Annotated in this window: 51 protein-coding genes (1 of these 51 running past the window's edge); 12 read left to right on the top strand and 39 right to left on the bottom strand. The window is 33.5% G+C overall.

Annotated elements, in window-relative coordinates:
• The 15 genes from IF125_RS06610 to mfd all read right to left on the bottom strand — a co-directional run.
• Window positions 1-468, bottom strand: the beginning of a protein-coding gene (locus IF125_RS06610; protein ID WP_225541929.1) for an NADH-quinone oxidoreductase subunit N. 921 nt of this gene lie to the left of the window's left edge; 468 of the gene's 1389 nt are visible here — the first part of the coding sequence; the start codon lies at window positions 466-468; its stop codon lies off the left edge, out of view.
• 20 nt (window positions 469-488) lie between these two features.
• On the bottom strand, window positions 489-1907 hold the full coding sequence (locus IF125_RS06605; protein WP_225541928.1) for a complex I subunit 4 family protein: 1419 nt from the start codon (window positions 1905-1907) through the stop codon (window positions 489-491).
• 7 nt (window positions 1908-1914) lie between these two features.
• Window positions 1915-3807: an NADH-quinone oxidoreductase subunit L gene (gene nuoL / locus IF125_RS06600; protein ID WP_225541927.1), complete on the bottom strand. Its 1893-nt coding sequence runs from the start codon at window positions 3805-3807 to the stop codon at window positions 1915-1917.
• A 2-nt stretch (window positions 3808-3809) separates the two neighbouring features.
• Entirely contained in the window at window positions 3810-4136 is a 327-nt protein-coding gene (nuoK, locus tag IF125_RS06595; protein WP_171623761.1) for an NADH-quinone oxidoreductase subunit NuoK, read from the bottom strand.
• A gap of 16 nt (window positions 4137-4152) precedes the next feature.
• Window positions 4153-4671 (bottom strand): NADH-quinone oxidoreductase subunit J family protein, encoded by a 519-nt coding sequence (locus tag IF125_RS06590; protein WP_171623762.1) that lies wholly within the window; start codon window positions 4669-4671, stop codon window positions 4153-4155.
• Complete coding sequence (nuoI, locus tag IF125_RS06585) at window positions 4671-5171, bottom strand: NADH-quinone oxidoreductase subunit NuoI (RefSeq protein ID WP_188319504.1); 501 nt, start codon at window positions 5169-5171, stop codon at window positions 4671-4673. Before nuoI ends, IF125_RS06590 begins: the two co-directional genes overlap by 1 nt.
• Before the next feature lie 22 nt (window positions 5172-5193).
• Window positions 5194-6243 carry an NADH-quinone oxidoreductase subunit NuoH gene (gene nuoH, locus IF125_RS06580; RefSeq protein WP_171623764.1) on the bottom strand — a complete coding sequence of 350 codons (1050 nt, stop codon included), beginning with the start codon at window positions 6241-6243 and terminating at the stop codon, window positions 5194-5196.
• 24 nt (window positions 6244-6267) lie between these two features.
• Entirely contained in the window at window positions 6268-7350 is a 1083-nt protein-coding gene (locus IF125_RS06575) for a 2Fe-2S iron-sulfur cluster-binding protein (protein ID WP_188319503.1), read from the bottom strand.
• Window positions 7351-7357: 7 nt separating this feature from the next.
• Window positions 7358-8716 carry an NADH-quinone oxidoreductase subunit NuoF gene (gene nuoF, locus IF125_RS06570; RefSeq protein ID WP_225541926.1) on the bottom strand — a complete coding sequence of 453 codons (1359 nt, stop codon included), beginning with the start codon at window positions 8714-8716 and terminating at the stop codon, window positions 7358-7360.
• Window positions 8716-9207, bottom strand: coding sequence for an NADH-quinone oxidoreductase subunit NuoE family protein (locus IF125_RS06565; RefSeq protein WP_225539105.1), 492 nt, complete (start codon window positions 9205-9207; stop codon window positions 8716-8718). Before IF125_RS06565 ends, nuoF begins: the two co-directional genes overlap by 1 nt.
• A gap of 15 nt (window positions 9208-9222) precedes the next feature.
• On the bottom strand, window positions 9223-10464 hold the full coding sequence (locus IF125_RS06560) for an NADH-quinone oxidoreductase subunit D (RefSeq protein WP_225541925.1): 1242 nt from the start codon (window positions 10462-10464) through the stop codon (window positions 9223-9225).
• A gap of 2 nt (window positions 10465-10466) precedes the next feature.
• A complete protein-coding gene (locus IF125_RS06555; protein WP_188319499.1) occupies window positions 10467-11006 on the bottom strand; it encodes an NADH-quinone oxidoreductase subunit C in 540 nt (179 codons plus the stop codon).
• 9 nt (window positions 11007-11015) lie between these two features.
• Window positions 11016-11588, bottom strand: coding sequence for an NADH-quinone oxidoreductase subunit B (locus IF125_RS06550; RefSeq protein WP_171623770.1), 573 nt, complete (start codon window positions 11586-11588; stop codon window positions 11016-11018).
• 29 nt (window positions 11589-11617) lie between these two features.
• Window positions 11618-11983: an NADH-quinone oxidoreductase subunit A gene (locus tag IF125_RS06545; protein WP_171623771.1), complete on the bottom strand. Its 366-nt coding sequence runs from the start codon at window positions 11981-11983 to the stop codon at window positions 11618-11620.
• 228 nt (window positions 11984-12211) lie between these two features.
• A complete protein-coding gene (mfd, locus tag IF125_RS06540) occupies window positions 12212-15580 on the bottom strand; it encodes a transcription-repair coupling factor (RefSeq protein WP_225541924.1) in 3369 nt (1122 codons plus the stop codon).
• Window positions 15581-16072: 492 nt separating this feature from the next.
• Between mfd and ilvD the strand changes: the two genes are divergently transcribed.
• From ilvD to ilvA, 5 genes are all read left to right on the top strand, one after another.
• Window positions 16073-17761, top strand: coding sequence for a dihydroxy-acid dehydratase (ilvD, locus tag IF125_RS06535; protein ID WP_225541923.1), 1689 nt, complete (start codon window positions 16073-16075; stop codon window positions 17759-17761).
• Complete coding sequence (ilvB, locus tag IF125_RS06530; RefSeq protein ID WP_225541922.1) at window positions 17694-19454, top strand: biosynthetic-type acetolactate synthase large subunit; 1761 nt, start codon at window positions 17694-17696, stop codon at window positions 19452-19454. Before ilvD ends, ilvB begins: the two co-directional genes overlap by 68 nt.
• Before the next feature lie 6 nt (window positions 19455-19460).
• Window positions 19461-20054, top strand: a complete 594-nt coding sequence (gene ilvN / locus IF125_RS06525) for an acetolactate synthase small subunit (RefSeq protein ID WP_225541921.1) — start codon at window positions 19461-19463, stop codon at window positions 20052-20054.
• A gap of 40 nt (window positions 20055-20094) precedes the next feature.
• Window positions 20095-21576, top strand: coding sequence for a ketol-acid reductoisomerase (gene ilvC, locus IF125_RS06520; protein WP_225541920.1), 1482 nt, complete (start codon window positions 20095-20097; stop codon window positions 21574-21576).
• Window positions 21577-21739: 163 nt separating this feature from the next.
• Window positions 21740-23023 carry a threonine ammonia-lyase IlvA gene (gene ilvA / locus IF125_RS06515; RefSeq protein WP_225541919.1) on the top strand — a complete coding sequence of 428 codons (1284 nt, stop codon included), beginning with the start codon at window positions 21740-21742 and terminating at the stop codon, window positions 23021-23023.
• Between the two features lie 51 nt (window positions 23024-23074).
• Here ilvA and IF125_RS06510 read toward each other — a convergent pair whose 3' ends face one another.
• The 10 genes from IF125_RS06510 to IF125_RS06470 form a co-directional block, all read right to left on the bottom strand.
• On the bottom strand, window positions 23075-24298 hold the full coding sequence (locus tag IF125_RS06510) for a T9SS type A sorting domain-containing protein (RefSeq protein WP_225541918.1): 1224 nt from the start codon (window positions 24296-24298) through the stop codon (window positions 23075-23077).
• Window positions 24299-24305: 7 nt separating this feature from the next.
• Window positions 24306-24431 carry a hypothetical protein gene (locus IF125_RS14240; protein ID WP_262903659.1) on the bottom strand — a complete coding sequence of 42 codons (126 nt, stop codon included), beginning with the start codon at window positions 24429-24431 and terminating at the stop codon, window positions 24306-24308.
• 152 nt (window positions 24432-24583) lie between these two features.
• Window positions 24584-24982, bottom strand: coding sequence for a helix-turn-helix transcriptional regulator (locus IF125_RS06505; protein ID WP_225541917.1), 399 nt, complete (start codon window positions 24980-24982; stop codon window positions 24584-24586).
• Between the two features lie 22 nt (window positions 24983-25004).
• On the bottom strand, window positions 25005-25187 hold the full coding sequence (locus tag IF125_RS06500) for a hypothetical protein (protein WP_225541916.1): 183 nt from the start codon (window positions 25185-25187) through the stop codon (window positions 25005-25007).
• Window positions 25188-25190: 3 nt separating this feature from the next.
• Window positions 25191-25526 carry a tetratricopeptide repeat protein gene (locus IF125_RS06495; protein WP_225541915.1) on the bottom strand — a complete coding sequence of 112 codons (336 nt, stop codon included), beginning with the start codon at window positions 25524-25526 and terminating at the stop codon, window positions 25191-25193.
• Window positions 25527-25817: 291 nt separating this feature from the next.
• Window positions 25818-27128, bottom strand: a complete 1311-nt coding sequence (gene thrC / locus IF125_RS06490) for a threonine synthase (RefSeq protein ID WP_225541914.1) — start codon at window positions 27126-27128, stop codon at window positions 25818-25820.
• A gap of 3 nt (window positions 27129-27131) precedes the next feature.
• On the bottom strand, window positions 27132-28115 hold the full coding sequence (locus IF125_RS06485) for a homoserine kinase (RefSeq protein WP_225541913.1): 984 nt from the start codon (window positions 28113-28115) through the stop codon (window positions 27132-27134).
• A gap of 12 nt (window positions 28116-28127) precedes the next feature.
• Window positions 28128-30581, bottom strand: a complete 2454-nt coding sequence (gene thrA, locus IF125_RS06480) for a bifunctional aspartate kinase/homoserine dehydrogenase I (protein ID WP_225541912.1) — start codon at window positions 30579-30581, stop codon at window positions 28128-28130.
• 214 nt (window positions 30582-30795) lie between these two features.
• Window positions 30796-31224, bottom strand: coding sequence for a hypothetical protein (locus IF125_RS06475; RefSeq protein ID WP_225541911.1), 429 nt, complete (start codon window positions 31222-31224; stop codon window positions 30796-30798).
• Between the two features lie 153 nt (window positions 31225-31377).
• Window positions 31378-32169 carry a DUF2797 domain-containing protein gene (locus tag IF125_RS06470; RefSeq protein ID WP_225541910.1) on the bottom strand — a complete coding sequence of 264 codons (792 nt, stop codon included), beginning with the start codon at window positions 32167-32169 and terminating at the stop codon, window positions 31378-31380.
• Window positions 32170-32221: 52 nt separating this feature from the next.
• Between IF125_RS06470 and IF125_RS06465 the strand changes: the two genes are divergently transcribed.
• The 3 genes from IF125_RS06465 to IF125_RS06455 all read left to right on the top strand — a co-directional run bounded on the left by IF125_RS06465 (window position 32222) and on the right by IF125_RS06455 (window position 35660).
• Entirely contained in the window at window positions 32222-33730 is a 1509-nt protein-coding gene (locus IF125_RS06465) for a GH3 auxin-responsive promoter family protein (protein ID WP_171623775.1), read from the top strand.
• A gap of 268 nt (window positions 33731-33998) precedes the next feature.
• Window positions 33999-34547 (top strand): crossover junction endodeoxyribonuclease RuvC, encoded by a 549-nt coding sequence (gene ruvC, locus IF125_RS06460; RefSeq protein WP_225541909.1) that lies wholly within the window; start codon window positions 33999-34001, stop codon window positions 34545-34547.
• A 54-nt stretch (window positions 34548-34601) separates the two neighbouring features.
• Window positions 34602-35660, top strand: coding sequence for a glutaminyl-peptide cyclotransferase (locus IF125_RS06455; RefSeq protein ID WP_225541908.1), 1059 nt, complete (start codon window positions 34602-34604; stop codon window positions 35658-35660).
• A 153-nt stretch (window positions 35661-35813) separates the two neighbouring features.
• Here IF125_RS06455 and IF125_RS06450 read toward each other — a convergent pair whose 3' ends face one another.
• The 4 genes from IF125_RS06450 to IF125_RS06435 form a co-directional block, all read right to left on the bottom strand.
• On the bottom strand, window positions 35814-36311 hold the full coding sequence (locus tag IF125_RS06450; RefSeq protein ID WP_225541907.1) for a hemerythrin domain-containing protein: 498 nt from the start codon (window positions 36309-36311) through the stop codon (window positions 35814-35816).
• A 60-nt stretch (window positions 36312-36371) separates the two neighbouring features.
• Window positions 36372-36806 (bottom strand): RrF2 family transcriptional regulator, encoded by a 435-nt coding sequence (locus IF125_RS06445; RefSeq protein WP_225541906.1) that lies wholly within the window; start codon window positions 36804-36806, stop codon window positions 36372-36374.
• Between the two features lie 115 nt (window positions 36807-36921).
• The gene (locus IF125_RS06440) at window positions 36922-37695 is read right to left on the bottom strand and encodes a TrmH family RNA methyltransferase (RefSeq protein WP_225541905.1); all 774 of its coding nucleotides are present in this window, start codon (window positions 37693-37695) and stop codon (window positions 36922-36924) included.
• Between the two features lie 40 nt (window positions 37696-37735).
• Window positions 37736-38077 (bottom strand): DUF4377 domain-containing protein, encoded by a 342-nt coding sequence (locus IF125_RS06435; protein ID WP_225541904.1) that lies wholly within the window; start codon window positions 38075-38077, stop codon window positions 37736-37738.
• A gap of 83 nt (window positions 38078-38160) precedes the next feature.
• Here IF125_RS06435 and IF125_RS06430 point away from each other — a divergent pair, with 83 nt between their 5' ends.
• Together IF125_RS06430 and IF125_RS06425 are read left to right on the top strand one after the other, a co-directional pair.
• Window positions 38161-39453, top strand: coding sequence for a peptidase U32 family protein (locus IF125_RS06430; protein ID WP_225541903.1), 1293 nt, complete (start codon window positions 38161-38163; stop codon window positions 39451-39453).
• A gap of 14 nt (window positions 39454-39467) precedes the next feature.
• Entirely contained in the window at window positions 39468-39698 is a 231-nt protein-coding gene (locus IF125_RS06425) for a ferredoxin (RefSeq protein WP_038336269.1), read from the top strand.
• Between the two features lie 70 nt (window positions 39699-39768).
• On the opposite strand, the gene IF125_RS06420 is transcribed toward IF125_RS06425, so the two are convergent.
• The 5 genes from IF125_RS06420 to IF125_RS06400 all read right to left on the bottom strand — a co-directional run bounded on the left by IF125_RS06420 (window position 39769) and on the right by IF125_RS06400 (window position 47071).
• Window positions 39769-40470 (bottom strand): hypothetical protein, encoded by a 702-nt coding sequence (locus tag IF125_RS06420; protein WP_171623664.1) that lies wholly within the window; start codon window positions 40468-40470, stop codon window positions 39769-39771.
• A 146-nt stretch (window positions 40471-40616) separates the two neighbouring features.
• A complete protein-coding gene (locus IF125_RS06415; RefSeq protein ID WP_225541902.1) occupies window positions 40617-43001 on the bottom strand; it encodes a GumC family protein in 2385 nt (794 codons plus the stop codon).
• Window position 43002: 1 nt separating this feature from the next.
• A complete protein-coding gene (locus IF125_RS06410; protein WP_225541901.1) occupies window positions 43003-43767 on the bottom strand; it encodes a polysaccharide biosynthesis/export family protein in 765 nt (254 codons plus the stop codon).
• Complete coding sequence (locus tag IF125_RS06405; protein WP_225541900.1) at window positions 43757-45649, bottom strand: polysaccharide biosynthesis protein; 1893 nt, start codon at window positions 45647-45649, stop codon at window positions 43757-43759. The genes IF125_RS06410 and IF125_RS06405 overlap by 11 nt, the downstream gene beginning before the upstream one ends.
• 150 nt (window positions 45650-45799) lie before the next feature.
• Window positions 45800-47071, bottom strand: coding sequence for an OmpA family protein (locus tag IF125_RS06400; protein WP_225541899.1), 1272 nt, complete (start codon window positions 47069-47071; stop codon window positions 45800-45802).
• Window positions 47072-47267: 196 nt separating this feature from the next.
• Here IF125_RS06400 and IF125_RS06395 point away from each other — a divergent pair, with 196 nt between their 5' ends.
• Together IF125_RS06395 and IF125_RS06390 are read left to right on the top strand one after the other, a co-directional pair.
• Window positions 47268-48203, top strand: coding sequence for a ribose-phosphate pyrophosphokinase (locus IF125_RS06395; protein ID WP_225541898.1), 936 nt, complete (start codon window positions 47268-47270; stop codon window positions 48201-48203).
• Between the two features lie 45 nt (window positions 48204-48248).
• On the top strand, window positions 48249-48833 hold the full coding sequence (locus IF125_RS06390) for a 50S ribosomal protein L25/general stress protein Ctc (protein ID WP_225541897.1): 585 nt from the start codon (window positions 48249-48251) through the stop codon (window positions 48831-48833).
• 70 nt (window positions 48834-48903) lie between these two features.
• Here IF125_RS06390 and pheS read toward each other — a convergent pair whose 3' ends face one another.
• The 5 genes from pheS to IF125_RS06365 all read right to left on the bottom strand — a co-directional run bounded on the left by pheS (window position 48904) and on the right by IF125_RS06365 (window position 57250).
• The gene (gene pheS / locus IF125_RS06385; protein WP_225539092.1) at window positions 48904-49923 is read right to left on the bottom strand and encodes a phenylalanine--tRNA ligase subunit alpha; all 1020 of its coding nucleotides are present in this window, start codon (window positions 49921-49923) and stop codon (window positions 48904-48906) included.
• 1433 nt (window positions 49924-51356) lie between these two features.
• On the bottom strand, window positions 51357-51500 hold the full coding sequence (locus tag IF125_RS06380) for a hypothetical protein (protein ID WP_225541896.1): 144 nt from the start codon (window positions 51498-51500) through the stop codon (window positions 51357-51359).
• A 433-nt stretch (window positions 51501-51933) separates the two neighbouring features.
• Window positions 51934-53070, bottom strand: coding sequence for a DegT/DnrJ/EryC1/StrS family aminotransferase (locus IF125_RS06375; RefSeq protein WP_225541895.1), 1137 nt, complete (start codon window positions 53068-53070; stop codon window positions 51934-51936).
• Window positions 53071-53227: 157 nt separating this feature from the next.
• On the bottom strand, window positions 53228-54085 hold the full coding sequence (locus IF125_RS06370) for a glycerophosphodiester phosphodiesterase family protein (RefSeq protein WP_225541894.1): 858 nt from the start codon (window positions 54083-54085) through the stop codon (window positions 53228-53230).
• Between the two features lie 9 nt (window positions 54086-54094).
• The gene (locus IF125_RS06365) at window positions 54095-57250 is read right to left on the bottom strand and encodes a TonB-dependent receptor (RefSeq protein ID WP_225541893.1); all 3156 of its coding nucleotides are present in this window, start codon (window positions 57248-57250) and stop codon (window positions 54095-54097) included.
• Window positions 57251-57671 lie beyond the last annotated feature (421 nt).

The raw sequence follows: 57671 nt of genomic DNA, 5'->3' as shown, positions 1-57671 counted from the left end.
TCCCATCAAGAAGTATTTTACAGATGCTTCTGTACTTTTTATACTTTCCTTATTGACACCTGCAAGAATGTACATCGGAATTGACATTAATTCGATTCCTAAGAACATAATGACCAAGTTGTGGAATTGTGCTAAAACGGCGATTCCTGTAAAAGAGAAGAAAATCAAGGCATAATATTCTGCTACATGTTTTCCTACTTTCTCAAACGAATCTTTGTTCAACAATAAGTAAAAAATTGCCAGTCCAGACAATGCGATAAAAAAGGAAACGCCATAAAGCGATTGTCCAATCATATTATCGAATTTTCCTGCGAACATTGAGCAACCTTTCAAATCGAAAATTCCTCCTACAATCATTCCGAAAAACAGAACAACCGAAAGAATATTTAAGGCACGATTATTCTTGATGTAGAATCCACTAAACATCAAAATAATACCTGAAAGTGCTGATAAAATAATCGTATTCATATCTATTTATTCAAAAATGATTAATGTGCTAATAAATTAAAAATTGGTGTTGGATAAACTCCTAAAATAATCACGATGATTGCGATTACTGATAAAACTGCAATTGGTCCAAAACCTCCTTTTTGAGCATCTTTTTGTTTGATGTTTTTCACTTCTCCAAACAATAATGCGCTTGATAATCTCAACGTATAAACAGCAGATAAAATAACACCTAAACAAGCTACTACACATAAAACTGGATTGTGTGTAAATAATGCTGAAAGCATCATAAACTCTCCAATGAATGAACTTGTCAATGGTAATGCTACGTTTGCTAAACCGAATATCATGAATAAGATAGATAATGTTGGATCAACATTCGCTAAACCACCAATCGATTTAATATCTGTCAAATCATATTTTCTTTCCATAATATCTACACATAACCATAATCCTAAAACAACTAAACCATGTGAAAACATTTGAAAATAAGCTCCTGTTACACCATTTGCTAATTCTGAAAATATAGAAACAAAAATTAAAGCCAAGTGAGCAATCGAGCTATATGCAATAATTTTCTTTACATTTTTTGCACTCAATGCGATTAACGAAGCGTAAACTAATCCGAAAATTGCGATGTACGTAATGTATTTGAACAATTCTGAAATCGTTGGGAACATCCCCAAATACCAAGTAACCACTGCAAATAATCCCATTTTCGCCATCAAAGCTGAAAGTACAACTGTTAATGGAGTTGGAGATGTTTTGTAGATGGTTGGTTGCCATGTGTGAAATGGAAAGATTGGAATTTTAATCACAAAAGCGATTAAGAATAACAATGCCAACGCTGTGTTTGTTGAATAATGCGGTCCTGTAACTTGTACAACATCTGTTAATAAAAACGATGCTGGTTGTAAGAAAAATCCGATGTAAATAATTCCTCCTAACATAAACATCGATCCTAAAATCGTGTATAAGAAGAATGTCATATTTGCGCGAATTTTGTCTTTTCCAATTCCGAATAATCCAATTAAGAAATAGACTGGAATCAAAACAACTTCCCAGAAAAAATAGAATAAAATTAAATCTTCTGCTAAGAAAACTCCGTTTAATCCTGCTAAAGTGATTAGCAATAATCCGTAGAATGTATTGCTATATTTTTGTTTTGTTGTTGATAAATAAACAAAAAGAGCTAAGTAAGTAAGGTTAGTTAATAAAATCATTAATCCTCCCAAACCTTGAGCATTTAACGCGAAATAAGTTTTAACGCTGTTGAAATTGAACCATTGTGTTTGAAACGTTAACTCGTTGTTTCCACCTTTGCAAGTGATAAACAAGTACAACGCCAACAATGCTCCACCAACGAATGCTCCTAACCATCTTTGTGGTTTTTGACCTTGCATTAATAGCATAAAAACTCCTACTATTAATGGTAAAATGATAAATAAAGATAAAAGCATTACTAACCTATTTTGAAATTAAATACCCCATAAAAAAGATTGCGATACCTGCCACGATTCCTACAACCATTAGCATAATATAGAATCCTACATTTCCGTTTTGTAGCTGACGTACATTTTTTGATGCGCGACCAGAAACAGTTCCAACTCCTAAAACAAAAGCTGCAATACCTGCTTTTTCTACATATTTTTTCAAGACATCCCCTAACTCGAACAATGGCTTTACAATTGCATTGTCGTATAATTCGTCGATGTACCATTTATCTTCAAAGAATTTTGCAATTCCTGTCGCTTCTCCATCTACATAATTGGTGTATTTCTTAATTGCAAAATAAATTGCTCCAAGTACACAAATTAATAAAGCGCCCATCATCATCCATTCTGTTGCATGAGAAACAGGATGTGCTTCTCCGATAGAAACAACTCCACCTAAGAAAGTTTGCAACTTATGTCCATCTTGCATAAATAATGCTGGAATTCCAATATAACCTGCAATAACAGAAAGAACTGCTAAAATGATTAATGGAATTGTCATTGCTGCTGGGCTTTCGTGCGGATGAGCATCTTTGCTTCGTAAATCGCCTAAGAAAGTCATGGCATATAAACGGAACATATAGAATGTTGTCATTACTGAAACAATAAAACCAATTCCGTAAACAACTGGGTTAGATACAAACATTCCTAATAACATTTCATCTTTCGAGAAGAAACCTGATAAACCAGGAATACCTGCGATTGCCAAACATCCAATCAAGAAAGTGATATGAGTAATTTTCATGTATTTTTTCAACCCTCCCATTTTACGCATATCCTGTTCGTGGTGCATTCCGTGAATCACAGAACCTGCTCCTAAGAATAATAAAGCCTTAAAGAAAGCGTGTGTCATCACATGGAAAACCGCTGCGATATATGCTCCAGAACCAATTGCTGCAAACATTAATCCTAACTGAGAAACTGTAGAATAAGCCAATACTTTTTTGATATCATTTTGACGCATTGCAATAGTTGCTGTAACAAATGCGGTTGCAATTCCTATGTACTGAATAATTTCTAAAGTCAATGGCGCTGCAGTAAACAATTCATTACAACGTGTGATCATAAAAATACCAGCCGTAACCATTGTTGCAGCGTGAATAAGTGCTGAAACTGGCGTTGGTCCTGCCATTGCGTCTGGTAACCAAGTAAACAGTGGTAATTGAGCCGATTTTCCTGTTGCTGCTAAGAATAACAATAACGTAATTCCTGTCAATACAAAACCTGTAAATGCTCCTGGCTGAATTGTTAATTGGCTAAATACTTTTACATATTCTAACGTTCCAAATTCTTTGAAAATCCAAAACATTGCCAATAAGAATCCAACATCTCCGATACGGTTCATGATGAAAGCTTTCTTCGCTGCTTTGATGTATTCTGGATTTGTAAACCAAAAACCAATTAATAAGAATGAACATAATCCTACTCCTTCCCAACCAATAAACATCATTACAAAGTTGTTTCCCATTACAAGAATCAACATGAAGAAGATGAATAAATTTAGGTAAGAAAAGAATTTTGCAAATCCTTTGTCTTCGCTCATATAAGCTGAACTATACACATGAATTAAAAATCCAACTCCTGTAATAATTAACAAAAACAAACTCGTTAATGCATCTATTTGAAATGCAAACGGAACTTGTAAAGTTGGAATATTGATAATATCAAATGCCTTAAAAATTAATGGTTGCGCATCTGTTCCTGAAGGAACGGCGATGAACACCATGATTGATAAAATGAAACTTGCCAAAACTGCGCCACTTCCAATGAAAGTCACTAAGCTGTTAGAAAGTACATTTCGTCCTAAACCGTTAATCAAAAATCCGATGAATGGAATCAAAGGAATTAACCATATATACTGCTCCATTCTTAACCTTTTAAACGATTTAACACATTAATATCTACCGAGTATACTTTGCGGAACAATAAGATCATCACCGATAATCCTACAGCAACCTCAGCTGCAGCTACAACCATAATAAAGAATACTAAAAGTTGTGCATCTGTTCCTTTTTCTAATGCTGGATTTGCGTGATAGTGCATTTTTGAGAACGCGACTAACAACAAATTCACAGAATTTAACATCAATTCTATACACATAAAAATGACAATCGCGTTGCGACGTAGCATTACACCTGTCATTCCTATTCCAAATAGGATTAATGATAAAGTAATATAATAACTGATTGGTAACATCTTTTACTTTTTATATTTAATCCAATAATTCTTCGTCTTTCTTTGATAACATCACTGCTCCAATCATTGCTGAAATAAACAAAATACTGCTCAACTCAAACGGTAAAACATATTCTGAATACAACAATGAACCTAAGTTGTGAATCAATCCTAAATCTCCTGTTCCTAATTCGACAGCTGTTTTTCCTGCTTCTTGATTTTGAGCAAAAATTCCAATTGTTAAAGCAACAAATAACAAGGAGATTAAACTCGCAGCTACTATTTTTGCTGGTCGACCAAAAGATTTTTTCTCACTATTCAAGTTCATTAACATGACCACGAATAAGAACAATACCATAATTGCTCCGGCATAGACAATTACATTTACAACTGCTAAAAACTGAGCGTTTAACAATACATAATGTCCACTGATGCAGAAGAATGTTACGATTAGATATAAAATGGAATGAACAGGATTTTTACTGAACACCATTAGTAGCGCACTTAACACCGTTAAGCTTGACAATACGTAGAATAAAATAATAGGTAATTCCATTAGTTTGTAGCCTTTTTCGGGATTAATAAATCTTCTTTAGAATAGATGAAGTTTTGACGTTTGAAACTTGCTGGTGGGACAGTTTGCGATAAATAAACTGCATCTTTTGGACAAGCTTCTTCACAAAATCCACAGAAAATACAACGTAACATGTTGATTTCATATTTCGCTGCGTATTTTTCTTCGCGGTAAAGATGCTCTTCCCCAGGAAGTCTTTCTGCTGCTTCCATTGTAATCGCTTCTGCTGGACAAGCTAAGGCACAAAGCCCACAAGCCGTACAATTTTCACGATCTTCTTCGTCTCTATTCAAAACGTGTAATCCTCTAAATACAGGACTAAACGGTCTTGTTTTTTCTGGATAACTGATTGTTGCTTTCTTCGAGAAGAAATGCTTCAATGTAATCATCAACCCTTTTGCGATAGCAATCAAATAGATACTTTCCCAAAAAGTAAGGGGTTTACGTTCTACTTGTTTTACTCTATTTGTAATTGGTTTCATATTTTTAATGATTTTGATGATTCTAATTATTTAATAATAAAATCACTAAGCCTGTAATTAACATATTGATTAATGCTAAAGGCAATAATTTTTTCCACCCTAAATCCATTAATTGGTCATATCTGAAACGAGGAATCGTCCAACGTACCCACATATAGAAGAAGATGAAGAAACAAGATTTTGCGAATAATGAAAGGAAATTAAGAATTGCCGTTCCATTCATTCCAATTGCATTTGTTAACGTTGCATCGTCTACAAATGGGATATCGTATCCACCAAAATAGATGGTAGAAATAACCACCGCACTAATAAACATGTTGATATATTCTGCGAATAAGAAGAATCCCATCTTCATCGACGAATACTCTGAGTGATAACCTCCAATTAATTCATTTTCTGCTTCAGGTAAATCGAAAGGTGTACGATTTGTTTCTGCGAACGAACACACCAAGAAAATGATAAATCCTAATGGTTGCAATAGTATAAACCACGCATGTTCTTGTTGATAAAGTACAATATCACTTAGTTTTAACGAACCTGTCATCATCAAAATTGTGATCAACACGATTCCCATTGGTAATTCGTAGGAAATAATCTGCGAAGCTGCACGCAAACCTCCCATCAAAGAGTATTTGTTATTCGATGCCCAAGCACCAATCATAATACCGTATACACCTAAACTCAATACACCTAAGATGTATAAAAACCCAATGTTAACATCCGCAATTTGCGGAACAACCACACGATCTCCGATTTCGAAAGGTGTCGACCATGGAATTACCGCACCTGTCATACAAGCAACAATCATTGCCAAAGATGGACCTAAGATGAATAAAAACTTATTCGAATCTTTTGGTGTGATTTCCTCTTTCGAGAATAATTTTAACCCATCGGCAAGTGGTTGTAATAAACCAAAAATACCTGCGCGGTTTGGTCCAATACGATCTTGTAAAAATGCTGCAACTTTACGTTCAGCCCAAGTAGAATACATGGCAACAACTAATGCAAAACCAATCATTACGCCTACTAAAGCTAACTTTTCTAATGCATCAGCAATAAATTCTTCTGTCATTTTGTTAATTTTATTTACGAATGATTAATCTTTAAAATCTTTACTTGTTGCTGGTCCATCAATTTTAGATAAATCACGATTTGGTTCATTTACTTCAGAAACCGTATGAATATCTAATAAAATCTTTGGATCGCGCTTAATTACTTCTGGAAGTGTTTCTTTTGGTTCCACTTTATTCTCAAAGTAATGGCCTTGACGAATAACAGAATCTTTTGCAACTTCTGATGGTTTTTCAAGCGTCCAATCGTTGATATCTTTTTTATCAAAACGACACGTATTACAAATCCAATCTTTTACTTCGTTAAATTCATCTTTACGAGCTGTTACACGGAAAACTTCATTTCCACGGAACCACACTTGCGCTTTACCAGAACAAGTAGGACAATCGCGATGTGCATCAACTGGATTCAGGAACCACACACGGTTTTTGAAACGGAACGTTTTATCTGTTAATGCGCCAACTGGACAAACATCAATGATATTTCCAATAAATTCGTTATCTAAACTTTTGTTGATATGTGTCGAAATTTCAGCGTGATCTCCACGATTCATTACGCCATGCTCACGACAACCTGTGATTTGATCCGCCGTTTTTACACAACGATAACATAAAATGCATCGGTTCATGTTCAACTGAATGTTTGGACCTAAATCTTCTTTTGGGAATGTACGACGTTCAAATTCGTAACGCGTAGCTTCTGCTCCGTGTTCGTAACTTAAATCTTGTAATTTACATTCTCCTGCCTGATCACACACTGGACAATCTAAAGGGTGATTGATTAATAATAATTCAACAATTCCTTTACGTGCCTCAACAGTACGTTCAGACGTTTTATTGCCTACAACCATTCCGTCCATTACCGTTGTACGACAAGATGGAACCAATTTTGGCATTGGACGAGGATCTGCTTCACTCCCTTTTGATACTTCTACCAAACATGTTCTACAGTTTCCTCCTGTGTTTTCTAATTTACCGTAGTAACACATCGCTGGAGGTGCTACTTCTTTACCTATCATACGAGCGGCTTGAAGGATCGTTGTTCCCGCAGGTACTTCAATCGTTTCGTTATCGATGGTAACTTTAAATAATGGTGTTTCTTCTGCCATCTTCGTATTAATTTGCGGTTTCTTTTATTTCGATTGGATCAGCATAATGTGCTAAACCAAAATTACGCGTCAAACATTCTTCTGGATTGTTAATATGCCATTCGAACTCATCACGGAAGTGACGAATTGCCGCTGCAACAGGCCAAGCCGCTGCATCTCCTAATGGACAAATTGTATTTCCTTCGATTTTACGTTGCACATCCCATAACAATTCGATGTCTGACATTTTACCTTTTCCTTCATCGATTCGTTTCAAGATTTTTTCCATCCAACCTGTTCCTTCGCGACAAGGTGAACATTGTCCACACGATTCGTGACGATAGAAACGAGCTAATGTATAGGTATGATAAACAACATCTTGATCTTCGTCTAACACGATAAATCCTCCAGACCCCATCATTGTTCCTGTTTGGAAACCTCCTTCTGCTAAACTTTCGTAATTCATATAACGAGGTTTACCTTCGGCAGTTCTTAACAATAAGTTTGCAGGAACAATTGGCACAGAACTTCCTCCAGGAATACATGCTTTAAGGCGTTTTCCGTTTGGAATTCCTCCACAATATTCATCTGAATAGATAAATTCTTCAACCGTAATCGTCATATCAATTTCATAAACACCTGGTTTATTAATATTACCACAAGCAGAAATTAATTTTGTTCCTGTAGAACGACCAACTCCGATTTTAGAATAGGCTTCTCCTCCAATTTCAATAATTGGAACTACAGCAGCAATTGTTTCTACATTGTTTACAACCGTTGGTCTTCCCCATAATCCTTTTACAGCTGGGAAAGGAGGTTTTAGACGTGGATTTCCACGTTTACCTTCTAACGATTCTAACAATGCTGTTTCTTCACCACAGATATAAGCTCCACCTCCACGTTGAACATAGATTTCTAAATCGAAACCAGTTCCTTGGATGTTTTTACCTAACCAACCTGCAGCTTTTGCTTCCTCGATTGCTTCTTCTAAAATTTCTGCAACCCACGCATATTCACCACGGATATAAATAAATGATGTATTAGAACCTAAACAGAATGATGAAATCAAAACTCCTTCAATCAATAAATGAGGAATATATTCCATCAAGAAACGGTCTTTGAACGTTCCTGGTTCAGATTCGTCAGCATTTACCACTAAGTGTCTTGGAACTCCTTCTGGCTTTGCCAAAAAGCTCCATTTCATTCCAGTTGGAAAACCTGCTCCACCACGCCCTCTTAAACCAGAAGTTTTTACTTCTTCTAAGATTTCGTCTGTTGTCATTTTAAATGCTTTTTCAGCATTTGCATACCCACCATTTTCGCGGTAAGCTTGGTAATGACGAATACCTGGAACATCAATATTTTTTAACAGTAATTTTTGTCCCATTATGCTAATTTTTTCAATTCCTCTAATAATTCGTCCACTTTCTCGATCGTTAAATTCTCACGATAAGTTTTTCCTAACTGCATCATTGGTGCATACCCACATGCTCCTAAACATTCGGCTGGTTTTAGGGTAAATAGCCCATCTGCCGAAGTTCCACCAGCTTCTATATTTAATTTAGTTTTGATATGTTCGATAATTTTGTCCGAACCTCTTAACATACAAGGTCCTGTTTGACAAACTTCTAACACATATTTCCCAACAGGATTTAAATTAAACATCGAGTAAAACGAAGCTACTTCATATACTTCTACTGGTAAAATATTCAATACTTCTGCTACATAATCTAAATGAGGTGTGTCTAACCAACCACCAAATTCAGCTTGCGCGACATGAAGTAAAGGTATCAAGGCACTTTGTTTTTTATCTGCTGGATAACGTGCAATGATTTTATCTACTTTTTGTTGTGTTTCTTCTGAAAATTGAACTGCCATTTTTAATAATTTTTATTAAGCATCTAATTCTCCAGCGATCAAATTAAGACTACTCATTGTGATGATAGCATCAGAAATCATAGAACCTTGAATTAATTCTGGATAAGCTTGATAATAAATGAAACATGGTCTACGGAAATGTAAACGATAAGGTGAACGACCACCATCCGAAACAAAATAATAACCCAATTCGCCATTTGCAGCTTCTATCGAATTATAAATTTCTCCTTTAGGCATATCTACCTCTCCCATAATAATTTTGAAGTGATAGATTAACGCTTCCATTTTTGTGTATACATCTTTCTTAAGTGGTAAATAGAAATCTGGAGCATCGGCATGGTATTTTGTAGCTTCTTCACCTTCTAACGCATCAATCTTTGCAATTGCTTGTTTGATAATGCTTAAACTTTGCCACATTTCTTGACCACGAACTAAGAATCTATCGTAACAATCTCCCGTTGTACCAACTGGAATATCGAATTCGAATTCTTCGTAACGTGAATAAGGTTTTGCTACACGAAGATCATAATCTACACCAGCCGCACGTAAATTTGGTCCTGTGAAACCATAATTTAATGCACGCTCAGCAGAAATTCCTCCTACTCCTTGTGTACGATCCATAAAAATTCGGTTACGTAAAAATAAGTTCTCAAACTCTGTTAAGACATCTGGAAATTCTTTTACGAAACGATGGATTTTTTTCCAAGCAGTTTCAGAAAAATCACGTTCAAAACCTCCAATACGACCAATATTTGTTGTTAAACGAGAACCACAAATTTCTTCGTAAATCTCATAAATTAACTCACGGTATTTCATCATATAAAGGAATCCTGTAAATGCTCCTGTATCAACTCCCATAATCGAATTACATACGATATGATCTGCAATACGAGCCAATTCCATGATGATGACACGTAAATAAGAAACGCGTTTTGGAACTTCAATTCCAACAAATTTCTCAACTGTCATGTGCCAACCCAAGTTATTCAACGGTGCCGAACAATAGTTCAAACGGTCTGTTAAAGGTGTAATTTGGTACAATGGTCTACGTTCAGCAATCTTCTCAAAAGCACGGTGAATATACCCAACTGTAGAAACCGCCGATTTGATGATTTCACCATCAATCTCTAAAATATTTTGAAATACCCCATGTGTTGCAGGATGCGTAGGTCCTAAGTTTAAGGTTATTGTGCTTTTTTCTAAAGAACCGTCTGGAAGATCAAGATGTTTATTTGTTTTAGTTTTCTCTTTTCCCATGGTTAATTTGCTTTTACATTAAAACCTCCATAATTGAAATCTCCTCCACGACCAAACATCTCATCGTCTTTATCTTTACGCGTCTGATCCTCTAATGGGAATTCTTTGCGTAAAGGGAAATAATCCATTTCTGGAACGTTCATTACACGAATTAAATTTGGATGCCCAACGAAATCAATTCCGAAAAAGTCATACGCTTCACGTTCTAACCAATTTGCTGTTTCGAATAATTTAGTTGCTGTAAAAATCGAAGGTTTTTCGATTGGTAAAGCAAATTTTAAACGAACCTCAACATTCTCGTACATATTATAGACTAAATAAGTTACAACTAATTCTTCTCCAACATTATTTGGATAATGAATCGCCGTTAAATCTTTCAAGAATTTAAATGCTAATAGCTCTTCGTCGTATAAATATTGAAGAATTTTCAGATTGAAATCTTTGTTTGCATGAATTGTCAAAACACCAAAGTGTTCTTCGTATCCAACGATGTTTTCTTGAAACTTTTGAACCAAACGGTCTTTTATAAATGAATTGTCCATTATTTCGACTTATTTAATTCCATAACTTGTTAAAAGTTGCTGATATTCATCGCTACTTCTACGACGAACGCTTTCTGACTCTACCAATTCTTGAATACGCATTACGCCATCAATAATTGCTTCTGGACGAGGTGGACAACCTGGCACATAAACATCTACAGGAATTACTTCATCAATCCCTTGTAAAACCGAATATGTATCGAAAATACCACCTGAGCTTGCACAAGCTCCAACTGCAATAACCCAACGAGGTTCTGCCATTTGGATATAAACTTGCTTCAGAACTGGAGCCATTTTCTTAGAAATTGTACCCATTACCATCAACAAATCGCACTGACGTGGCGTAAAAGCCAAACGTTCAGATCCAAAACGTGCCAAATCGTATGTCGAACCCATTGTCGCCATAAACTCGATTCCGCAACAACTTGTCGCAAATGGTAAAGGCCAAATTGAGTTTTTACGGGCTAATCCAACTACTTTTGATAATTGCATCGCCATAAAACCCTCACCTTCAAAACCACCTGGAGACTCAACGATCTTCACGTTGGTATTGTGTGTTACTGGTCTTTTATTATGAATCATTATACTATTATTTTAGATTTTAAAATGCTCTATTTTTCCCAGTTTAGAGCTCCTTTTTTGCGTACATATAAGTACATCACGAAGAATAATCCAACGAATGTTGCAACTGCTGCAAATCCTTCCCAACCTAATTCTTTAAAATTCGCTGCATAAGGGTAAAAGAAAATTACCTCTACATCGAACAACACGAATAAAATCGCAACTAAGAAATACTTAATGGCAAATGGCTGTCTTGCATTTCCTACTTTTTCTATTCCTGACTCGAAATTCTCTAACTTTTCATCTGTCTTTCTCGAAGGTCCAAGCAAATGTGTTGCAATGATAGTTCCCGCTACGAATGCAAAAGCAACGACAAAAAGAATGAGGATAGGAATATAACTTGATGCTGTGTCCATAACTACTTTACTGTTTTTCCAACTAATATTTTATCGATAAAAATAATAATAAATTACCATATTATTTATGATTATTAGTTTACAATGAGTTGCGATTCTTAATATGATAAATATAATACAATTTATCTATATCGGTACTTAAGTTTATTCCACTAAAAAAGGAGAACTAACAACTTGGTTAATTCTCCTTGCATATTTTACTAGATTACTAATTAAAACTAAAAAATGTTAATGAATTAATAAATTTTGTAGACTTTGTAAGGCTTCATGCACGTTTTGTATGTGTTCAAATCGCAGTAATAATGTTGGATATTCTTCTCCTTTTTTAGGTGATTTTTCCTTAAAACTGATATTTTTAGGGTTATTTTGAACGTTATTTAAAATTATTCTAAATTCATCTGATTGATAAAACTCGCTTTGTGGTTTATTAATAAAATAAGCCAAAAGCACGCCTTTTTTCATGACCAATCGTTCGAAACCTAATTTTTTACTAATCCATTTCAATTGAATAGATTCTAATAAATTTTCAGCTTCAACAGGTAATTGACCAAAACGATCAATCAAATTGTTTTTAAACGTTTCTAACTCATTTTCAGTCTCAATATCAGCTAATTCCTTGTACAACAATAAACGTTCTTCAGAACTTTCTATATATTCATCTGGGAACATAATTTGCAAATCCGAATCAATCTGCACATCCGAAACATAGGATTTTACTTCTCCCGTTTTTTGATCTTCGAACAAATCTTTGAAATCCGTTTCTTTTAATTCTTCAATGGCTTCATTTAAGATTTTTTGATACGTTTCGAAACCAATATCCATCATAAATCCAGTTTGTTCTGCACCTAATAGATTTCCTGCACCACGTATCTCTAAATCTTTCATCGCGATATTAAATCCAGAACCTAAATCTGAAAACTGTTCAATTGCTTGCAAACGTTTACGAGCCTCATCGGTTAAAACAGACAACGGAGGTGCAACCAAATAGCAAAATGCTTTGCGGTTACTACGCCCTACACGACCACGCATTTGATGCAAATCGGCTAAACCGAAGTTTTGCGCATCATTGATTAAAATTGTATTGGCATTCGGAACATCCAATCCCGATTCGATAATCGTTGTGGAAACAAAAACATCGTAACGTCCATCAATAAAATCGAGTAAAACAGCTTCTAATTCTTTCCCTTCCATTTGCCCATGTCCAGTAGCAACACGCGCATCAGGAACTAAACGTTGTACCATTCCAGCAATATCTTTTAACGATTGCACACGATTGTGAATGATATAAACCTGTCCACCTCGTTGCATTTCGTACATAATTGCATCACGAAAAACCTCTTCGTTAAATCCTACCAATTGCGTATCGACTGGTTGACGGTTTGGTGGTGGCGTTTTAATCACTGATAAATCACGCGCAGCCATCAACGAAAACTGAAGCGTACGAGGGATTGGTGTAGCCGTTAACGTCAATGTATCAATATTTTCGCGAAGTGTTTTTAATTTATCTTTTACTCCAACACCAAATTTATGTTCTTCATCAACAACCAATAAACCTAAATCTTTGTATTCGATTTTTGGATTAACCAATTGATGCGTACCAATCACAATATCCACTTGACCAGACTTTAAGCCATCTAAAACGGTCTTTTTCTTCGCTCCTGTAACAAATCGATTAAGATAAGCGACCTTAACAGGTAAATCTCTCAAACGTTCTGAAAACGTCTTAAAATGCTGAAAAGCTAAAATTGTTGTTGGTACTAAAACTGCAACTTGCTTTCCATCTACAGCAGCTTTCATTGCTGCTCGAATCGCTACTTCCGTTTTCCCGAAACCAACATCACCACAAACCAAACGATCCATCGGACGCTCCGATTCCATATCAGCTTTTACATCTTGCGTTGCTTTATATTGATCGGGTGTATCTTCATAAATAAAAGAAGCTTCCAATTCATTTTGCAAATACGTGTCGGGTGAATACGAAAATCCTTTTCTTGCACGCCGTTTAGCGTATAATTTGATTAAATCAAAAGCAATTTCTTTGACCTTTGCTTTTGTTTTATTCTTCAAATTTTTCCAAGCAGGCGAACCTAATTTTGAAATTTTTGGTTCTTGTCCATCTTTCCCTCGAAACTTGGCAATTTTATGCAACGAATGAATGTTGACATACAAAATATCATTGTTTTGATAGATCAATTTGATCGATTCTTGCATAACACCATTGTTATTTAAACGTACTAATCCAGCAAATTTTCCAATTCCATAATCGATATGCGTCACGAAATCACCCACTTGCAACGAATTGATTTCTTTAAGCGTGATGGCTTCTTTTTTCGAAAATGAATTACGAAGATTGAATTTATGATAACGTCCAAAAATTTGGTGATCCGTATAACACGTTAATTTGATTTCTTCATCGATGAAACCTTGATAAATAGATCCTAAAACTGGAATATACGACACTTCTTTTCCGATATCATCAAAAATTTCTTCGAAACGTTTGATTTGATTCTCGTTCGAACAAATCAGTGCATTTTTAAAACCTTCCGCTTTATGTTCATTCAAATCATCTATCAATAATTCGAATTGTTTATTAAAACTTGGTTGTGGCTTAAAAGGTGATTCAATTTCTTCAATTGTTTCGAAATAAGATTTCATCGAACATTCGATCACTCCAAATGTTGAAATTTGTTGAAGAAAACCATTTTCATTCAAAAATAATTGATTCGGTTCAGCTTGTTTAATCTCACCTTTCAGTTCTGAGAAAGCAGCTTCGGCTTGTTCAAAATTCCGATTGATTTGTTTTGCTAAAACTGAAATGTTTTTAGCGATAATCAAACTATCTTTTGGTATATATTCTAAAAAACTTTCGCGTTTTTCATTGATTGATTTACTTTCAAGATTCGGAATAATCGTAATTTCTTTTGTTGTCGCAATTGACAATTGATTTTCAATATCAAATGTTCTGATTGTTTCAACTTCATCTCCAAACAACGAAATACGATATGGATGTTCGTTGGAAAACGAAAAAACATCTATAATCCCTCCACGAATCGAAAATTCACCTGGTTCGGAGACAAAATCTACTCGGTGAAAATTATAAGACGCTAATATTTCTGTCAAAAAATCAATCCCTAAATCATTTCCAACTTTTACTTTTAAGGTATTTGTTGTCAATGCTTTTTTCGTCACCACTTTTTCGGACAAGGCTTCTGCGTAGGTCACAATAATTTTTGGTCGCTTTGAATGCGAAAGCACATTTAATACTTCTGTGCGTATGACCACATTTGCATTGTTCACTTCCTCTATCTCGTAAGGACGTTTATAAGAAGAAGGAAAAAATAGAATTTGTTCTTTATCAAATAAAGTTTCTAAATCATTCAGTACATAAGCTGCCTCTTCTTTGTCATCAAAAATTAGAATGGTTGGACGAGCAACGCGATCATATAAATGTCCCGTTAGGATGCTTAATCCAGAACCTAAAAATCCTTTGATGTTAACTTTATGATGTAGATTATTTTTAAAATTGACAATAAGCTTCTGTACGAAATCTGAAGAATCGTATAAGCTAAAAACGTTGTGAATAGTTTTCTGTTCCAAAGTTTTGTAAATATAAAATTATATAAACTTATTTTTAAATAATCTTCAAAAAAAGCAATATTATAATGCGAATTTATAATTAATGAATTTTTTTCGGAAAGTTTATAAAAAAAGTTGAGCTAAGTTAAAAAATTTAATCTTAGCTTTGATTCATCAAAAATAAAAAATGAAATTAGTTCACAACATTATCAACTTGATTATTTTAGTCATTCTTATTCCAAGGAGTGGTAATTAGTTGTGTACATACGAAATAACTAAAAAAGCCACTTCTTAACGAAGTGGCTTTTTAGTTTAAACAATTTTAGAAAAATAGATACAAAACAGCATTATGCAACATTCATTTGTCATTATCATCATTATTATTTTGGTCTTAATCTTACGATTAGGAAAGGTGGTGTTATGACAAATTTTTAAACGATTTTTTTATGAGCCACCTTATTACAAGGTGGCTTTTTTATGATTTTAAATGAACACATTAACAAATACACAACAATGAACAATTCGCAAGCACTTAACAAACACAGCCGAACCGTTACACAAGACGACACTTTACCTGCGTCGCAAGCTATGTTACATGGGATTGGCCTAACTAACGAAGACTTAAAAAAACCTTTAATCGGTATTGCAAGTATGGGGTACGATGGCAACACTTGTAATATGCACTTGAACCAGTTTGCGCAATTGGTACAAGATGGAATGAAGGATGAAGATTTGATTGGATTAAAATTTAATACAATCGGAATTAGTGATGGAATCACAAACGGAACCTCAGGAATGCGTTACTCTTTGGTAAGTAGAGAAGTTATTGCAGATTCTATAGAAGCCGTTTGTGCGGCACACTTTTACGATGGTGTAATTACAATTCCAGGTTGTGATAAAAATATGCCAGGATCAATCATGGCAATGGGAAGATTAAACCGTCCATCTATTATGGTTTATGGAGGAACAATTGCTGCTGGACATTACAAAGAAGAAGAATTAAACATCGTTTCTGCATTTGAAGCTTTAGGGAAAAAATTAAATGGAAAAATTGATGATAATGATTTTTGTGGAATTATTCAGAATGCTTGTCCTGGTCCTGGTGCTTGTGGCGGAATGTATACTGCGAACACAATGGCTGCTGCAATCGAAGCTTTAGGCATGAGTTTACCTTATTCTTCATCCTATCCTGCGTTAAGTCAAGAGAAAAAAAATGAATGCTTGACCGCAGGAAAATTTTTAAAAAATCTCTTAGAAAAAGATATCAAACCAAGTGATATCATCACAAAAAATGCTTTAGAAAACGCGATAAAAGTAATTGTAGTTTTAGGAGGCAGTACAAATGCTGTACTTCATTTATTAGCAATTGCAGCTACAATGGATATTGAATTATCATTAGATGATATACAAGCTATTAATGATAAAACACCTGTTTTAGCAGACTTGAAACCAAGTGGAAAATACTTGATGGAACATTTAAGTAAAATTGGTGGAATTCCGGCTGTGATGAAATATATGCTAAAAGAAAATCTGATTGACGGAAGTTGTTTAACTGTAACCGGAAAAACAATAGCAGAAAATTTAGAAAATATAGAAGAATTGGATTTCTCTAAGCAAAAAATTATTCTTCCATTAGAACAGCCTATCAAAGAAACAGGGCATTTACAAATGTTGTACGGAAACTTAGCTCCAAAAGGCTCTGTTTCAAAAATATCCGGTAAAGAAGGATTTTATTTTAAAGGAAATGCACAAGTTTTCAACAGTGAAGTAGAAGTTTTAAAAGCAATCGAAGAGTTACAAATAAAAGAAGGAAGTGTAATTGTGATTCGCAACGAAGGTCCTAAAGGTGGACCAGGAATGCCCGAAATGTTGAAACCAACTTCAGCCATTATTGGTGCAGGATTAGGAGATAAAGTTGCGTTAATTACAGATGGTCGATTTAGTGGCGGAACGCATGGTTTTGTCGTCGGTCATATTACACCAGAAGCTTTCGAAGGAGGCCCTATCGCTTTGGTAGAAAACAATGACCTCATCGAAATTGACATCAATAAAAAACAACTGAATTTATTGGTGGATGAAAAAACTTTAGCTGAACGAAAAAACAATTGGAAACAACCTACATTAAAAGTAAAAAATGGAATCTTATACAAATACGCAAAACAAGTTAGAAACGCTTCAGAAGGATGTCTTACTGACAGATAATAAAAATCAAACATCAGGTTCTCAAGCTATTATAAACGCTTTATTATGTGAAGGAGTTACAACCGTTTTTGGATATCCTGGTGGAGCAATTATGCCTATATATGATGCTTTGTATGATTACAAAGATCAATTAGAGCACATTTTAGTTCGTCATGAACAAGGTGGTATTCATGCTGCTCAAGGTTATGCAAGAACTTCAGGAAAAGTAGGTGTAGCCTTTGCTACAAGTGGTCCTGGAGCAACAAATTTAGTAACCGGAATAGCAGATGCCATGATTGATAGTAATCCTATTGTTTGTATTACAGGACAAGTTTACGCTTCTCTTTTAGGAACAGATGCATTTCAAGAAACAGATGTCATTAATATTACGAATCCGATTACCAAATGGAATTATCAAATTACAGATGCAGCAGAAATTAATGATGTATTAGCAAAAGCATTTCATATTGCTCGATCTGGAAGACCAGGACCTGTATTGATTGATATTACAAAAAATGCTCAAATTCAACTTATCGAGAAGAGAAAATATGAACAATGCACGCATGTTCGTAGTTATAGACCAGAACCAGAGATAAGATCTAAATATATTTATGCTGCTGCAGAAATCATTAATCAAGCAAAGAAACCATTTGCAATAATTGGTCAAGGAATTATTCTTGGAAAAGCAGAGCAAGAATTAAAGGATTTCTTAGAGAAATCTGGAATTCCCGTCGCAACAACTTTAATGGGACTTAGTGCTTTAGATACAGATCACCCACAATATGTTGGTTTATTAGGGATGCATGGTAATTATGCGCCTAATGTTAAAACAAATGATTGTGATGTCTTAATTGCTATAGGGATGAGGTTTGACGACCGTGTAACGGGACGTTTAGACAAATATGCAAAGCAAGCGAAAGTCATTCATCTTGATATTGATCCAGCAGAAATTGGTAAAAATGTAAAGATTACAGTACCTGTTTGGGGCAATTGTAAAAAAACACTTCCGCTATTAACAAATTTGATTCATCAAAAAGAACATCCTGATTGGTTAAGAGAATTTAGAGATCTCGAAAAAGAAGAACATAAAGAAGTCATTCAAAAAGAATTTTATCCAACATCAGATGTCATGTCTATGGCTGAAGTCATTAACACTTTAAATGAATTAACGCATGGACAAGCTGTAATTGTCACAGACGTTGGACAACATCAAATGTCCGCTTGTCGTTATGCCAAATTTAAAGATTCTAAACTCATGGTTACATCAGGCGGATTAGGAACGATGGGCTTTGGACTGCCTGCAGCAATTGGAGCATGGTATGGAGCACCGGAAAAAGATGTCGTCATGGTTTGTGGAGATGGTGGTTTCCAAATGACTTTACAAGAAATGGGAACTATTATGCAATTCGGAGCAAAAGTGAAAATGCTAATTCTCAACAATAGTTTCTTAGGAATGGTTCGCCAATGGCAGGAATTATTCAACGACAAACGTTATTCTTTCGTCGATATCACGAGCCCAGATTTTGTTGCTCTTGCAAAAGCATACGAAATAGAAGGTCAAAAAATAGATCAAAGAAATGAGTTGAAAAAGGCATTAAAAGAAATGTTAGAGCATGACGGCTCTTATCTATTGGAAGTAGTCGTAGGAAAAGAAAACAATATATTTCCTATGGTAGAACAAGGCACAAGCGTTTCTGAAATAAGATTAAAATAAATGATTATGAACTCGAAACAAGAATATACAATTACGTTATATACAGAAAATTCAATCGGAATTTTGGGTAGAGTTACAGGAATTTTTACCCGTAGAAAAATTAATATTGAAAGCTTAAGCACTTCTCCATCAGAAATAGAAAATGTACATCGATTTACAATTGTGATTGAAGAGTCTGAAGAAGTTGTTCGAAAACTTTGTATGCAAATTGAAAAACAAATAGATGTTCTAAAAGCCTATTACAATAATAACGACGAATTAATCTGGCAAGAACAAGCTTTATACAAAGTGCCTACCCATATTATCGCAGAGAAAGCTTACGTAGAACGGTTATTACGTCAATATGGTGCAAATACAGTGGTTATACGAAATGACTATACAGTTTTTGAAACAGCTGGTCATCGTGAAGAGATTGATAATCTTACACATGAATTGACAAAATATGGTTTAATAGAATTTGTAAGAGGTGCAAGAATAGCCATTATAAAAGCAAGCGCTGGTTTTCATGAAAAATTGTTACAATTCGAAAAAGACGAACCATCGAAAGAAATTATAGAAAATGAATTCCTAAACCAAGGAAAATCAGTTTTCACAATGTAATTACACATAACCCGATTAAAAAATTTATAAAAAACACAACATGACTAATTACTTTAATTCATTATCATTAAGAGATCAATTATACCAACTTGGACAAGCAGAATTTCTAAATAACACAGAATTCGCTAAAGGCACAGAAGCATTACAAGGTAAAAAAATTGTGATTATAGGCTGTGGCGCACAAGGATTAAATCAAGGATTAAATTTACGAGACAGCGGTTTAGATGTTTCATACGCACTTCGTAAAGAAGCGATTGAACAACAAAGAGACTCTTGGAAAAATGCAACAAGCAATAATTTTACAGTCGGTACCTTCGAAGAATTAATTCCTAATGCTGATGTTGTTGCGAATTTAACACCTGACAAACAACATACGCAAGTAATCAACACCATTCAGCCTCTAATCAAACAAGATGCTACACTTTTATATTCTCACGGATTTAATATCGTAGAAGAAGGAATGCAAATTCGTAAAGATATCACGGTAATCATGGTTGCTCCAAAATGCCCTGGTTCTGAAGTTCGTGCAGAATACTTAAGAGGCTTTGGAGTTCCTACCTTAATTGCGGTTCACCCAGAAAATGATCCCAAAGGAAAAGGACTTGAACAAGCAAAAGCATATTGCGTAGGAACAGGTGGTCATAGAGCAGGCGTTTTAAAATCATCATTTGTTGCTGAGGTAAAATCTGATTTAATGGGAGAGCAAACCATTTTATGTGGTCTTTTACAAACCGGTTCTATCCTTTCTTTCGAGAAAATGATTGAAAATGGAATTGATGCTGGTTACGCTTCAAAATTAGTTCAGTATGGAGTTGAAGTCATTACAGAAGCCTTAAAACATGGAGGTGTTAGCGGTATGATGGATCGATTAAGTAATCCTACTAAAATTAAAGCGTTTGAATTATCAGAAGAATTAAAAGACATTATGCGTCCATTGTTTCAAAAACATCAAGATGATATTATTTCTGGTGAGTTTAGTAAGACAATGATGGAAGATTGGGCAAATGATGATAAAAACTTATTAAAATGGAGAGCCGAAACTGGCGAAACTGCATTTGAAAAAACTCCTGCAGGTGATGCAACTATTACTGAACAAGAATACTTTGACAACTACACATTAATGGTTGCTTTTATTCGCGCTGGAGTTGAATTAGCTTTTGAAACGATGGTAGAAGCTGGAATTAAACCTGAATCTGCCTATTACGAATCCTTGCACGAAACACCCTTAATTGCAAATACAATTGCAAGAAAAAAATTATTCGAAATGAATCGTGTAATCTCTGATACAGCAGAATACGGTTGTTATCTTTTCGACCAAGCTTGTAAACCATTGTTAAAAGAGTTTATGACAAAAGTAAACGTAGATGTTGTCGGAAAAAATTTCAACGAAGGAAAAGACAATGCTGTTGACAATGCAAAATTAGTACATATTAATGATGTTCTACGTAACCATGCAGTCGAAATCGTAGGAAAGAAACTTCGACAAGATATGACAGCAATGAAATCTATAAAAACAGCATAGTTAAACTAAACATCTTATGCATTTTGAATTAGAATTGTATCGAGAATAGAATTTTAAGCTCTAACATCTTGTTCTCTCTACAGAATTCCACTCGAACTGACGGTTTTATTGCTAAAATTATCAAAATGCACAATAGGTTAAAATAACTAAGAAATAGTGAATTATGACAAACGAACTTAGAGATAAAAAAATTACAACCTTAGGTGTATCACTTGACGAAGTCAATTTAGCTCAAGTCAACCTAAAAGGAGTTGCAAAAAAAACGCCTTTTGATTATAACGAAAATTTGAGCCGTCAATTTGAAGCCAATATCTACTTAAAACGAGAAGATTTGCAAGTTGTACGTTCCTATAAATTAAGAGGAGCTTACAATAAAACTGTTCAGTTAACCGAACAAGAAAAAGAGAATGGTGTGATCTGTGCAAGTGCCGGAAATCACGCACAAGGAGTTGCCTATTCCTGCTATCAATTGGGTATTAAAGGTAAAATTGTAATGCCAACTACTACCCCTCAACAAAAAATAAAACAAGTAAAATGGTTTGGAAAAAATCAAATCGAAATCATTTTACATGGAGATACCTTTGATGACGCTTCGGCTTATGCGCATCAATTATCCGCAGAAGAAAATAGTACTTTCATTCACCCATTCGATGATGAAAAAGTCATTGCTGGGCAAGGAACTGTTGCATTAGAAATTTTAGCGCAATGCGATATACCTATCGATTATATTTTTGTTCCAATTGGAGGTGGAGGTTTAGCTTCTGGTGTCATATCTGTTTTAAAAACGTTAAGTCCCAATACCAAAATAATTGGTGTAGAACCAAGTGGGGCAGCATGTATGACAGAAGCTATTAATCAAAATAAAACTATTGCTTTGGCTAAAATAGATCCTTTTGTAGATGGCGCAGCAGTAAAAAAAGCGGGTGAAAAAACCTATGAAATTTGTTCCGAGGGTTTAGCAAAAACATGCACTGTACCTGAAGGAAAAGTTTGTTCTACTATTTTGCGTTTATATAACGAGGATGCTATTGTTGTAGAGCCTGCTGGCGCGTTGAGTGTTTCTGCTTTAGATTTTTTTGCAGATGAAATCAAAGGCAAAACTGTTGTCTGCTTACTAAGTGGTAGCAACAACGACATTACCCGAATGGAAGAGATTAAGGAACGTAGTTTACAATACGAAGGTTTAAAACATTATTTTATTATCAGTTTTCCTCAGCGAGCAGGAGCGTTAAAAGAATTAGTAAATGATATATTAAGCGAAAACGATGATATTACCTATTTTCAATATACTCAAAAAAATAACAAAGAAACCGGACCTGCTATTGTAGGAATTGAATTGGAGAAGAAGGAAGATTTAGAAGGTTTAATTTATCGATTAGAAAACCATCATTTTGATTACCAATACCTCAACACAGACAGCACCTTATTTTCTTTAATGATTGGATAAAAAAAGAGGATAGAAAACTATCCTCTTAAAAATTCAAACTACTTGATAAAACTATTTCTTGATGACTTTGTGCGTTGTTGTATTAGAATCTGAAGTCACTTCTACTACGTAAACCCCTGCTTTTAGAGTTGACATATCAATTTTAGGATTTTTAGAACGAACTTCTTTCGATAAAACTTGTTGTCCTGCCATGTTGTAAACTTTGATTTCAGAAATATCTTCTTTTGCATCAATATTCAATACATTGGTTACTGGATTAGGATATAAAGTTGCTTTTTCTGATGATTGTATTTCATCTGTTGATAAATTTGGAAGTTGTATTCTAAATACCTTAATATAAGTTCCATCTAATCCCCAACCTACAATATATTTTTCATTTGCAGATAACATAGTAGGGACAAATATTTGATCACCTTTTAAATCAAATTTTAATGTATTGGTTACATAATCATTAAAATCCTTTATTCCTTCTTCCTTTGTCCAAATAAATGGTGTGTAAACTGGTGCAGAATCTACCCATTGTTTTGAAATTGTATAACCTAAAACAACAGATCCATCATAGTTGATAGAAGTAACCCAAGATGTTATATAATTTCCTGATGTCGCCAAAGATCCTAAATCTACCAATCCTTTTTCTTCGCTCCAAATCCAAACATTAGGTGACGCTATACTATTCACACCACCTACCCATTTACCATCTCCTGATACAGCAGTAATTTCTGGTAAAATATTATAATCTCCTTTTGGATCTTTGTAAATGTATATATTCGGAAAATAACCTCCTACAGGATTCTTTTTCCAAATTGTAGCCAGTCTATCTCCTCCTTTATTTTCTTGAAAACCAACAACTACACCACCATCTTCGCTAACAGCAGTTGCTCTTGTATTTCTTTTCTCGACTAATGTCCCTAAGTTGATTAAACCTTCTTTTTCATTCCAAACGATTGCGTACATTCTCGAACCTTCTACCCAGCCTCCGCCAACTGCAGTTTTCCCATCTCCTGAAATGTTAAATCCAGACCCCGTACTATAATCATTATTAAACCCTAAGCTTCCTAATGTTTCCCATTTTTTGGCTTCTACATTGTAACGCGATATTTCTCCTAATCCCGTTTCTTCATTGATACTTGTTCCAGACAAAAACTTTCCGTCGTTCGAAAATTTTGCTTGTCCTCCAAAACCTTGACCTGCTCCAACTCCGCCAATGTTTTGCATATCTCCGCTTTCTGGCGTCCAAATATAATAAGACATTGTGAAAGCAGGATATCCCACCATTTTACCTTCATTTTGAAACGCCTGTTAAGTTAAAGTACTCTTCTACTGAAGTTGTTTTAATAAATTTTTGTGCGTTTGCATTATTCGCAATTGTAACGAATAACGTACTAAATAGTAAATGTTTAAATTTCATAAATTTGATATTAGTGTTCATTAATATTGAAACAAATATCTTTTTTGATTTTTAAATCTGTTACGAAAACTACCTTACATAAGTAATACAATAATTTAATTTGCTATTACATTAATCATACATTATTTTACAAAACACTGATTTAGTATCATTTATATATTAGAAAGGAAATTAATCAATTTTTTATCTTCTCCTTGTATATTGAGTTTTTTACGAAGACGTGAACGCGAAACAGCAATACTATTAACCGACTGATACGTAATCGACGAGATGTCTTTTGTCGACATATTAAGACGAAGAAATGCACACAATTTTTTTTCGTTTGGTGTAAGGTCTGGAAATAATTGATTTAATTTCGAATAAAATTCTGGGTTAACTTTCGTAAAATACGCTTCAAATTCATTCCAAATATCATCGTCTATTTTCTGACGCATTTCAACAATTAACTTTTGAATAGCTTTTTGATTCTCAGGCAAAGTTTTACGTTTTATTTCTGTTAACCTTTCGGCAATGGTATTCAAAAATTCATTCTTTTTTAATAAATACATCATTTTTGTTGATCCAATTTATAATTCAACTCCAACTGAGCCATTTTTTAACAGCTTGATCGTTAAACAAACTATCTTTCAAATTTGTTAACTCTTTCAAATAACGGTAAGCAAGTTTGTCGTTATTTGTATGCTCATAAAGTGTTCGCAAAGATTCTAACGAATGTAATATCGACTCTGTACTTCCAACTTTTCTTCCTATTGCCAAAGCCTATCTTAATTGAGTATGTTTGGTTTGATCTTTAACTTTTTTAACTTCAGCATTTGCTTTATTATAAAAAGACAATGCTTCGTCAAAATTATTTTGACGTAACTCCAAATTACCGATTACAATTAATACATCTATTTTTGAAGCTATATAAGTTTGATTATTTGGCTCTTTTTTAAGTTGTACCTCTACTATTTTAGCCGCTTTCAATAAGTAATCTAAAGCAATTGGTAAATTTCCTTTTTCAAGATAAATGGTTCCCAGGTTCTTATAAAGTGAAAAGTGATTGGTGTTTTCTGGTAAACGTTGTATGAGATCTTCTGCTATTTTATTATACAAAAGCGCAGAATCTAAATCCTCTCCTACAAGTTCAAACGATTTATTTAAATATTATTTTATTTTCAGTCGGATTTTTTGATTTTGTTTTCTCTTGTGCGTTTATGCAAAATCCAAGTAACAATACAACAATAAAAAATTTAAAATTTATTTGGTTAAAATAGTTCAAACTATACATTATTCTTTTTCATAAATCAATACCAAGATACAATTAAAAATAAAAAAGACATATTCTTATGTTAGAATATGTCTTTGGAATGAACAAAATAATTTAAAATTACTTTATCCTTGAATCTAATTATTCCTTATCAACCACTCTTTTAATTCAGAAAAATTATTCTTCATTTCAACCTTTAAAGATTTTTTCAATTTCAATTCTTTTACTTCTTTTGGATCAATAATTTTATCTCGAAGATGCACAGGAAACACGTCTGGAAATTTACATGGATGAGCTGTCGATAGAAAAACGGTTACTTCACTTTTATCTTTCTTTGTTGCTTGATATTCTTTTGCTGCTAACCACGCAATAGCGGTATGCGGACAAGCAATGTAATTATACTTTTCATGAATTTCATTGATTGCTTTCAAGGTTTCATCGTCCGAATAAGATTTCGAAAGCAATTTCTTTTTTAATACGTGTAGATCGTGCTCAAAAAACTCCATCACACGAACCCAATTACTTGGACTTCCGACATCCATCGCATTCGATAATGTTTGCACAGAAGATTTTGGAGAATACGTATTTGTTTCTAAAAAATGAGGAACTGTATCATTTGCATTTGTTGCTGCCACAAATTGTTTCACCTCTAAACCTAATATCGAAGCTAAAATTCCAGCCGTAATATTTCCAAAATTTCCACTTGGAACAACAAATGATATCTTCTCAAACCCTTTTCGTTTAGCTTCTGCAAAAGCTTCGAAATAATAAAAAGATTGAGGAATTAATCGTGCAATATTAATCGAATTTGCAGACGTTAAGTTCAATCTACCGATTAAATCCTTATCCAAAAATGCTTGCTTAACCAATGCTTGACAATCATCAAAGGTTCCTTCAATTTCGATCGCTCTAATATTATTACCGTTAGCGGTTAGTTGCAGTTCTTGTATTGGTGAAACTTTACCTTTTGGGTATAAAATTGTTACTCGCGTTCCTTCAACACCTAAAAATCCTAATGCAACTGCTCCTCCTGTATCACCAGAAGTTGCGACTAAAACATCCAATAATTGATCTTCTTTCCTCGAAAAATGAGCCATAACTCTACTCATAAATCTTGCGCCGAAATCTTTGAAGGCAAAAGAAGGGCCATGAAATAACTCTAAAACAGCCAAATCTTCTTCCAAAAAAACCAACGGTGCTGGAAAATTAATGACTTCATCAATTAAATCATTGATTTCTTTTTCAGAAAATTCTGCCTTTAATAATTCATAACTAATTTTCTTCGCTATCTCTTGAAACGAATAATTTTGAATTGATTTGATCCAATCCTGATTTAATTTTTCTACTGATAAAGGCATATACAAACCATTATCTTCTGGAAGAGATTGAAAAACAGCTTGCTGAAAATCAACTATATTTTGATGATTATTTGTACTATATAATTTCATGATTTAGTGTTTTAAATATGGTCCTTGAGTGTTTATTTTTGAGACAAATGTGAGGTGATCGATATGTTTAGAATTTAAAAAATCATGAATCAATTGTTCTATTTTTTCAGCAACTAAGCTATTTTTAGAAAGTGCCATAACAGTAGGTCCCGAGCCAGAAATCCCAAAAGTTAATGCTTCATTTTCTAAGGCAATTTGTTTCATTTCATCAAAATAAGGAATCAACAAAGAACGATGAGGCTCTATAATTTCATCTTGCATCGAACGACCAATTTCATCGTAATCATTTTCATAAATCGCAGCAATCAAACTTGCAACATTTCCTAACTGATTAATCACCTTTTTAAGCTGAACTTTATCCTTAATTAATTTTCGCGCTTCCTTGGTTGGTACTTCTACTTTCGGATAAATTAAGGTAACAACTAAATCTTTTGGAACGGGTAGAGAACGCACCAAGAGTGGTTGATAAGAAGGAATCAACGTGATTCCTCCATACAAAGAAGGCGCAACATTGTCTGCATGTGCCGAACCGCAAGCTAATCGCTCTCCTTCCATACAATAAGGTAATAACTCATCTTTCGACAAAGGTTTTCCCAACAATTCGTTCAACGCAAAAACACCTGCAACAGTACTCGCAGCACTCGACCCTAATCCGCTACCAATTGGCATTTTCTTATGCAATTCTATGGATAATCCAAACGACTCATTCAATCCCAAATCACTTAATAATTTCCAAGCCGAATAAGATACCGTGTTTTTCATTGCATCTAATGGTAATTTACCTTCGTCACCTGTTATTTGTAGAATTTCTATTCCTAATTTATCTGTTCTTTTCATGATCACCTCATCACCAGGTTCATCAACTGCAAAACCCAAAATATCAAAACCACAAATCATATTTGCAACAGTTGCAGGCGCAAATACATGAACTTCTTGTAAAAATTTATCTGAATTAATTTTATTTTTTATAACAACTTCTTGAAACATATAATTTCTATTTTATCTTATTGAACTAATGTTAACTAAGTCTGCAAAAACACCAGCGGCTGTAACTTCAGCTCCCGCTCCAGGACCTTTCACGACTAATGGTCTTTCCTTGTAACGCTCTGTTGTGAAAGAAATAATATTATCACTTCCCGAAAGTGAATAAAAAGGATGTTGAGCATCAACCAATTCTAATGAAATCGTAATCTTTCCATTTTCTAACACTCCTATATAACGTATCACTTTTTGTTCAGATTCAGCCTGCTTTTTAATCTTTTCAAAAAAATCATTTTCCAACTCAAGAGCCTGATAAAAATCTGAAACAGATTTTGCTTCTAAACAAGACTTTGGTAAAATCGTATCAATAATTACGTCTTCTGCTTCTACTTGATAACCATTATCACGGGCAAGAATTAACATTTTTCGCATAAAATCTATTCCACTCAAATCGTCTCGAGGATCGGGCTCTGTATAACCTAATTCTTGTGCTTCTTTCACGACTTCTGCAAACGTTTTTTCGCCTTTGAAATGATTGAAGATATAAGAAATTGTTCCTGACAAAATCGCTTCTACTTTCAGAATTTCATCACCACTCATTCTCAAGTCTTTCAACACAGAAATAATTGGTAATCCTGCTCCAACATTGGTTTCATATAAAAAATCAATTCCATATTTTCTTGCTGTATTTTTCAGCTCTTTATACGACTCATACGAAGATGAGTTTGCTATTTTGTTACAAGTAACAACCGAAATATTATGTTCAAAAATTCGTTTATAATATTTAGGTACTTCTGCACTTGCAGTATTGTCTACAAAAACACAATTTGGAAGATTAAGTTGCTTCATTTGTTCAATAAATTGATCTAAATTTGCGTCTATCTTAGAATCATCTAAAGCATTTTTCCAATCTGAAAAAGAAATGCCATTTTCATTAAACATCATCTTTTTCGAATTCGACAATCCGATTAATTTGATTTCGATATCATTATTATTTGCTAAAAAATCTTTCTGTTTTTCAAGTTGATTCAAGAAAGTAGAACCTATATTCCCTACACCAACATTAAAAACATGAATGGTCTTCTTTAGGTGATTGAAAAATGCATCATGAACAGCATTTAAGGCTTTTGAGACATCTTTTTCATTTATAACTACTGAAATATTGTACTCCGAAGAACCTTGTGCAATTGCCCGAACATTGATTCCGTTTCTTCCGAGTGCATAAAATAATTTTCCCGAAACACCTATGGTTTGTTTCATATTTTCACCAACAATTGCAATAATTCCAAGATTTTCTTCCACTTCAATTGGCTCTAACCACTTTGCTTTGATCTCTAAGACAAACTCTTCTTCAATTAACTTTTTAGCTTTCTCGATTTCATCAAGATGAATAGCAAGTGTAATACTATGCTCAGAAGAAGATTGCGTAATCAAAATAATATTGATCTGATGTTGAGCTAATAACGAAAATAACCTGCCGCTAAAACCTAATTTACCAATCAATCCACTTCCTTTTACATTGATTAAAGCAACATTATTTATCGACGAAATTCCTTTTATAGGATAAGCTGTTGGTTCTGAGTGAAACTGAATTCTTGTCCCTTTGAAATCTGGTTGAAATGTATTTTTGATCACTATCGGTATTTTTAGCTTGAAAGCAGGAGACATCGTTGGTGGATAAATCACTTTTGCTCCGAAATACGACAATTCCATCGCTTCGGTATACGACAAGCTATCCAATGAAAATGCTTTTTTAACTAAACGAGGGTCTGCTGTCATCATTCCATTTACGTCTGTCCAAATTTCTACTTCCTCGGCGTTTAATGCCGCGCCGAATAAAGCGGCTGTATAATCTGAGCCTCCACGTCCTAAAGTCGTCACCCTCCCCTCTGTATTTCCTGCAATAAATCCTGTTACAACTAACAATTTGTTTTGATGAAGTTGAACTAATTGTTGAATATTATGATAAGTAATTTCTTCATAAACATTTGCATGACCAAAATGATTATCTGTCAAAATATAGTCTGAAGCATTAACTGAAATTGCATTTCCGACTTCTTGATCCAATACCTTTGCTAACAATAATACACTACATCTCTCTCCAAAACTAACAATCAAATCTTTTGTTTGAAGACTAAGTTCCTTCAGTATTTCTACACCTTGCAAAAGATCCTCCAACTCATTCATTAATAATTTCAACTTTGTTAATGTTGGATTTTGATCAGCGATTTCAATTAATGTTTTTACAATTTCAAAATGCGTATGTTGAAAATTTTCTAAGTCTTTTTCATTAAATTTCCCCAAAGACGCCTCTTCGGACATTTTGGTCAATAAATTGGTCATTCCGGAAATAGCTGATGCAACCAAAATAATTTGATGATTCTGTTGCTTTTCCTTTTTAACAATTTCTACTACAGAGCGAATGCTATCTACAGTGCCAACTGATGATCCTCCGAATTTTAAAATTTTCATACATTAATAATTTTAGACAATAAAAAAAGCATCTTCTAATTTTTAGAAGATGCTTTGCATTATATTAAAGATTAAAATACATAAAAAGATTCTTCTAAGTGTGTACACTCGAAGTAATCGTAATAATTGTATTTAATCCGTTTTGTTTCATTATTGATAACAAATATAGCTATTATATTAAAATATCAACACTATTTATTCATTTTTATTAAAATTATTTCACAGAATCTTTCACCATTGCAGTTGAATCTGCAGGTGTTGATACAGGTTTCACATCACTTGCATAGCCAACAACAATTCCGTCCAATTTATCTACTCTTTTTACTTTAAACGTTTCTGTTCCTTCTGCTCCTTTAAAAGATACTTTATAAACTGCTTCGTAAACCGTTTTATCACCGTCTTGTAGCGGAGTCATTTTCTCAAAATTATAGATGTCTACAGGTCCATATTGTTTCACAACTGCATTCAAATCATCAACATTCACACCTTCAACTTTAGCAAACAACGAATCTGGTTTATCGGCTCTGTATTTATAAACGTCTAAAATTGCCTCTTTCACTTTATAATCTGGTAAATCTGATTTTTTATTACATGCTGTTAAAGCCAAAATCCCGCCAACCATAAATAATGCACTTGCTTTCATAATTCAATATTTTTTTGTGTTAAATGATTGTATCTAATGTAATAACAAATAAATTTAAAAACAAGTATTTTTATTAAAATCAATAAGATAAAGGAATAAAAAAATCGACTCTACAAGAAAATCGATTATTTATTGAATTATTTCTATTTAACGTTACACTTCAAAATTCACATAAAATCCTTCGTGCCCACGTACATTAAAAACTGTATTGTCTTCAAAAATTAAGTATTGACCTTTAATTCCTTTCAAAACCCCTTCTATTTCATGCGTTTTTTTCAAATTTAATGATTTCACTTTTTCAGGATAGGATAAAACAGGATAATCTAATTTCATCACTTCTGGTTCTTCGACTAAAAACTGTCTAAAATCTGGGTTAACCTCCTCTTTAATGGTTTGATAGTGTTGATACAAATCAATTTCAGGTACCTCATTTTTCAGCATACGTTGCCAATTTGTTTTGTCAGCAATTACATTTTTTAGGGAAACCTCTATCATTCCAGCTTCATAACGATTATCTGTCCGCGCTATAATAATTGCTTCTGATGCACCTTGGTCTATCCAACGTGTTGGAACTTGCGTTAAACGTGTCACGCCAACTTTAACACCAGATGAATTCGCTAAATAAACAATATGCGGTTGCAATTCGAACTTTGTTTCAAATTCTAAATCACGTTGTCCAATTCCTAAATGTGCGGTAGAAAGTTCTGGATTGATGACACTTGGGTTAGCTTCTGGGACTGTAAAAAAACAATTTTTACAATATCCCATCTGATAAATTTCTTTATCCTCGTGGCAACTCAAACATTCGTAATGATCAAAGCTAATCTTGATTTTTTTTCCTAACAATTGATTCATCACGATAAAATCATTCTTGAAATTCCAATAGTAATTTATAGGAGTTCCATTTTCAGTTGTCATTTTACGAATTTGTCCTTCAAACTGCATATTGCTAAAAAAGTTTAATTAATTTTGTGTAAATCTACAAAACTTTTAACGGATGGGAATAGTCAATAAGATTATGGAAATTATGATGCGTAGCAGAATGAATGTTATCGAAGAAAGCATCAAAAATCCAATTGGTACGCAAGAACGTGTGTTGTTTGAAAACATCAAAAAAGCCAAATCGACTATTTACGGAAAGGAATTTCATTTTGATGAAATTAAATCTATTCAGAAATTTCAAGAACAAGTTCCTGCTGTACATTATGAAGATTTTCAGCCTTATATCGAATTAGCAAGAAAAGGTGAAAAAGATGTAGCTTGGCATGGAAAAATAAAATGGTTTGCTAAATCTTCGGGAACGACAAATGCCAAAAGTAAGTTTATCCCGATTAGTAATGAATCGTTAGAAGATTGTCATTATGCAGCTGGAAAAACAATGTTTGCGTTATATTTAAATGCATATCCCGAAACGGATATTTTTATGCATAAAAATCTTCGAATTGGAGGAAGTAGTGAACTTTATCAACAATACGACACACGTTTTGGTGATTTATCAGCTATTTTGATTGATAATTTACCTTTTTATGCCGAAATGAAAAACATCCCGAATCGTGAGATTTCGTTGATGTCAGATTGGAATGTAAAAATGGATGCCATTATTAATGCAACAAGAAACGAAGATGTCGGCTCTTTAACAGGAGTTCCATCGTGGATGTTAGTTGTATTAAACAAATTATTAGCTGAAACGGGAAAGAACTATTTGGACGAATTATGGCCAAACTTGGAGGTATTTTTCCATGGAGGAATCAACTTTACACCTTATGCTGAAAATTACAATTTAATCACTCAAAAAGATTTAAATTATTTCGAGTTATACAATGCTTCGGAAGGATTCTTTGGAATTCAAGATCAATTGCATAAAAAAGATTTATTGTTATTATTGGACAATGGTATTTTTTATGAATTTATCCCGATGGAAGAATTTGGTTCAGAAAATCAACATTATTTAACAATTGAAGAAGTTGAAGTGGGAAAAAATTATGCAATAGTCATTACCACTAATGGCGGATTATGGCGCTATATCATTGGTGATACGGTTCGCTTTACTTCAACAAATCCACACCGAATCGTTGTTTCTGGACGCACAAAACATTATATCAATGCATTTGGAGAAGAATTAATGATCGAAAATGCAGAAGAAGCGTTGAAAAGAGCTTGCCAGCAAACGAATTCTATTATTTCTGAATACAGTGCTGGTCCAGTTTTTATGGAAGGTAAAGAAAAAGGTGCACACGAATGGATGATTGAATTTGATAAAGAACCTGAAAATTTTGAGCTATTTATTGATTGTTTAGACAAAGGATTGCAAGAAGTTAATTCCGATTACGAAGCAAAACGTTACAATAATATGACGCTTAATCGTCCTATTGTTCATTGTGCGAGAAAAGGATTATTTATAGAATGGATGTCTTCTCGTGGAAAATTAGGTGGTCAAAATAAAGTACCGAGATTATCCAATACAAGAGAATTTATAGAACCATTAATCGCTTTAAATAGAAAATAAAAACAAAAGAGAATCAACTTAGATTCTCTTTTGTTTTCCGTAAATTTTATAGGATAATTAACTCAAAACCAGTAAATTTATTCCTAAAAAATACGTTTCCCTTGAATAATTACATGAAAAACGATACGGAATATGGGAAATTTTGGACAATCTTATACAAGGAATTCAAATTATCGAAAACTTTATGTGTAGAGATTTTCGATTATACCAAATTAATGCAAAACACAATTCAGCTTAATTTTGAGAATATCTTAATATCTTCGCAACAATGGAAAAGATTATTTTAGGGATTGATCCTGGTACAATGGTGATGGGTTTTGGTTTGATTGAAGTCAAAAACAACAAGATGAAATTAATTACATTAGATGAATTATTGTTGCATAAACTTCCGAATCAACAAACGAAATTAAAAATGATTTTCGAAAAAACCTTGGCCATTATCGATCAATATCATCCAGATGAACTGGCCATTGAAGCGCAATTTTTTGGTGTAAATGTTCAATCTATGCTAAAACTTGGGCGTGCACAAGGTGTTTGTATTGCGGCGTGTTTGCATCGCGATATGCCAGTTGTTGAGTATGCTCCAAAAAAAGTTAAAATGGCAATTACTGGGAATGGAAATGCATCTAAAGAACAAGTAGCAGGAATGTTGCAACATTTGCTTGGCCTGAAGGAAATTCCAAAGCGTTTGGATGCCACAGATGGACTTGCTGTTGCAGTTTGTCATTATCTAAATTCGGGAAAAACATCAGGAACATCAAGTTCATATTCAGGTTGGGGTGCTTTTGTGAAAGATAATCCGAATCGAACAAAATAGATATATTTGTACTATAATTAGCAACCTAATTTATAAAAACATAAAAAAAATCAAATGAAAAAATATTTAATCGCTGCATCAGTTTGTGCCACTGTTTTCTCTTCCTTATTGTTTTCGTGCAAAGATTCTTCAGGAAAAAATAACACAGCTATCACTGAGATTGTATCGAAAATAGAACAAAACAAATATAAAATTGGAGATAAAATCGATATTCCTTTGACAAGTTTAGAAGGAATTACGAAAGTTGTGGTTTCTGTCGATGGACAAGAAGTGCCTGCTAATTTTACAATTGATGGAAAAACAATTGGATTAGGAAATCATACTGTTAATTTGAGATTCTACAACGGTGAAGAAGAAACAAATTCACGCGATTTTACATTTGTGGTTTATGCAAATGAACCTGCTGCAAAATGGTCGTATGAAATAGTTGGTAGCTATCCACACAACAACGATTATTTTACACAAGGGTTTTATTTCAAGAATGGAAATATTTTCGAAGGAACAGGACTTCGTGATGGAAAAACACGCCTGATTGAATATAAGTTAGGAGCAACGGAACCGACAAAATTGTACCAAATAAAAGATGATGTTTTTGGAGAAGGTATTACAGAATTAGATGGTTTTATTTATCAATTAACATGGCAAGATCGTGCAATTTACAAATATGATTTGGACTTTAATCAAGTCAAGAAATTAGATATGCCGGCACAAATAATTGAAGGTTGGGGAATTACAACTATCGGAAAAGAATTGGCTGTAACTGAGGGCTCTCAACGTATTCATTTCTTTGACGATAACTTTAATTACCTTAGAACCATACAAGCTTTTGATAGCCAACAACCGTATAGTTATTTGAATGAAATTGAATACCACGATGGTTTCATTTACGCCAACGTGTACTTAAAATCTGGACACGCAGATAATAGTAATATTGTGGTAATTGATCCGCAAACAGGTGCTGTAAAAGCTGAATTTAATTTTGCAGAACTGAAAGGTAAACAAGGTAATCCGCAAGCACAAGAATTGAACGGTATTGCGTTCAAAGACAACGGAAATATGCTCGTAACTGGTAAACTTTGGGATAAAATTTTTGAAGTAAAAGTGAAGAAATAAAATAATTTCCAAAAGAAAAGGCAAGCTATATAAAGCTTGCCTTTTTGGTTTGATTATTTTGGTGTAAATAAAAAGCTCGACCTGCAAAATCGAGCTTTTCTTTTCAAAAATCATCTAAAAAATTATAAGTAAAAATTTTTAGTTATGAGAGATCTATAACCAAAATTGATCTTTCCAATCTGTGTTAGTTAAAAGTGAATTAAACTGTTCATTGATTACTTTTAACTTTTTTTGTGTTGCATTTTTCTCGAATTCTGGAAACATTTGCTTTTCCTCGAATCGAATATGCAAATCCAATTCTTCTTCGATATAAATCAAACTTTTCATCGGATTTTTAGTGTCTATTTTAAACAAACGTCTCAAACGTCTGTGTTCCTTAAGTGCTCTTTTTACCAAATAATGATCCTCATCCAGCATGGTAAAAAGAAATTGTTCTTCGATTTCAAATTTACGAAACAACACTTCTTTTCCGTACCAGCTAACATAATCTACAATACGCTGCATCTCGATTCCCTTGTCAATTCCCGCTCTAATGTTCCAACAAAAAAACAGGGTTTTATGATGTCTTGCACAAGCCTCATTCAAATTTAAACCTAAAGAATAAGTTAAATGTGATGGGTTAGTTTGAGGAATTTCTATGGCTAGTTTCATTTCTTAATATTTTAATTCGGATACTCGGATAGTTTTATCTTATTTATTGGTAATTTTTATTTAATGTTTAAGGAAAGCTAATCCTTTCTCAAGGTCATCAATTAAATTGAACATCGAAGTTCTTTCTAACATCGCTCTCAAATCATTTCGAATAGCAAAAACTCTACTATGCAAAGCGCAAGGCTTTTCTGAATCACATTCTACCAAACCAAGAATACAACTATGATACAATCCGTCTCCATCAATCGCTTTGATGATATGAACCAATTTGATATCTTCTAAATGTGTTGCATCCATTTGGAAACCTCCCATTTTTCCTTTCACCGAAGAAATTACATTAGCTTTTACTAATTGTTGTAAAATCTTTGCTGTATACGCTTCAGGTGAATTAATAGAATTCGAAATTTGTTTCAAATTAACTCTTTGTCCTTTTACAGATTCTTGTGCGATAAAAACGCAAGCTTTTATGCCGTATTCACACGCTTTTGAAAACATTAAATTCCTTTATTCATTATAAATTACCTTACAAATATACAACAAAATTTAAGTCGGACAAATTTATCTTATTAAATTTTACATCCTTTTATTTTTCACCTTTTAAATCCTTTATTTAGTGTCTTTGTCTAACTGCTTCGTAAACACATATTGCTGCAGCATTGCTCACATTCAACGAATCCACATAACCTAACATTGGGATTTTAATTAACGAATCAGAATGATCTGCCCAAAAATCTGACAATCCAGTTGCTTCAGTTCCTAAAATAATCGCTGAAGATTTTGTAAAATCTGTTTCATATAAGTTTTTCGTTTCTTCTCTCAAAAATGTTGAAACGACTTGAATAGAATGAGCGTTCAAAAATGCCAAAACATCTTCTTTACTTGCAGATGCTATTTGATTTGTAAACAATGTACCAACAGAAGAACGAATGACGTTAGGATTAAAAAAATCGACCGTTTCGTCACAAACAATAACGGCATCTACTTTTGCGCCATCTCCTGTGCGTAAAACAGCACCAAGATTACCCGGTTTTTCTACCGCTTCTAAGACGACCACCAAAGCATTTTCTGGTAATTGTAAATCGGTTAAAGTGGATGACTTTGTTTTATAAGCACCAATAATTCCTCCCGTAGATTTACGATAAGCTAACTTCTCGAAAACTTGTTTGGTAATTGTAAACACTTTTGCTCGACCAAAATCAAATGATTGGTTATAAATATCTTCACAAATATAAATTTCAACAGCTTCGTAACCACCTTTTAAAGCCAGCTCATTTTCTTGCGTACCTTCCACAATAAACAAACCTTGGCTTTTACGTTCTCTTGATTTTTCTTGCAATTTTAGCAAGTTTTTAATTCTTGGATTTTGAAGACTTTCTATTAACATGTGACAAAATTAATCGAAATTCTTTGAAATAAAGTTCAAATTAGTTCAATGTTACTGATTTTTTACGCACAACCTTCACCAATTTGTAGTTGATAGAAGATGCATCCGCTGGTGGATTCTCTACTTTAGTTGTTGAAACGATAAGTTGATATTCAAATCCTGGTTCATACGTAAACCCTTCAATCGTATTATAAAAATATTGCCATTCGTCAACATCAGTATATTTTACCATCATACATTGCATTTTAGCAACACCATTGGAGCAATCTCTTGTTTCTGGAGCAATTGTTAACAACTCTTCTCCTTGTTGCATTTGTTTGGTTGATGCGCAAGAGGTTAAAAACCCTATACTTAAAATAGTCGACAAAATAACTTTCTTCATTCTCTGAAATTTAACTTGATTATAAATAACATAGTCACTTGTAATTTTTTTGTAACTTTGCACCTTAAAATCAGAATTTTCGTATGACCAAAGATGGAAAAATGGAGTTGATGGCTCCTGCTGGGAATTTCGAATCGTTACAAGCGGCTTTAGATAATGGAGCTGATTCTGTATATTTCGGAGTTGAGCAGTTGAATATGCGTGCGAGAGCATCAATCAACTTTACAATGGACGATTTACCAGAAATCGTAAAACGTTGTGAAGAAAAAGGTGTGCGTTCTTACCTTACTTTAAATACAATTATATACGATCACGATTTATCTTTAATCAAAAACTTATTGGACAGAGCAAAAGAAGCTAAAATTACAGCGGTTATTGCAATGGATCAATCAGTTATTGCTTATGCAAGACAAATTGGAATTGAGATTCATATTTCGACACAAATTAACGTGACGAATATCGAAACAGTAAAATTCTACGCAATGTTTGCTGATACGATGGTATTATCGCGTGAATTGAGTTTGAAACAAGTGAACAAGATTTGTGAACAAATTATCAAAGATGACGTTCGTGGACCAAGCGGAAATTTAGTAGAGATCGAGATTTTCGGACATGGAGCATTGTGTATGGCTGTTTCGGGTAAATGCTACTTGAGCTTACATTCGCACAATTCATCTGCAAATCGTGGTGCTTGTAAACAAAACTGTCGTAAAAAATATACCGTTATCGACCAAGAATCTGGATTCGAAATCGAATTGGATAATGAATATATGATGTCACCTAAAGATCTTTGTACAATGGAGTTCTTAGACGAAGTGGTTGAAGCAGGTGTCAAAGTATTGAAAATAGAAGGTCGCGGACGTGCGCCTGAGTATGTTGCAACTGTTATTCGTGCATACAGAGAAGCGATTGATTCGATTGCTGACGGAACTTATTCGAAAGAAAAAGTAGATTACTGGATGGGATTATTACAAACCGTTTATAATCGTGGTTTTTGGTCTGGCTATTATTTAGGTCAAAAATTAGGTGAATGGTCTGCTGTTCCAGGTTCTATGGCAACACAGAAAAAAGTTTACATTGGAAAAGGTGTTCATTTCTTCCCTAAACCAAGTATCGGACAGTTTGTGATTGATGCCTATGATTTGAAAGTAGGAGATTTAATTTTAGTGACTGGACCAACAACTGGAGCCAAAGAAATGGTGGTTACAGAAATGATGGTGGAAGATGTAAAATCTGATACAGCAAAGAAAGGTGATTCGATTACAATTCCGATGGAATTTAGAATTCGTCCTTCTGATAAATTATACAAATTAGTAAAAGTAGAAGAACCAGGAACGCAACAAAATAGTGTTGAAGAAGGTGCTTACTCACATTAATAAAACAATAAATCATGGTCATTATTACGCTACAACGCGATAAATGCATCGGATGCAACTATTGTTATGAGTTAGCTCCAGAACGTTTCAGAATGTCTAAAAAAGATGGTAAATCTGTTTTATTAAAAGCAATTGATAAAAAAGGATTTCATACGTTAAAAGATCCTGATCATTCTATCGCTGACAACTGCGAACGAGCAGCAAAAGCTTGTCCTGTAAATATTATTACAGTAAAAGAAATATAGGTTATAACATTCGCTATATAAAAAGTCCATCATGATTGATGGACTTTTGCTTTTTTATAAAGAATAAATCTTAATTCATTTTACTTTCTTTTTCTAATCGTTCTAAGGCTTTTTCGTGAGCAGATTTCACATCATTTTTGATTTTTTTATCTTGTGTAGATTTTCTAATCTTTTCAGCATGATAAGCCAAATCATCTAATGTCATTTTATAACTCACATAGAAACCTCTGTTGTAACGAGAATAGGAAGCCAATCCCCAATTCGCAATCAATTGATTTTTGATTTTTTTGGTTTGATATTCATTCAAATAGCGTTGTAATTTCGGAGAAATATCCTCTTTTGCAATCGATTTTACTGAACCATCCATTCGACTAAACCAATATTTATTATCCAATTTTATGTAAGATTTTGCACCTAAAATACTCTTAAACGCTAAATCTCCTAACAATAAAACTTTCTCAAATTCAGACTTCTCATTCGTCATATAATCCCAATACATTTCAGAAGTCATTCCAACCATTGGACTTTTATCAATTGTTGCTTCGTATAAGGTTTTACCATTTTGATAGGCAGCAGCCACATTCTTAAACTCAATTCCGAAATCGTCACAAGCCTTTTGATAACCAGTAAAAGAACCTGAATATTTTTCGAAATTATCAATAAAAACACGATAAATACAATAATGTGAAATATCAATCAAAACTTTTTTAGAATCGTCTAAAAAACCATTTATCAACTGAATCGGGAAGTTATAATATTCGTACGAACTCATAATTATTTGATTGTCTTAAAGAGGTGTTAATTTATCGACTAAGATAAGATAGTTTTTACGAATCATAAAATGATAAGTATCAAAAATAATTTTGAAAAAAATCAGAAATAAAAAAACTCTGCTTCGATGAAGCAGAGTTTTTAGGGTTATTTTCTTTTGAATAATTTACTCAAGAATGAATTGCCTTTGTTATGATTTTCTCCATAACCATAGCCGTAACCATAGCCATAACCGTAACCTTTCGTAAAGTCAACGTCATTCACCACCATAGTCATATTCTGAAGTCGATCCTCTTTGTAAAGATCTCGTGGTATCGTCAACATACGTTTATCCAAATAGTTTGCACGTACTATATACATCGTAATATCAGCGCTATCTGCAATTAACAACGTATCTGTAACCAAACTTACTGGTGCTGTATCAACCAACACATAATCGTAGTTTTCTTTTCCATAATTTATAATCTCTTCAAAACGACCATTCATTAATAATTCTGAAGGATTAGGCGCAATTTGTCCTGAATAAATCACATCAAATTTATAATCGGCAGGGTGTTTAATGATGATGTCATCAACACTGATATCATTAGAAATCAAATATTCCGTTACCCCCTGTCTATTTCTGTATTGATCAGCTATAGTTAAGTAATCCAATACTTTTGGACTACGAATATCTGCACCAATTAATAAAACTGATTTACCAGACATCGTTAAAATTTGAGCCAAGTTTGTTGAAACAAAAGTTTTACCTTCTCCACTTGTGGTTGATGTAACATAAATTGCTTTGGGATCAGTCGAATTTTTCAATAAGAAATTGACATTTGTTCTTAAAATTCTAAACGCTTCTGCTGTACTCGAACTATCATTATGTTCTATAATTGTAATATCGCTCTTCGGAACTTGTCCAGCTATTGGAGCACCTACTGCATCTTCCACTTCTTCTTTTGAGTTTACATTATTATTTAATAACTTATAAATGTAAATAATTGAAAACGGAACAATCAAACCTAAAATCATTGCTCCCAATAAGATAATATTCTTTTTAGGTGAAACTGGAATTTTAGAATCATAAGCAAAATCAATCACCTTAATATTGTCTGGTGTTGCAGCAGCTTTAATTTCGTTCTCTTCTCTTTTTTGTAATAAGAATAAGTATAAAGCTTCTACGATTTGTTGTTGTCTCGATATATCTCTAAAACCACGTTCTTGACTTGGTACTTTTTGTATTTTACTTGCTATTTGGTTTTGTTTCGTCTGTATTGTATTTAAAGTCGTTTGAGTATTATTTCGATACAAACGCAAACTATTTTTTAAATTACTCTTAACATCGCTAATTTGCTCCTGTAATTTAACCACATTTGGATGTTCGTTTGTAACAGATTTTAACATATCTTCTTTCGTTAAAACCAATTCATTATACGAAGCAATTTGTGATGCAATTGTTTGATCTTGTAACCCAATATTAGTTGGCAAAAGATCTGTTTTGTTCGAATTTAAAGCTGAATTCATATAATCAACTAATTGTAGCTGAGTAGATGATTCTAATAATTTCTTTTCATTATCTGATGCATTTTGTAAGAAAATATTCGCTTCAGAAGTAACATCAGTAATGTTATTGCTTAATTTATAGCGTTCTAAATCTCTGTCAACACCTTGTAAATCGCCTGTAACAATATCTAACCTCGAATTGATAAATTTAGAAGTAGCTTCAGTCAATTTATTATTATCTGTAACAAGATCTAAATTGTATTGATTAATCAAATCATTGATGAATTTTTTAGAAATTTTCGGTACTGTTCCAACTAAGTTAAAGTTAACAACTTTAGAATTTTTATCTGAATTGGGGTCAATCTGAATTTTATTTTTATAATAGTTTACAGTTTGATCTAGTGAATTTAATTGAATTAACAACTCAGCATCAACACTCTTTACGATATTTTTGTTTGGACTAATAATGATATCACCAAAATCGGTACTAATCTTTTGTCCAAAAGAATAGGTGTTGGATTCTTTTGTTTTCCTGTTCGTTAGTTGAAATTTGGTTGTTGATTCTATTTTAACATGCAGTTGTTCAGCTAAATCTTCTTTCAATTTATCTGCTTCATTCAAAAACAAAATTTTGATAGGCGATTCAGCAGCAGTAGTTTCAATTTCAGCAATTCTACCAACACTAAAATAGCGAATATTGAAATTATTTTGTTCAACCACTTTAGAAATTAAACGTCTTGATTTCAGAATTTCGATTTGGTCACCAACTTCTGCATTAGAACTCGTACCAAAGATAGTTGCTGCATCTGCCAAACCGGCTAATTCACCCGCCGCTGATTCTTTCTCATTTAATAAGATTTTTGCAGAAACTTGATATTGTTTTTGTGTATATTTTAAATAAAATAACGCCCCTATAATGGCTACGATTAATCCCAAAACAAACCATTTCCAATAATATAAATATTGCTCTAAAACTTGTCTAAGATTAATATTCTCTTCTTCTTCAAAAGAAGAGTTATTTGTCGAATTATTAATTTGATTCATCTTACCTTGTTAAAACAGAAATTACAGAAATAATAACACCTGCCATCGAAATCCATAACGAATAGTTAGGTGTAAATTTTGATGCAGAAACTTGTGCAGAATTTGGTTCAACATACACTACATCGTTTTGTGCTAAATAATAAACAGGAGAATTGAGAGCAGATTCAGAAGTTAAATCAACATTATAACGTTCTTTCACTCCATTACTTTCTCTAATCACCGTTACGTTTTCTCGTTTCCCTTTAATAGTCAAATCACCTGCCATTCCTAAAGCATCTAAAAGGGTAATCCTTTCTGTCGGTACGATAAAACTTCCAGGACGAGACACCTCTCCTAAAACACTAATTCTAAAATTGACGAAATTGACATTTACGCCTGGGTTAACAATATATTGACTGACTTTGTTTTTAATCGTTTCAATGGCTTGACTTCTTGTTAGACCTGCCAATTGCACATTGCCCACCATTGGTAAACTAATATTTCCATTCTCATCAACGGTATAAGTTGGGCTGTAAGGAGATATCGTACTACTATTCGCTGTAGTCTGAATAGTACTCATTTGATTAAAAGGAGCTGTTGCAGTGGCATCTGCTGCAGAAATTATAATTGCTAATTGGTCTGTCGGTTGTATTTTAGGAATAAATTGTTCAAAACTTGTTGTTAATTGCTCTTGATTTTGGAAATAAACAATATCTTTTCTCGAACCACACGATGTAAAGGCGATGAAAGAAAGAACGCATAAAAATTGGAAAATTTTATTTTTCATATACTACATTATCAAGTTTTTCAAATTCTGAATTTTGTGAAATAAATTCAGGAACAATTTCTTTAATTTTTGCTACTAATTCAAGGACTTGCTCATGTTTTTCAATAGTTGATGACATTATGCATAGCTCTTCGATTAATTGCTTATTATTTTGGCATTTAGCTGTATTTACTTTTGCAATCATAATTTTTTCATGATGAGTTTTTACGGTATTTTCACCATTGGCCAACAATTCTTCGTAAATTTTTTCACCAGGACGCAAACCTACAATTTTTATATCAATTTCCTCAGGATATTTGTACCCACTTAGTCGAATCATTCGTTTAGCTAAGTCGATAATCTTAATAGACTCTCCCATATCAAACACAAAGATCTCTCCTCCTTTTCCCATAATTGCAGCTTCCAAAACAAGTTGACATGCTTCAGGGATAGTCATGAAAAAACGGGTAATATCTGGATGAGTAACCGTTAAAGGTCCTCCATACTCTAACTGTCTTTTAAACAAAGGAATAACTGATCCATTTGATCCTAAAACGTTACCAAAGCGAGTGACAATATAATTGGTCTTCGATTTTTCATTAATACAATTAACATAAATCTCTGCAACACGTTTGGTTGCTCCCATCACGTTTGTCGGATTAACCGCTTTATCTGTTGAAACCATTACAAATTTTTCTGCACCAAAATCGTTTGCCAAATCAGCTACTATTTTAGTACCATAAACGTTGGTATTGATAGCTTCGTAAGGAAATTTTTCCATCAACGGAACATGTTTATAGGCTGCTGCATGGAAAATAATTTGTGGACGATATTTGTCAAATAAACTTAACATACGTTTTCGGTCGCGTACGCTTGAAACAATGTAATCTATTCTATTTTGTTTGTCCTCAGATAGGTCGTTTTTTAAATATTGTTGTATATCATACAAAGCTGATTCGGCGTGATCAATCAAAATTAATTGATCAAAATCCATCATAGCAATTTGTCGTGAAATTTCACTCCCAATAGACCCTGCTGCCCCTGTCACTAAAACAATTTTACCTTTAATTTCTTTATTGATAATGGGATTGTTTAGTTGGATAGATTCTCTTCCTAATAAGTCTTCAATTTTCAATTGTTTGATCTGAGCTGGTTTATAAGTTCCGTCAATCCAATTGGAAATTGGAGGGATTATTTTAATTTTAACAGGTAAATCTTCAACTGATTTTGAAAGTTTCAACAATTGATTGGTTTTGATATTCTGAATAGAAATAATGACTTCAGTGATATCATTTCTATCGATGAACTTTTCAGTGATATCATGAATAGAATATATTTTCACTCCATCGATAAAAGTTCCTACCTTAGAGGTGTTATCATCAATAAAACCAATGACTTTGTAGTTAAATTGTGTGTCGTTTTGCAGAATATCTCTCGTAATTAGTCCAGAATCTCCCGCTCCATAGATTAGAATTCTTTGCACAGCTTTATTCTTCGAAAAGAAATAATCATAAATCCATTTATAGTACAATCTTGCAATCACCATAATAACTGTGGTGATAAATAAATGGACAAAAATTACAGAATACGACATTCTAAAAACATACATTAAACCAGAAGTGTCAGGTAAATTCTGTTCAATAATTTGTCTAAAAACAAATGAGATGAAAAATAAAATTAAGAATGCTGTAGCATTAGACACGAAGACATTTTCCGCATCCTTTAGACCCGTTTTCTTTACAACACCTTTGTAGGTTTTGAAATAGATAAAACACAACGCATAGACAAATGTTACGAAAGGTAACTTATAAAAAAGTCGTTCTACACTAAATGTGTCTAAAAAACTGTTTAGGATAAAGTTACTTAGAATGTAACTGACCAAAACAATTAATATGTCTATCACTAATACTACCCATCTTGGCGTATTAAAGTGTTGATTAAAGGGATTCAATATTATAGTAATTTAAGTGATGGTAAAGATAAAAAAAAATCAGGAATAGACAGCCCGCAATTGGAAAAATCTACCCCTGATTAATATTTTATTTTAGAAAAATTATTTTACTCTGAAAACAACTCTTCTTGCTAATTGATGAGATGAAACTTGAGAGTTTTTGAAGTCTTTGTCTTGTCCTTCACCAACTGTAGTTAATTGAGATGCGTTAGCGCCTTGATTAACTAAAATAGCTTTTACATTCTCTGCTCTTCTACGAGACAAGTCTTTATTGAAAGCATCTCCTCCTACTGGATCAGCATAACCTAAAATATCAATTTGAGCATTTGGTTTAGCTTTTAAGTATTCAGATACAAATTTGATACCTCCAACTGATTGTTGGTATGGTTTATCAGAATTGTAATCGAAGTAAACATTGATGATACCAGAGTTGATCATTTGCTCTAAGAAATCAGCATCGTTAACGATTGTTGTATTTCCTCCAGCATTTTCTTTGATGTATTCTTCAATATTATCTGGAATACCATTCCCATTGTGGTCAATTGTAACACCTTTAGTATCAACAACTGCTCCTGGAGCTGAATCTGGTTCTTGATCTAAATAATCAGCAACACCATCTCCATCAGAATCTTTTAACATTTGTTCAATGGTTGCAATACGTTCTTCTAAATCTGCACGAGATGGTTCATACACCCAATCCGCGTGTTTTTGATTTTTACCTAAATAAAATGTTAATCCTAATGTTGCGTTCCATAAAGAGCCATCAAAACCTCTGTTAGCAATAGGATCTGAAGACTGACCATCCCAAGTCGTTTTTTGACGCATCGTTTTTGTATATGACAAGTCACCTGTTAGAACTAGTCTATCTGTCAACTTAACTTGAGGTGTCAAACCGAAAGAGATTAATCCCATTTCAGTATTGTCATCGAATAATCCTGAAGATTCTCCTTTTGTTGCATCATTGTTCATGAAACCATATCCAACTCCACCATGAGCCAATAACCCAATTGTATTTGTCCATGTTTCAAAGTCCATTATACGTCCCAAGTTCGCAACTCCAGATAAATCGACACGATAGAAATTAGATCTAAAGTGTTCAGAACCTTCTCCTTCTTTCAAACGATCGTATCCACCAGATAATTTTAAACCGAATTTGTTGTTAAACATATAACGAACTCCAAAATTTGCGTTGTAAAAACTTGGTGTTTCATTATAGTATCCATCTGTAAATGGACTAATCGCTTTATTAGCTCCAGCTTGAGCTTCTATAGACCATTTGTTATAATTATTATGGTTAGTGGATTCGGTAGTTTCTTGCGCATTCACAAAAACACCTAACCCAATTACACTTAATAAAAATGAAATTTTTTTCATGAGGGTATATTTAATTTTAATAATAAGTTCATCATTCGTTACGAATCAATATGTGTAGTTAGGTTATGTATTGTTTAAATATTGTTAACGTATTTAAAAATAATTCAATAACTGTGCCGAAATTAATTTTCGTTTTTCTTATACTATCTTTGAATCATTTAAATTATTTTTGCATAAATATTTCCCAAAACAAACAATGGAACAATCAGCATTTCTTTTTTCAACAAGAGGATCAGTAGATTTGGCACAAAAAATTGCCGATTATTATGGTCAAGAACTTGGTAAATCTAAAATTGTAGAATTTAGCGACGGAGAGTTCGTACCTGCTTTCGAACAACCTATTCGTGGAGCTCGTGTTTTCTTAATCGGTTCTACAATGCAACCAACAGACAATTTAATGGAATTACTTTTGATGTGTGATGCCGCAAAACGTGCATCTGCAAAAAGTATTACTGTCGTTATTCCTTACTTTGGTTTTGCTCGTCAAGACCGTAAAGATGCACCCCGTGTGCCAATTGGAGCAAAATTAGTAGCAAAAATGTTAATGACAGCAGGTGCTACACGTGTAATGACAATGGATTTACATGCCGATCAAATTCAAGGATTTTTTGAAATCCCTGTTGATCATTTGTTTGCTTCTACCATTTTTGTAGAGTACATCAAAGGATTAGGTTTAGATAATATTTGTATCGCTTCTCCAGACATGGGAGGTGCAAAACGCGCGAATACCTATGCAAAATACCTGAATGCAGATATTGTAATTTGTCACAAAGAACGTAAAATTGCAAATCATGTTGATAGCATGATGTTAATCGGAGAGGTAGAAGGTAAGAATGTTATCTTAGTAGATGATATGATTGATACAGCTGGAACTTTAGCAAAAGCAGCAGAATTAATCATGTCAAAAGGCGCAAAATCTGTTCGTGCAATTGCTACTCATGGTGTCTTATCAGGACCTGCTTATGAGCGTCTTGAGAACTCGATGTTAACGGAAATTGCTATAACTGATAGTATTCCATTAAAAAATAATAGCACAACTAAAATAAAAGTGTTATCTTGCGCTCCGCTTTTTGCTGATGTTATGCATTTAGTACACAGCAATAAATCTATTAGCCAACGTTTTGTTATCTAATGATTTAGCTTAAATTTAAATTATTTTTATTATATACATATTATTATGAAGTCAATTACAATTCAAGGTGTAAAAAGAGAAGACTTAGGTAAAGTGGCTACACGTAACCTACGTAATGCTGAACAAGTACCTTGTGTGGTTTACGGTTCTGGAGAACCTATCCACTTTTCAGCTGAAGAAAAATCATTCAAATCATTAGTTTATACTCCAGAAGCTCACACTGTGACGATCGAGTTAGCTGACGGTGCTAAAGTTCAAGCAATTTTACAAGACATCCAATTTCACCCAGTAACAGATAGAATCTTACACGTAGATTTCTACCAATTGAGTGATGACAAAGCTGTAACAATGGAAGTTCCTGTTCGTTTAGTAGGACGTGCTCGTGGTTTAGTAGCTGGTGGGGTTTTACGTTTCAACATGCGTAAATTAAAAGTTCGTGCTATTCCAGCAAACTTACCTGATGAAATCGAAATCGATATCACACCAATGAGAATCGGTAACAAATTGTATGTTGAATCATTGAAAAATGATAAGTATACTTTCGCACATCCAGATAACGCAGTAGTAGTAGCTATTCGTACTTCTCGTAATGCTGTTAAGGATGCTGATCAAGACGAAGACGAAGAATAAAAACTATTCTTTTTCAGATAAACAAAAAATCCACTCAATTGAGTGGATTTTTTGTTTTCTATAAACTCTTTTAAAATAATTCTGATTGAAATTGCTCTAAGAAACGTTTGTCATTTTCTGTGTACAAACGGATATCTCCAATTTGATACAACAACAAAGCAATACGTTCGATTCCCATTCCAAATGCATAACCCGAATATTTCTCAGGATCGATATCGACATTACGCAAAACATTTGGGTCAACCATACCACATCCCATAATTTCTAACCAACCAGTTCCTTTGGTCATACGATAATCTGTTTCGGTTTCCAATCCCCAATAAACATCAACCTCAGCAGAAGGTTCAGTAAAAGGGAAATAAGAAGGACGTAAACGAATTTCAGATTTACCAAATAATTCTGTTGTGAAATAACTTAACGTTTGTTTCAAATCGGCAAAAGAAACACCTTCATCAATATATAAACCTTCGATTTGGTGAAACATCATATGCGAACGAGATGAAATAGCTTCGTTACGGTAAACACGCCCTGGCGCTAAGAAACGCATTGGTGGTTGATTGTTTTCCATGTGACGAATCTGAACAGATGATGTATGGGTACGCAACACTATATCTGGATCTTTTTCGATGAAAAAAGTATCTTGCATATCACGTGCTGGGTGATGCGCAGGTAAATTAAGCGCTGTAAAATTGTGCCAATCATCTTCTATTTCTGGACCTTCAGAAACACTGAAACCAATACGATTAAAAATCTCGATAATACGATTTTTTGTAATGTTGATAGGATGACGAGACCCTAAAGTAAAAGGTTCTCCTGGACGAGTTAAATCTAAAGAAGTATCTGTTTTTCCTTCGTTTGAGATTTCATTTTTAAGAACAGTCGATTTTTCAGTTGCCAATGTTTTTAATTCATTCACAACTTGACCAAATTCCTTTTTTTGTTCATTTGGAACAGACTTAAACTGTGTAAACAAGTCTGCTAAAATTCCCTTTTTACCTAAAAATTTAATTCTGAACTCTTCTATTTCAGAAGCATTCGTCGAATGGAAGTTTTTTACTTCTTCAATATATTGTTTGATTTGGTCAATCATAATTTCTGATCAATTTAAACACAAATTTAAAGGTTAATAGCCTTATAACAAATTTTTCCTGTATTTTTATCTGTATTCAACTAAAACTCTTTGTAAAATACAATATATCGTCTGTTTTTTTTCTTTCTCGCTGTCACATAGAGTAATTTTCGTTCTTATAAAAAGAAAGTTGTATCGATAAGTAGTATGGGAATTCGTCTAAGTTCTCGATACAAAAATCACAGATTTTCACTCGGACTGACGAATAATTGAGATTCTTCGACAAGTTCATTTAGATTTAAAAATAAAAAAAGATTAAATTTATAAGAAAGAGAATGTGCTTAAGTAAACTAAGATAGGCTCCGAGTTTAAAATTTTTTGAAGAATCTTTCTGTCACTTTTTTATTCATTACTTATCTATTTTTATTGTCGGTATTCATATGCCCTTCGGGGAAGCTCATCCAAAAAAACGAAACAAAAAAAGATGCCGACAGTAGTCTCTCAATGATTCAACTAAATAAATTATTTCCATAAAGTTGGCAACTCGCTTCTCTCAAACACTCCAACTTTTTAATTTCAATAATTTAGAGTTGAATTACATTTCGATTCTAAATCGTCGGATTTTTAATTCCTTTTTAAACATTCGAATTCGTTTATAACAACTAATTTATAAACCGTCCTTGCTGAAGAGTCGAGCGTCAATTCGGCGTAAAGAGCGTTAAAAATGATTTACTTTTCGCATTTTATATGCGAATGATTTAAAGCATTTAGCGAATAGCCATTATTGACCGACTTGTAAGCATAGACTTGATTTTTTTGGTTCGTTTTTTCATCAAGGAAAAAATGAATGTAAAACTTTTTTATTCATTATTATCTATTTTAATTATCGGTATTCATATGCCCTTCGGGGAAGCTCATCTAAAAAAACATTTGAGATTAAGAGGAGGAGTCACGATGTGGCTCAGGTAATACTTATTTCTTATTTTCATTTTTTGCTCATCCAAAAAACGAAACAAAAAAAGATGCCGACAGTAGTCTCTCAATGATTCAACTAACTAAATTATTTCCATAAAGTTGGCAACTCGCTTCTCTCAAACACTCCAACTTTTTAATTTCAATAATTTAGAGTTGAATTACATTTCGATTCTAAATCGTCGGATTTTTAATTCCTTTTTCAATACTTAAATTAGTTGTCACTCTTAGCTTGTCGAAGAATCTTAACCTCATCCACTTTTAACAACCAATTTTAGAGTCGACATACGATTTGCAGACGAGCTTCAATCCATTGAAACGAACGTAAAAAAGATTAGTGAGCGTATGCGAATCATTTAATCTTTTTAGTGCGTGAGATGAGAATTGAACGTCGAAAATCGCGGTCTTGATTTTTTTGATTCGTTTTTTCATCAAGGAAAAAATGAATGTAAAATACTTTCTGTCACTTTTTTATTCATTACTTATCTATTTTTATTGTCGGTATTCATATGCCCTTCGGGGAAGCTCATCCAAAAAACATTTGAAATTAAAAATTTGAAATTAAAAGGAGGAGCCATGGTATGGCTCAGGTATTCCTTTTCTTTATTTTCATTTCTTCCTTTCATTTTTTTGCTCATCCAAAAAAACGAAACAAAAAAAGATGCCGACAGTAGTCTCTCAATGATTCAACTAAATAAATTATTTCCATAAAGTTGGCAACTCGCTTCTCTCAAACACTCCAACTTTTTAATTTCAATAATTTAGAGTTGAATTACATTTCGATTCTAAATCGTCGGATTTTTAATTCCTTTTTCAATACTTAAATTAGTTGTCACTCTTAGCTTGTCGAAGAATCTCAACCTTAACTACATTTTTATGTTTTACGCTTTTGTTACTTGCTGTCACATAAAGTAATCTTCGTTCTTAGAAAAAGAAAATTGTATCGAAATATCTTTTCTTTAATAACTCTTTTTTCTTCTATCAAATTGTATGATTTTGTTTCATAAAAAAATCCCCTTAATGAATTTAAGAGGATTTAATATTATTATTTGGATGAAATTATTTTCCGAAAACTGCGTTCACTTTTGCTGCAATTCGTTCACGTTCTGCATCTGTTAAGTTAGAACCTGAAGGTAGACATAAGCCATTTTCGAATAATTCTTCGGCAACTTTACCACCATAATAAGGTGAATTTGCAAAAACAGGTTGTAGATGCATTGGTTTCCATAAAGGACGAGATTCGATCTCATCTTCTAAGAATGCTAAACGTAAATCTTCACGCGTTTTACCGGCTACTTTTGAATCGATTAAAATCGCAGATAACCAATGATTAGAGAAATAATCTGATGTTGGCTCAACAAAAACTGTTACACCGTCAATGTCAGCAAATAACGCTTGGTAGAAGTTGTTCATCGCACGACGAGCGGCAACTCTATCTGCTAAAACTTCCATTTGACCACGTCCAATTCCAGCCGTAATATTACTCATACGGTAATTGTATCCAATATGCGAATGTTGATAATGTGGTGCATTATCACGTGCTTGAGTCGCTAAAAATACCGCTTTATCTTTATCTTCTTTTGTTTGACACACTAATGCTCCTCCTCCAGAAGTAGTAATAATCTTATTCCCATTAAACGATAATGCCCCAAAACGTCCGAATGTACCACAGGCTTTTCCTTTGTATGTAGAACCTAATGCTTCGGCAGCATCTTCAATCACTGGAATATTGTATTTTTCTGCAACCGCATGTACTTCATCAACTTTATACGGCATTCCGTACAAATGAACTGCTAAAATAGCTTTTGGTGTTTTTCCTTTTGCTATTCTATCTTTGATTGCTTCCTCTAAAGCGATTGGACAAATATTCCATGTTTCTTTCTCCGAATCAACAAACACAGGTGTTGCTCCTTGATAAGCAATTGGGTTCGCCGTAGCAGAAAATGTCATCGATTGGCAAATTACCTCATCGCCCTGTGAAACTCCACATTCAATTAATGCTAAATGGATCGCTGCTGTCCCTGCAGATAAAGCTGCAACTTTAACGTCTGCATTTAAAAAGTTTTCTAAATCTTCTTCAAATCCATTAACGTTTGGACCAAGTGGAGCAACCCAGTTAGAATCAAATGCTTCGTGTATGTATTTTAATTCGGTGCCCCCCATATGTGGAGAGGAAAGCCATATTTTATTTGCCATTTTTATAGTTGTTTTTGCTCTGCAAATTTAGAGTAAAAGAATCAATTTTAATCAGATTTAACTTTTTACTTTAGCTTATTATTCAAAAAATTAAATTCATCTCTATTCTAACGATTTTTTTTAAAATAGTAAACAACTCATCGTTTTGTTAATATCATTACCAATTAATAAATTGAGCAGGATAATCTGTTTCTATAATATCGGGACGCGTAATTAAATGTTGAATATATCCTCTTGTTCGTTCGAGATCAGTTGGTAATTTATCTGAGGTTGGAGCAATCGCAATCATCACCATGACCCCTTTATCTCTTAGATACGCGATCATTTCTTTTTGTTCCTCTTTTATGGCGGTTCCTACCCATGCAATTACGCGATTAAAAGGGACATTCAGTTGTTCAAAACTCTTAACATCTTTCATGGTATGAAAAGGTTTCATAAACAATACATGATTTAAATGCTTGGCGTAATACGCCACTTCCTCATCTTTTCTCAATCCCAACACCACATTTGGATAAGGATTTTCTTTCAAAAACTTTACATAGGTTGCATACGGAACACCTTTATTATCCAATTGAAAAATAGTTTTTCCTTGACTCCAATCCAATGCTTCTTTAAGGGTAGGAATTTTAAAATCAGTTAAATTTCCTTCTCGGTCTTTTAACCTTGCATTCTTTATTTCAGCATAGGTATAGTCTTTTACTTTTCCTTTTAAGGTTGTCGTTCGATCGAAAGTATCGTCGTGCATAAGGATCAACACCGAATCTTTTGTTAATTGAGGATCTATCTCAAAAAAAGAAGGCATAATCGACAGTGTTTTTTCAAAAGCTTCAATACTATTTTCTGGATAACCCGGCATCATACCTCCTCTATGTCCTGAGATAATGATTGGTTTTGATTGATCTTGTTTGAAATAAGACTTCAAGTCTTCAAAATTTTTGATATTAACGGTATTTAATTGCGCATTAGCCACAGTAACTGTAGCTAATAGCACAAACCATAAATGTATTTTTTTCATTTCTACTTCTTAAAAACTATAGCGGAAACCTATTTGAATTTGGTAAGGATTGAAGACATAATTTGTTTTTCCTGTATTGTTATTTACGTTATAAACAAATCGTTCATTATCCACGTCAAAACTTTTAATGGAATAGATATTTTGTTTACCAATTTTTGGACCTACTCCCCAATCTTTGTTCATTAAGTTAGCGACATTAAAAATATCTACTGCAACTTCAAAACGATGCTTTTCTACGATATTGAATTTTTTAGCCAATCTCAAATCAAATGTTCCTGCAAATCCATTAATTCCTCCATTACGTTCTGCGATTTTACCGAAACTCTTTCGAATATAATCTTTTGTATGCTTTTCAACTTCTGGATTATCTAAAATAGCTTGTATTCCTTTTCTCAAATAATCTGGTGTAGCAGCTGAATTAGGATCATAGATATAAGCCAAATCATTTGAATTAACAAAATCTCCATTCATATTTCCACCTACAGCCAATGAGTAACGAGTTCCACCAATTCCACTAAAACGGATTCCTGCTGTCATTCCCCAAAAAGTTGGAGATTGCCCATACACCACTAACTTGTGACGAAAATGTGTATCCGAATAATTCATTTTACTTAAATCTCGAGGATCTTCAGGAACCATTAAGCTTAGTGTTGCTGTGTTGGCAACATTTCCATTATAAGACGTATTGTCTTTTGAATCGTTCCACGTATACGATACGGATAGTTGTCCGTCTTTAAAATAACGGTATGTTCCGTCTAACACAATTGCGTATTGGTCTTTTTTACCATCACTAATTAACTCTAAAACTCGACCCAATTCATGTGTTTTACGTCCATTAACCCAATTGGCAGCACCATTTGTAGGGTTAATTGTTGACGCAGGTACATAAACTCCTCTATTAGCTTCTTCTTTTATTCTAAAAAAAGGTTCGTCTACCATATTACGGTCAACGTACATATAGTTGTTACGTGCCCAGTTCGCATAAGCACTAATTCCAACTCTCAATCGGTCGCTAAAAAAATGATTATAAGAGGCGTTTAATTTGTAAACCGTAGGTACTTTCGCATCTTTGCTATTGGCATTAATCGTAATTAGTTTTTCTATATTGGGGTTGTTAAAAAGATCTTTCCCTGGTGCATTTTGAGGGTTTTGTCTATAATCGATGAAATCGGGTGTAGGAACTAAATCGCCTACTATATCTACTGCTGCTACTTTTGTTCCATCAAACAACATGTTGTTAATCATTGAATATGGATTTAATGAAGAGCCAAAAATACCTCCACCAAATTTTACAAAATCTTTTCTATTCTGATTAATATCCCATGTTAATTGGAAACGTGGTTGTAGTTGCCATGTATTGATTTTGTGATCTGTTCGTACGCCCAATTGTTTATCTGCAACTTCGTTATAATTGGCTGCATTTAAATATTGCATATTTTCGAAACGAATACCAGCCATTAAGTCTACGCCAGGTAAAATTTCTGTTTCCAATTGACCATAAACTGCTGATGATAATTGATTAATAACAGTTGAAGGATCATCTGTTAAGCGAATTTCACGGGCATAGCGATAAGGCGTCATGTTTTTGAAGTTATCCATTCCAGTAAAATAGAAACGACCATTCATTTCACTTCCATATACATTTTTCATATGATAATAAGAAAAATCCCCTCCTAACGTATACTTAATATTGTTTTTATTAATATATACATTATCAACTAATTGTATCACATTTCCTTTGAACCATTCAGGTGAAAATCGTTGACCTCCTAATTGTATATTCGTATAATGAGTTTTTTCTCCTATTTGAGATCCTACACTTTCTACAATTGCACGCGGAATAGATTGGCTAGGCAATTCACTTGATGGAATAATATTCTGATGCTCAAAAAAATGTTGAACTTTCAGTTCATTAGTAATGTCATTATTAAAATCAGTTCTTAACGATAACATCAAACTGTTGTCTGTTTTTTTTCTATCAATATACGATTCGTACATATTGATTGAGGTGTTATCCCCTTCAGAAAGTTTATCGTTTTCGTGAACAAAGTTATTACGTAATGTCAATAAGTTTCGGGCATTTAATTGCCAATCAATACGTAAAAATGCGGCATTTGTATCTTTATTTTTATCAAATGCTCCAAATTGAGGATTATTTGACACTCCATATTTTTCTCTTGCAATAGATAAAAATTGATCCAATGTTGATTGCGTTACGTTATACACCGCTTCATCACTTGGGTTATTAATATTCGCAATAAATAAAGGGCGTTTATCTACCTGTCTGTCCCAAGCGACAAAGAAATGTGCTTTATCTTTCTTTATTGGTCCACCTAATGAAAAACCATATTGAAAAGTTGAAAATTCGTTATCGCGTTTATTTCCTCGTATATCATATGGACTCGATAACCAATCGGCACGTCCATAAAGAAAAGCACTTCCTTCTAATTTATTCGTTCCGGATTTGGTTACTGTACTAATTGTTCCTCCCCCAGCACGACCATTCGTCACATCGTATTCATTGGTCACAACTTTAAACTCTCGAATGGCTTCCATTGAAATTGAATAAGAAGAAGAGGTAGAGCCTCCAGCTATTGTTCCTCTATTAGACATTCCGTCTATCGTATAATCTACTGAAGAAGCTAATTGTCCTCCAATACTCGAACCATTACTTAATGGAGAAAGATCAATTAACGAGGTAAAGTTTCGTCCATTTACAGGTAATGTTTGCAAATCTTTTGCCGATACAGAAGTTGAAGCACCTACTTGTTTGATTGAACTTTTTAACGTTTGTCCATTAACAACTACTTCTGATAAATCTGTTGTGCCGTTCGAAAATTTGAATGGGACCCAAATCAAATCACCTTGATTAAGACTATACCCTGTTAACACCTCATCTTCATGATCATCAGAACGGATTGTAATGGTATAAGGGGAACCCAAAGGCAACTGCTTGAGGTTGTATTCTCCTTTTTCATTTGTTTTTGTTGAAGTGGTAAAACCTGTTGATTCGTTTTTGACGATCACAGTTACTTGTGGCAAGTCATATCCTTCATTATCGGTTATCTTTCCAGCAATTCCTGCTAAATCACCTTGTCCGTAGACTGCTGTTGAAGCCCCTATCGTAAAGACTACTGCTGATAATTGAAATAAATTGAGTTTCATGTATGTTTATTTGAAGCCCAAAATTATTGTACACTAAACAATAAGAGGTTAACTAAAATTTAAGAGATCTTTAACAAATCTTATTATTAAGGTTAATTCAATCTTTCTTTTTCATTTTTTATTCATAGCTTATCTATTTTAATTATCGGTATTCATATGCCCTTCGGGGAAACTCATCCAAAAAACATTTGAAATTAAAAGGAGGAGCCACGGTGTGGCTCAGGTATTCCTTTTCTTTATTTTCATTTTTTTATTCATTACTTATCTATTTTTATTGTCTGTATTCATATGCCCTTCGGGGAACAGTCAAAAAAACTAACGAAAAAAGACTTAATTGTAGAGTTGACATACGATTTGCAGACGAGCTTCAATCTATTAAAGTAAATGTAAAAAATCAGGAATGAAAATGAACATTAAAATT

This window comes from Empedobacter stercoris (genome assembly GCF_020281205.1).
Taxonomy (GTDB): domain Bacteria; phylum Bacteroidota; class Bacteroidia; order Flavobacteriales; family Weeksellaceae; genus Empedobacter; species Empedobacter stercoris.
Note: the sequence above shows the minus strand (reverse complement) of the source record. Positions and strands in the feature narration are given on the sequence as shown.

What these genes read in the sequence shown, in the direction of transcription:
- IF125_RS06605 (WP_225541928.1), bottom strand. Translation starts at nt 1,907, where the DNA reads ATGCTTTTATCTTTATTTATCATTTTACCATTAATAGTAGGAGTTTTT.
- nuoL (WP_225541927.1), bottom strand. Translation starts at nt 3,807, where the DNA reads ATGGAGCAGTATATATGGTTAATTCCTTTGATTCCATTCATCGGATTT.
- nuoK (WP_171623761.1), bottom strand. Translation starts at nt 4,136, where the DNA reads ATGTTACCAATCAGTTATTATATTACTTTATCATTAATCCTATTTGGA.
- IF125_RS06590 (WP_171623762.1), bottom strand. Translation starts at nt 4,671, where the DNA reads ATGGAATTACCTATTATTTTATTCTACGTATTGTCAAGCTTAACGGTG.
- nuoI (WP_188319504.1), bottom strand. Translation starts at nt 5,171, where the DNA reads ATGAAACCAATTACAAATAGAGTAAAACAAGTAGAACGTAAACCCCTT.
- nuoH (WP_171623764.1), bottom strand. Translation starts at nt 6,243, where the DNA reads ATGACAGAAGAATTTATTGCTGATGCATTAGAAAAGTTAGCTTTAGTA.
- IF125_RS06575 (WP_188319503.1), bottom strand. Translation starts at nt 7,350, where the DNA reads ATGGCAGAAGAAACACCATTATTTAAAGTTACCATCGATAACGAAACG.
- nuoF (WP_225541926.1), bottom strand. Translation starts at nt 8,716, where the DNA reads ATGGGACAAAAATTACTGTTAAAAAATATTGATGTTCCAGGTATTCGT.
- IF125_RS06565 (WP_225539105.1), bottom strand. Translation starts at nt 9,207, where the DNA reads ATGGCAGTTCAATTTTCAGAAGAAACACAACAAAAAGTAGATAAAATC.
- IF125_RS06560 (WP_225541925.1), bottom strand. Translation starts at nt 10,464, where the DNA reads ATGGGAAAAGAGAAAACTAAAACAAATAAACATCTTGATCTTCCAGAC.
- IF125_RS06555 (WP_188319499.1), bottom strand. Translation starts at nt 11,006, where the DNA reads ATGGACAATTCATTTATAAAAGACCGTTTGGTTCAAAAGTTTCAAGAA.
- IF125_RS06550 (WP_171623770.1), bottom strand. Translation starts at nt 11,588, where the DNA reads ATGATTCATAATAAAAGACCAGTAACACACAATACCAACGTGAAGATC.
- IF125_RS06545 (WP_171623771.1), bottom strand. Translation starts at nt 11,983, where the DNA reads ATGGACACAGCATCAAGTTATATTCCTATCCTCATTCTTTTTGTCGTT.
- ilvD (WP_225541923.1), top strand. Translation starts at nt 16,073, where the DNA reads ATGAACAATTCGCAAGCACTTAACAAACACAGCCGAACCGTTACACAA.
- ilvB (WP_225541922.1), top strand. Translation starts at nt 17,694, where the DNA reads ATGGAATCTTATACAAATACGCAAAACAAGTTAGAAACGCTTCAGAAG.
- ilvN (WP_225541921.1), top strand. Translation starts at nt 19,461, where the DNA reads ATGAACTCGAAACAAGAATATACAATTACGTTATATACAGAAAATTCA.
- ilvC (WP_225541920.1), top strand. Translation starts at nt 20,095, where the DNA reads ATGACTAATTACTTTAATTCATTATCATTAAGAGATCAATTATACCAA.
- ilvA (WP_225541919.1), top strand. Translation starts at nt 21,740, where the DNA reads ATGACAAACGAACTTAGAGATAAAAAAATTACAACCTTAGGTGTATCA.
- IF125_RS06510 (WP_225541918.1), bottom strand. Translation starts at nt 24,298, where the DNA reads ATGGTGGGATATCCTGCTTTCACAATGTCTTATTATATTTGGACGCCA.
- IF125_RS14240 (WP_262903659.1), bottom strand. Translation starts at nt 24,431, where the DNA reads ATGAAATTTAAACATTTACTATTTAGTACGTTATTCGTTACAATTGCG.
- IF125_RS06505 (WP_225541917.1), bottom strand. Translation starts at nt 24,982, where the DNA reads ATGATGTATTTATTAAAAAAGAATGAATTTTTGAATACCATTGCCGAA.
- thrC (WP_225541914.1), bottom strand. Translation starts at nt 27,128, where the DNA reads ATGAAATTATATAGTACAAATAATCATCAAAATATAGTTGATTTTCAG.
- IF125_RS06485 (WP_225541913.1), bottom strand. Translation starts at nt 28,115, where the DNA reads ATGTTTCAAGAAGTTGTTATAAAAAATAAAATTAATTCAGATAAATTT.
- thrA (WP_225541912.1), bottom strand. Translation starts at nt 30,581, where the DNA reads ATGAAAATTTTAAAATTCGGAGGATCATCAGTTGGCACTGTAGATAGC.
- IF125_RS06475 (WP_225541911.1), bottom strand. Translation starts at nt 31,224, where the DNA reads ATGAAAGCAAGTGCATTATTTATGGTTGGCGGGATTTTGGCTTTAACA.
- IF125_RS06470 (WP_225541910.1), bottom strand. Translation starts at nt 32,169, where the DNA reads ATGCAGTTTGAAGGACAAATTCGTAAAATGACAACTGAAAATGGAACT.
- IF125_RS06465 (WP_171623775.1), top strand. Translation starts at nt 32,222, where the DNA reads ATGGGAATAGTCAATAAGATTATGGAAATTATGATGCGTAGCAGAATG.
- ruvC (WP_225541909.1), top strand. Translation starts at nt 33,999, where the DNA reads ATGGAAAAGATTATTTTAGGGATTGATCCTGGTACAATGGTGATGGGT.
- IF125_RS06455 (WP_225541908.1), top strand. Translation starts at nt 34,602, where the DNA reads ATGAAAAAATATTTAATCGCTGCATCAGTTTGTGCCACTGTTTTCTCT.
- IF125_RS06450 (WP_225541907.1), bottom strand. Translation starts at nt 36,311, where the DNA reads ATGAAACTAGCCATAGAAATTCCTCAAACTAACCCATCACATTTAACT.
- IF125_RS06445 (WP_225541906.1), bottom strand. Translation starts at nt 36,806, where the DNA reads ATGTTTTCAAAAGCGTGTGAATACGGCATAAAAGCTTGCGTTTTTATC.
- IF125_RS06440 (WP_225541905.1), bottom strand. Translation starts at nt 37,695, where the DNA reads ATGTTAATAGAAAGTCTTCAAAATCCAAGAATTAAAAACTTGCTAAAA.
- IF125_RS06435 (WP_225541904.1), bottom strand. Translation starts at nt 38,077, where the DNA reads ATGAAGAAAGTTATTTTGTCGACTATTTTAAGTATAGGGTTTTTAACC.
- IF125_RS06430 (WP_225541903.1), top strand. Translation starts at nt 38,161, where the DNA reads ATGACCAAAGATGGAAAAATGGAGTTGATGGCTCCTGCTGGGAATTTC.
- IF125_RS06425 (WP_038336269.1), top strand. Translation starts at nt 39,468, where the DNA reads ATGGTCATTATTACGCTACAACGCGATAAATGCATCGGATGCAACTAT.
- IF125_RS06420 (WP_171623664.1), bottom strand. Translation starts at nt 40,470, where the DNA reads ATGAGTTCGTACGAATATTATAACTTCCCGATTCAGTTGATAAATGGT.
- IF125_RS06415 (WP_225541902.1), bottom strand. Translation starts at nt 43,001, where the DNA reads ATGAATCAAATTAATAATTCGACAAATAACTCTTCTTTTGAAGAAGAA.
- IF125_RS06410 (WP_225541901.1), bottom strand. Translation starts at nt 43,767, where the DNA reads ATGAAAAATAAAATTTTCCAATTTTTATGCGTTCTTTCTTTCATCGCC.
- IF125_RS06400 (WP_225541899.1), bottom strand. Translation starts at nt 47,071, where the DNA reads ATGAAAAAAATTTCATTTTTATTAAGTGTAATTGGGTTAGGTGTTTTT.
- IF125_RS06395 (WP_225541898.1), top strand. Translation starts at nt 47,268, where the DNA reads ATGGAACAATCAGCATTTCTTTTTTCAACAAGAGGATCAGTAGATTTG.
- IF125_RS06390 (WP_225541897.1), top strand. Translation starts at nt 48,249, where the DNA reads ATGAAGTCAATTACAATTCAAGGTGTAAAAAGAGAAGACTTAGGTAAA.
- pheS (WP_225539092.1), bottom strand. Translation starts at nt 49,923, where the DNA reads ATGATTGACCAAATCAAACAATATATTGAAGAAGTAAAAAACTTCCAT.
- IF125_RS06380 (WP_225541896.1), bottom strand. Translation starts at nt 51,500, where the DNA reads ATGAAAGGAAGAAATGAAAATAAAGAAAAGGAATACCTGAGCCATACC.
- IF125_RS06375 (WP_225541895.1), bottom strand. Translation starts at nt 53,070, where the DNA reads ATGGCAAATAAAATATGGCTTTCCTCTCCACATATGGGGGGCACCGAA.
- IF125_RS06370 (WP_225541894.1), bottom strand. Translation starts at nt 54,085, where the DNA reads ATGAAAAAAATACATTTATGGTTTGTGCTATTAGCTACAGTTACTGTG.
- IF125_RS06365 (WP_225541893.1), bottom strand. Translation starts at nt 57,250, where the DNA reads ATGAAACTCAATTTATTTCAATTATCAGCAGTAGTCTTTACGATAGGG.